This is a genomic window from Salinibius halmophilus, from assembly GCF_003577475.1.
Classification (GTDB): Bacteria; Pseudomonadota; Gammaproteobacteria; order Pseudomonadales; family Natronospirillaceae; genus Salinibius; species Salinibius halmophilus.
On sequence record NZ_QPEP01000017.1, the window covers coordinates 57,672 to 98,548 of the forward strand.

Annotated in this window: 33 protein-coding genes, 4 tRNA genes and 1 pseudogene; 31 read left to right on the top strand and 7 right to left on the bottom strand. The window is 47.9% G+C overall.

The genetic code is table 11. The features are described from left to right. The first annotated feature begins 261 nt into the window (after nucleotides 1–261). The 6 genes and pseudogenes from tnpA (DUW71_RS18115) to DUW71_RS16910 all read left to right on the top strand — a co-directional run. Nucleotides 262–417: an IS66 family insertion sequence element accessory protein TnpA gene (gene tnpA, locus DUW71_RS18115; RefSeq protein ID WP_407690500.1), complete on the top strand. Its 156-nt coding sequence runs from the start codon at nucleotides 262–264 to the stop codon at nucleotides 415–417. Between the two features lie 286 nt (nucleotides 418–703). Beyond that, on the top strand, nucleotides 704–985 hold the full coding sequence (tnpA, locus tag DUW71_RS16890) for an IS66 family insertion sequence element accessory protein TnpA (protein WP_119396457.1): 282 nt from the start codon (nucleotides 704–706) through the stop codon (nucleotides 983–985). Beyond that, nucleotides 985–1,341 (top strand): IS66 family insertion sequence element accessory protein TnpB, encoded by a 357-nt coding sequence (tnpB, locus tag DUW71_RS16895; protein WP_119396458.1) that lies wholly within the window; start codon nucleotides 985–987, stop codon nucleotides 1,339–1,341. The genes tnpA (DUW71_RS16890) and tnpB overlap by 1 nt, the downstream gene beginning before the upstream one ends. 26 nt (nucleotides 1,342–1,367) lie before the next feature. Next, entirely contained in the window at nucleotides 1,368–2,810 is a 1,443-nt protein-coding gene (gene tnpC / locus DUW71_RS16900) for an IS66 family transposase (RefSeq protein WP_119396459.1), read from the top strand. A 459-nt stretch (nucleotides 2,811–3,269) separates the two neighbouring features. Continuing rightward, on the top strand, nucleotides 3,270–4,505 hold the full coding sequence (ltrA, locus tag DUW71_RS16905) for a group II intron reverse transcriptase/maturase (protein WP_119396460.1): 1,236 nt from the start codon (nucleotides 3,270–3,272) through the stop codon (nucleotides 4,503–4,505). A 76-nt stretch (nucleotides 4,506–4,581) separates the two neighbouring features. Continuing rightward, nucleotides 4,582–4,794, top strand: a pseudogene (locus DUW71_RS16910) (transposase domain-containing protein); the annotation flags it as partial. A gap of 263 nt (nucleotides 4,795–5,057) precedes the next feature. Here DUW71_RS16910 and DUW71_RS16915 read toward each other — a convergent pair. Then, nucleotides 5,058–6,491 carry a mannose-1-phosphate guanylyltransferase/mannose-6-phosphate isomerase gene (locus DUW71_RS16915; RefSeq protein ID WP_119396461.1) on the bottom strand — a complete coding sequence of 478 codons (1,434 nt, stop codon included), beginning with the start codon at nucleotides 6,489–6,491 and terminating at the stop codon, nucleotides 5,058–5,060. A gap of 256 nt (nucleotides 6,492–6,747) precedes the next feature. Here DUW71_RS16915 and DUW71_RS16920 point away from each other — a divergent pair, with 256 nt between their 5' ends. Then, nucleotides 6,748–7,863, top strand: a complete 1,116-nt coding sequence (locus DUW71_RS16920; protein ID WP_119396462.1) for an undecaprenyl-phosphate alpha-N-acetylglucosaminyl 1-phosphate transferase — start codon at nucleotides 6,748–6,750, stop codon at nucleotides 7,861–7,863. 206 nt (nucleotides 7,864–8,069) lie between these two features. Here the strand turns inward: DUW71_RS16920 and DUW71_RS16925 are convergent, their stop codons facing one another. Both DUW71_RS16925 and DUW71_RS16930 read right to left on the bottom strand, forming a co-directional pair. Then, entirely contained in the window at nucleotides 8,070–9,083 is a 1,014-nt protein-coding gene (locus DUW71_RS16925) for an NAD-dependent epimerase (protein ID WP_119396463.1), read from the bottom strand. Nucleotides 9,084–9,119: 36 nt separating this feature from the next. Next, the gene (locus DUW71_RS16930) at nucleotides 9,120–10,286 is read right to left on the bottom strand and encodes a nucleotide sugar dehydrogenase (RefSeq protein ID WP_119396464.1); all 1,167 of its coding nucleotides are present in this window, start codon (nucleotides 10,284–10,286) and stop codon (nucleotides 9,120–9,122) included. 99 nt (nucleotides 10,287–10,385) lie between these two features. Between DUW71_RS16930 and DUW71_RS16935 the strand changes: the two genes are divergently transcribed. The 8 genes from DUW71_RS16935 to DUW71_RS16970 all read left to right on the top strand — a co-directional run bounded on the left by DUW71_RS16935 (nucleotide 10,386) and on the right by DUW71_RS16970 (nucleotide 20,706). Continuing rightward, on the top strand, nucleotides 10,386–10,760 hold the full coding sequence (locus DUW71_RS16935) for an RpnC/YadD family protein (RefSeq protein ID WP_119396465.1): 375 nt from the start codon (nucleotides 10,386–10,388) through the stop codon (nucleotides 10,758–10,760). A 287-nt stretch (nucleotides 10,761–11,047) separates the two neighbouring features. Continuing rightward, nucleotides 11,048–12,613, top strand: a complete 1,566-nt coding sequence (locus tag DUW71_RS16940) for an ATP-binding protein (protein WP_119396466.1) — start codon at nucleotides 11,048–11,050, stop codon at nucleotides 12,611–12,613. A 377-nt stretch (nucleotides 12,614–12,990) separates the two neighbouring features. Further along, nucleotides 12,991–14,523, top strand: coding sequence for an ATP-binding protein (locus DUW71_RS16945; RefSeq protein WP_119396467.1), 1,533 nt, complete (start codon nucleotides 12,991–12,993; stop codon nucleotides 14,521–14,523). Between the two features lie 305 nt (nucleotides 14,524–14,828). Beyond that, nucleotides 14,829–15,002 (top strand): Rpn family recombination-promoting nuclease/putative transposase, encoded by a 174-nt coding sequence (locus DUW71_RS16950; protein ID WP_119396468.1) that lies wholly within the window; start codon nucleotides 14,829–14,831, stop codon nucleotides 15,000–15,002. Continuing rightward, nucleotides 15,002–15,460, top strand: a complete 459-nt coding sequence (locus DUW71_RS16955) for an RpnC/YadD family protein (RefSeq protein WP_119396469.1) — start codon at nucleotides 15,002–15,004, stop codon at nucleotides 15,458–15,460. Before DUW71_RS16950 ends, DUW71_RS16955 begins: the two co-directional genes overlap by 1 nt. A gap of 279 nt (nucleotides 15,461–15,739) precedes the next feature. After that, a complete protein-coding gene (locus DUW71_RS16960) occupies nucleotides 15,740–17,308 on the top strand; it encodes an ATP-binding protein (protein ID WP_119396470.1) in 1,569 nt (522 codons plus the stop codon). A gap of 209 nt (nucleotides 17,309–17,517) precedes the next feature. Next, entirely contained in the window at nucleotides 17,518–19,080 is a 1,563-nt protein-coding gene (locus DUW71_RS16965) for an ATP-binding protein (RefSeq protein WP_119396471.1), read from the top strand. Nucleotides 19,081–19,344: 264 nt separating this feature from the next. Continuing rightward, nucleotides 19,345–20,706, top strand: a complete 1,362-nt coding sequence (locus DUW71_RS16970; protein WP_119396472.1) for a phosphohexomutase domain-containing protein — start codon at nucleotides 19,345–19,347, stop codon at nucleotides 20,704–20,706. A gap of 193 nt (nucleotides 20,707–20,899) precedes the next feature. Here DUW71_RS16970 and DUW71_RS16975 read toward each other — a convergent pair whose 3' ends face one another. Both DUW71_RS16975 and DUW71_RS16980 read right to left on the bottom strand, forming a co-directional pair. Continuing rightward, nucleotides 20,900–22,159, bottom strand: a complete 1,260-nt coding sequence (locus tag DUW71_RS16975; protein ID WP_119396473.1) for an O-antigen ligase family protein — start codon at nucleotides 22,157–22,159, stop codon at nucleotides 20,900–20,902. Continuing rightward, a complete protein-coding gene (locus tag DUW71_RS16980) occupies nucleotides 22,160–23,302 on the bottom strand; it encodes a capsular polysaccharide export protein, LipB/KpsS family (protein WP_119396474.1) in 1,143 nt (380 codons plus the stop codon). It lies immediately after the preceding gene. Nucleotides 23,303–23,382: 80 nt separating this feature from the next. Between DUW71_RS16980 and galE the strand changes: the two genes are divergently transcribed. The 15 genes from galE (at nucleotide 23,383) to DUW71_RS17055 (ending at nucleotide 37,330) form a co-directional block, all read left to right on the top strand. Further along, nucleotides 23,383–24,393 (top strand): UDP-glucose 4-epimerase GalE, encoded by a 1,011-nt coding sequence (gene galE / locus DUW71_RS16985; RefSeq protein WP_119396475.1) that lies wholly within the window; start codon nucleotides 23,383–23,385, stop codon nucleotides 24,391–24,393. Between the two features lie 2 nt (nucleotides 24,394–24,395). Next, the gene (locus DUW71_RS16990) at nucleotides 24,396–25,199 is read left to right on the top strand and encodes a glycosyltransferase (RefSeq protein ID WP_119396476.1); all 804 of its coding nucleotides are present in this window, start codon (nucleotides 24,396–24,398) and stop codon (nucleotides 25,197–25,199) included. Nucleotides 25,200–25,327: 128 nt separating this feature from the next. Further along, entirely contained in the window at nucleotides 25,328–26,917 is a 1,590-nt protein-coding gene (locus DUW71_RS16995) for a sulfatase-like hydrolase/transferase (protein ID WP_158584232.1), read from the top strand. A 134-nt stretch (nucleotides 26,918–27,051) separates the two neighbouring features. Next, a tRNA-Pro gene (locus DUW71_RS17000) sits at nucleotides 27,052–27,128 on the top strand. 11 nt (nucleotides 27,129–27,139) lie between these two features. Then, nucleotides 27,140–27,216 (top strand) — tRNA-Arg (locus DUW71_RS17005). A gap of 16 nt (nucleotides 27,217–27,232) precedes the next feature. Continuing rightward, nucleotides 27,233–27,308: transfer RNA gene (locus tag DUW71_RS17010), tRNA-His, on the top strand. A gap of 33 nt (nucleotides 27,309–27,341) precedes the next feature. After that, a tRNA-Leu gene (locus DUW71_RS17015) sits at nucleotides 27,342–27,426 on the top strand. Between the two features lie 375 nt (nucleotides 27,427–27,801). Next, a complete protein-coding gene (gene tig, locus DUW71_RS17020) occupies nucleotides 27,802–29,148 on the top strand; it encodes a trigger factor (protein ID WP_119396478.1) in 1,347 nt (448 codons plus the stop codon). 85 nt (nucleotides 29,149–29,233) lie between these two features. Continuing rightward, nucleotides 29,234–29,851, top strand: coding sequence for an ATP-dependent Clp endopeptidase proteolytic subunit ClpP (gene clpP / locus DUW71_RS17025; protein ID WP_119396479.1), 618 nt, complete (start codon nucleotides 29,234–29,236; stop codon nucleotides 29,849–29,851). Nucleotides 29,852–29,893: 42 nt separating this feature from the next. Beyond that, nucleotides 29,894–31,168, top strand: coding sequence for an ATP-dependent Clp protease ATP-binding subunit ClpX (gene clpX, locus DUW71_RS17030; RefSeq protein WP_119396480.1), 1,275 nt, complete (start codon nucleotides 29,894–29,896; stop codon nucleotides 31,166–31,168). 265 nt (nucleotides 31,169–31,433) lie between these two features. Beyond that, a complete protein-coding gene (gene lon, locus DUW71_RS17035; protein ID WP_119396481.1) occupies nucleotides 31,434–33,815 on the top strand; it encodes an endopeptidase La in 2,382 nt (793 codons plus the stop codon). 156 nt (nucleotides 33,816–33,971) lie between these two features. Then, entirely contained in the window at nucleotides 33,972–34,247 is a 276-nt protein-coding gene (locus tag DUW71_RS17040; protein ID WP_119396482.1) for an HU family DNA-binding protein, read from the top strand. Nucleotides 34,248–34,356: 109 nt separating this feature from the next. Next, entirely contained in the window at nucleotides 34,357–36,123 is a 1,767-nt protein-coding gene (locus DUW71_RS17045) for a SurA N-terminal domain-containing protein (protein ID WP_119396483.1), read from the top strand. Between the two features lie 80 nt (nucleotides 36,124–36,203). Continuing rightward, entirely contained in the window at nucleotides 36,204–36,785 is a 582-nt protein-coding gene (locus DUW71_RS17050) for an AAA family ATPase (RefSeq protein ID WP_119396484.1), read from the top strand. Between the two features lie 8 nt (nucleotides 36,786–36,793). Next, complete coding sequence (locus tag DUW71_RS17055) at nucleotides 36,794–37,330, top strand: KdsC family phosphatase (protein ID WP_119396485.1); 537 nt, start codon at nucleotides 36,794–36,796, stop codon at nucleotides 37,328–37,330. 82 nt (nucleotides 37,331–37,412) lie between these two features. Here the strand turns inward: DUW71_RS17055 and rmf are convergent, their stop codons facing one another. Continuing rightward, nucleotides 37,413–37,634, bottom strand: a complete 222-nt coding sequence (gene rmf / locus DUW71_RS17060) for a ribosome modulation factor (protein WP_119396486.1) — start codon at nucleotides 37,632–37,634, stop codon at nucleotides 37,413–37,415. Nucleotides 37,635–37,924: 290 nt separating this feature from the next. On the opposite strand from rmf, the gene rlmKL reads away from it, so the two are divergent. Next, complete coding sequence (gene rlmKL, locus DUW71_RS17065) at nucleotides 37,925–40,030, top strand: bifunctional 23S rRNA (guanine(2069)-N(7))-methyltransferase RlmK/23S rRNA (guanine(2445)-N(2))-methyltransferase RlmL (RefSeq protein WP_119396487.1); 2,106 nt, start codon at nucleotides 37,925–37,927, stop codon at nucleotides 40,028–40,030. Between the two features lie 317 nt (nucleotides 40,031–40,347). Here rlmKL and DUW71_RS17070 read toward each other — a convergent pair. Beyond that, nucleotides 40,348–40,877: transposase (locus DUW71_RS17070; protein WP_158584234.1), on the bottom strand; the 530-nt coding region annotated here is incomplete at its 5' end.

The window sequence follows — 40,877 nt, forward strand, 5'->3', positions numbered from 1 at the left end:
TGGTTAAGAGTCACGACTGTCCGGTTTAATTGAAGCCGGAAAAAGGAGCCCAGTTTTCGCGGGCCTTGCGGTAGAATTAAGTTTCTCAAGACATAATTCTTGCACAACAGTAAAACTGGGGATTTCACATCATAATACTGTTTTTTCTCAGTTTCTAAACCACATTCCAAAGTAAGCGTTCAAACCACGCCGTTATTTTCCAGTCTATTGGCACACTCTACACTGAGCGCCGTTAATCACCAATAACGGAGTGTTTTTGCTATGACCCGTCAATACCAACGCCTTTCTGCCCCTAAGTTCTGCGAGCAACAGAACATTAGCTATGCAAGCTTCATTAAGTGGCGCCAGAAGTTCTCTGCTTCATCTGCAGAGGTGAAGCCTTCAAATCAAACCGGCTCTTCGCATTTAAGGGTGTAGGTGAAAATCTGAACGGCTAGAAAAGGAGCCGAGGTTCTTAGAAAATGTAAGTTACCACACAAACAAAATTTAAGTCCCTCAGCATGGTCAATCATACCTTTTCTACCCCAGACCTTTCCAGCTTTTGCCAACTAAATAAACTCGGTCTTGAGGCGACTGGGCAGCATCTCGATAAAAAACGCACCATCATTGAATGGTAAGCGTTCAAACCACGCCGTTATTTTCCAGTCTATTGGCACACTCTACACTGAGCGCCGTTAATCACCAATAACGGAGTGTTTGTGCTATGACCCGTCAATACCAACGCCTTTCTGCCCAGCAATGGCAAGCCTTTGTTGAACAACAAGCGTCCTCTGACCTTTCTGCCCCTAAGTTCTGCGAGCAACAGAACATTAGCTATGCAAGCTTCATTAAGTGGCGCCAGAAGTTCTCTGCTTCATCTGCAGAGGTGAAGCCTTCAAATCAAACCGGTGACTTTATCGATTTAAGCGCGATGGCAGGTACGGGGGCTTGGAATATTACCCTCTGCCTGGGTAACGGCGTGGAACTTCGGCTGAGCCAGCAATAGTGTTTTCACCAAGTCCTGCAGCAAGCATATGGCTCTACACTCAACCTGCCGACATGCGAAAGTCTTATCGCGGTTTGTTAGGGCTGATTAAGCAGCAAATGAACGAAAGCCCGCAACAGGGGTATTTTGTCTTCATCAATCGCAATAAAACCCAAATGAAAATCCTCTATTTTGAGCCAACAGGATATTGCATTTGGTGTAAGCGGTTAGCCCAAGGGCAGTTCAATTATGCGCAATCTACTTCGGGTAAACAGCGTCTTTCAGCATTGGACTTACAGCATATTTTGGCAGGCGTGAAAATCGAAAAATATCGCCAATTTAAACGCTATAAAACACCAAATATCTCACCCAGTTAGATTGCTTTGTGGTATCATCTCAGCCCATGAATGACGCCACTTTCAAGCCAGTTTTCACCCCGCCTCAATCCGACTTATTCCACCAGAATGAGGCGGATTTACTGCGTGAACAAATGGCAGCGATGCAGGCTACGATTGCACAGCAAGCACAACAAATTCTGGCACTCAAACGCGAGCTATTTGGCGTTAAGAGTGAACGGCGTGAACTGCTCTCACCCGAACAACAAGCCATTGCCGACATGCCTGGCCCGGCTGTGCCATTAACCGATGACACGCCTGAGCCACCTAAGCCAGAGCAGCCCAATAACCGAGGCAAGGCACCTAAGCAGCGCAGCGGCAATGAAGTCAACCTGACCGGTCTTCGTTACGATAGCACTGTGCCAGTGCGTGAAGTAATCATTGAGGCTAATGAATTACAAGGCGATGAGGCAGATCAATACGAGCATGTAGGCTACAAAGAAGTCAGCCGTATTGCGCAAAAGCGCAGCGCCTATGAAATCGTCATCACCAAACGCCAAATCGTCAAACGCAAAGACAGTAATCAGCTAATCACCGCTGCTAACCCGGAGTTTGTTTTCGACAGTGCCTGTGCCGATGTGAGTTTTGTAGCCGGATTACTGGTTGATAAGTTTCAGTTCCACTTACCACTGTATCGCCAGCATCAAAAGCTCACTGCCAGTGGCATTCAGCTTAGCCGCGCAACACTCACCAATATCACCAAGCGCGGTATAGAACTTCTTAGGCCTGTTGCTGCTGCACAGCTTGCTAACATCCTCAACAGCCAAGTACTGGCCATGGATGAAACGCCCATTAAAGCAACGCGACAGCCTGGGGTAGGCAAACAACCCGGAAAAATGAAGCAAGCCTATTTTTGGCCTATCTACGGAGAGCAGGATGAAGTGGCCTTCACCTACTCCAATAGCCGCGGTATGGCCCATATTCAAGCGCTACTCGATGAAGTGTGGCAAGGCACCCTATTAACCGACGGGTACCAAGCTTATAGCAGTTATGAAGCCAAATCCGAGCAGGTAGAAAATGCACAGTGCTGGGTGCACATGCGCAGGCAGCTGTTAAAAGCCGAGGCAGAAGAATGCCAAGCGGTAGACAAGGCACTGAACCTGATTGCCGAGCTTTACCAACATGAAAAGCAGATTAAAGCGCGCCAACTCGTCTCTGAAAAAGCCCTGCAATACCGCGCAACGCACAGCAAGCCAATCGTCGATCAATTCTTTGCATTGCTTGACGCAGAAAAGCAGCGCCCGGATTTACTGCCAGATGATACGTGGAGCAAAGCCCTTAATTACGCGCTTAAGCGAGAGCGTCAGCTGCGCGTATTCTTAAGCAACCCAGCTGTAGCCATGGACACCAACCACCTAGAAAGACAGATTCGCCCGATTCCTATGGGTAAGAAGAACTGGCTCTGTGTGTCACGAAGGAGACGCTATGACGTAGAACCCTTAGCAGCATAGCGTACCCATGCTCTAGGTTGGATGGAGGTCGGCCCTCCGGTCAGGATTTTCAGGAGTACTGACCAAACTACCCGATGCTGCTAAGTGCTAAGGCACTCGGTGGTGAGCGACTCGGGAAAAGGCGGACAGCTACCGTCAAGTGAGTCTTGAGAAGTCGAACGCAAGTGAACTGTGCGATGAAGCATCGAAATCTTAGGTGATGTCGAAAAGAGGTTGTACAGCCACCCTCTGACGAGTGCAGTGGTAACCTGATTATTGACTGCATGGCATCCGGTGTTAAGGCAGCGAGAGCTCAAGACAGGCCAGCTTAGGGAACGTGAGAACCTACTGTCAGCACGTAACGGACAGTAGGGGCGGACAGTCTCGTAGTAGTGTAGAAGCGGCTGTAATGGCGGTGGAGCGAAGGGGGCTGGATCACCGAATTGATTAGGACACAACTCAACTGAGGATGATGTTTTAATGCAAGGTAAAGCATTTGAGATTCCCAAATCTCTGGTTTGGCAGTCATATTTAGCAGTGCGCCGAAACAAAGGCGCCCCTGGGTGTGATGGTCAAACAATGAAGCAGTTTGATGAGAAACGAAACCAGAACCTGTACAAGATATGGAATCGTTTATGTTCGGGCAGTTACTTTCCACCTCCGGTACGCGCTAAGCAAATCCCGAAGGCGGATGGATCAGAACGAACACTTGGCATCCCCACAATCAGCGACCGCATTGCGCAAGGTGCTGTGAAGCGCTTCTTGGAAGCGCGCTTAGAGCCGATCTTTCATGACAGCTCTTTCGGCTACCGACCAAGACGATCAGCCCACATGGCACTGGCGCAATGTGAACGCAATTGTCGTTACAAAAGCTGGGCACTCGAAGTGGACATTAAAGCCTTCTTTGATCATGTTGATCATGACTTGATTATTAAAGCTCTGAAGTTCCACAAGGTGCCTAGCTGGGTGATTCTCTACTGTCGTCGGTGGCTACAAGCGCCAATGGTAGAAATGAGCACACCAAGTGATCTTAAGCTTAGAACGGAAGGGACGCCACAAGGGGGTGTGATCTCACCTTTGTTGGCGAACCTGTTCCTTCACTACGCTTTTGATCGTTGGATGACAAGGCATTTTCCACATGTGCCATTCGAGCGCTATGCAGACGACATTGTTTGCCACTGCAGTCGAATGAGTGAAGCAACGCGTCTGAAAAGGGCGATCAGAGCTCGCATGATGGAGGTGGGACTGAAGATTAACGAGGCGAAGTCGCATGTGGTCTATATTGATACTTTCCCGCGCACGAATGTGAAGAAGGTTTTTACCTTCCTAGGCTACGACTTCAAGGTCAGAACGCTGAGGAACTATAAAGGCCAGCTTTTCAGGAAGTGTTCACCCGGCGCGTCGATGAAAGCAATGAAGAAGATCACGCAGACGATCAAGTCGTGGCGCGTGCACCGCTCCACCAGAGCAGATGTGAGAGAACTGGCTCAACGGTACAATGCCACCTTGCGTGGCTGGATTACCTACTATGGCAAGTTCTGGTATCGCCACTTCAGCTATCGACTATGGTCAGTCTTTCAGTCACGTTTGATTAAGTGGGCTGCTAACAAACTGAGAATTGGCACCAGAAAGGCCGAGCGTAAGCTTAATGAGCTGCGCAAATATATGCCAAGGCTATTTGCGCATTGGGAATTACTTCGTGCATCAAATGTGTGATCAAGAGCCGTATGACGGGAGACTGTCACGTACGGTTCTGTGAGCAGCTTGGGGGCGAAATTCCCCCTGGCTGACTCTACTCTGCTGGACAGAGCTAGGGGCTGAACATGTGGGGATTATTCAAAGCCTCATCTGCACCTGTAAGTTGCACGACATAGACCCAACGACATATCTAATCGATGTTTTACAGCGAGTGAGTCAGCATCCCGCCAAAGGCGTCATCGACCTCACACCAAGAGTGTGGAAAGAAAAGTTCGCCAGCAACCCACTCACATCACCACTGGCCTAGCAACAACGGCGTTGTTTGAGCGCTTACGTTGGAGTCGGGATGTTTTAAAACTATGCTACACCCTTAAATGCGAAGAGCCTGTAATGTTTCCAAGTTCTTCGGCTAGGTTGAGCAAAACCTTAATGATGGGATTGCTAGTATGCATCATGAGAGTTACCTCTTAGCTTTGGTTTTGGTTTAAGAACCTTTAACCAAAGCGGGTAACTCTCATCTTTTCCAGTTCAATGTGTCAGATCAAGTCGCGACTAATACATCAAAACAGCTTAAGCGCGGTTGTATCGGTCTTCAAACCTTACAATGTCATCTTCGCCTAAGTAAGAACCGGACTGCACTTCAATCATTTCTAATGGAATTTTGCCTGGGTTTTCCAACGCATGCACCACACCAATTGGAATGTAGGTTGACTCGTTTTCGGTAACCAAAAACGTGTTATCGCCATTGGTTACCTTGGCTGTGCCAGATACCACAATCCAGTGCTCGGCGCGGTGGTGATGCATTTGCACGCTTAGCTTTTCGCCAGGTTTCACCGTGATGCGTTTTACTTGGTGACGCTCGCCGTTGTCGATGCTGTCGTAACAACCCCAAGGGCGGAACACTTCGCGGTGGAACACATACTCTGGGCGATCTTGCGCTTTTAGTGCATTCACCACATCTTTTACTTGTTGCACCTTATCTTTGGCGGCAACCATTACGGCGTCTTTGGTTTCAACCACTACTACGTCGTCTAAACCGATAACGGTAACCAGTTTGCCTTCGGCATTTACATAGCTGTCATGCGAGCCCACCATCATCACATCGCCAGTGGTGGCATTGCCTTGCGCGTCTTTTTCAGACACTTCCCACAAGCTCGACCAACTACCCACATCGCTCCAGCCTGCATCGAGCGGCACCACCGCCACTGGTGACTCGGCTTTCGCTGCCAATGGCTCCATGACCGCGTAGTCGATTGAATCATCTGGGCAGCTACCAAAGGCGTCGGCATCGATTCGCACAAAGTCTAGGTCTGGCGTTTCAGTTGCAATAGAGGCTTCGCAAGCTTGCAAAATAGCCGGTGCATATTCTTTTAGCGCTGCCAAATACGCCGATGCCGTAAAGGCAAACATGCCACTGTTCCATAGGTAACTGCCGCTATCCACATAGCGCTTAGCGGTTTCGAGGTTGGGCTTTTCAACAAACTCAGCAACCTGAAGTGCACCCTCTACAATGCCGGCGCCTACCTCTGCGCCCGTCTGGATATATCCATATCCGGTGTGCGGCTCGGTGGGCACAATACCAAAGGTGAGCAACTTGCCATGCTCGGCCAACTTAGCCGCTTTAGCAATAGCAGCGTGAAACGCCGGTACATTCTGAATTAGGTGGTCGGCAGCCAACACTAACAAGGTTGGGTCTTCGCCGTCTTTCATTGCATGCAACGCTGCCAACGCAATAGCAGGCGCGGTGTTGCGGCCAAAGGGTTCAAGCAGAATACCATCGTGTGCCACACCAGCTTGACGAAGCTGCTCGGCAGCTAAAAAGCGATGGTCTTCATTACACACCAAAATTGGCTTAGCCAAGCCTTCAACACCCTCTAGGCGCGACAGCGTGGCCTGCAACATGGTTTCATCACCAGCCAGTTTCAAAAATTGTTTCGGCAATGCCTTGCGCGACATTGGCCATAAACGCGAGCCAGAGCCACCCGCCATAACAATAGGTTTCATCAAATGTCGTTTCCAATATTATAAGTTGTCGCCTTGTAAAGGTAGTCATCATCTGTGCAAAAGCGGCATGGGTGCGACAACCGTCCAAAAGCTGACTTCTACTAATTGTACTGTATGTGGGGCGGTCAGTAGAAGTGAAGATGCGAAAGAACAGTTTTTTGTCGGCCTATCAAGCGCAGTGAAACAATGAAGCTACAATTGAAAATTTAATGTTGTGCGATTAGACTTCAACTGCTTTGTCATTCAAGGACGGTGTATGTCTGTGTTTCAAGAGTACCTTGCTAGTAATTATTACTTTCTGGTTGCATTCGCAATTACGGTAACCTCCCTTTCAATTATTTGCTTCACGCCGATGACTAGACTAATCGGACTGGTGGATAAGCCCAATAGACGTAAGGTGCATTCCGGTTCAATACCCTTAATTGGTGGTCTTGCTATTTTTGCATCAGTTATTTTAGCGTCGCTAATATTTATTGACGCATCCGTAGAGTTGATGTACTTCCTAAGTGCAGCTGGGTTAGTAACTCTTGCGGGAGCATTGGATGATAGATTCGATATCAACTTTCGAGTTCGCTTAATTATTCAAGCTCTAGCCGGCTTAATTCTTATTTATGGTGCGCAAGACCGCCTTACAAGTCTTGGTAATGTTGCAGGGCCATTTGAGGTAAGCCTTTGGGCCTTTGCTGTGCCGTTTACGGTGTTTGCCATTGTTGGTGTAATCAACGCATATAACATGGTTGATGGCATAGATGGCTTGGCTGGTGCACTCGCTTTGGTTGCTATTATCGGGATTTATTTGATGACTAAAGGCCGCATTAGTAGTGAGTCTGTAGCGATTCTAGCGTTGATTTCGGGTTCTTTAGTTTCTTACCTTGCGTTTAATCTTCATTTATTCCCTCGGTTTACCAGCAAAATCTTTATGGGTGATGCTGGTAGTATGTTTCTTGGTTTTGTTATTACTGCATTCTTAATTCGATACAGTCAGGGTGATAAAGAAGTATTCGCTCCTGTGTCTGCGCTGTGGATCGTTGCAGTTCCGGTGTTTGATTTAGTTAGCACAACGCTGCGCCGTATTCGCCATGGGAAAAGCCCTTTTCACCCAGACCGTACACACATGCATCATATATTCACTCGAGCCGGGTTCTCGGCGCGCGCTACGCTTGTTATTTTAACAACGTATGCTGCTTTATTGCTGGCATTTGGGTTAGCTATCCAAGGTTTGCATGAAACTCTTCAACTAATTCTCTTTATACTTGCTTTTGCGTTTCATGTTCTGTTGGTCTCAAGAGCCTGGCGGTTTGCAAAACGCTTACGCCGTTTAAAGTCGTCAAGTATTAAAAAAATGTTTTTAAGAGAGCGGGTGGTTCGCTGAGTGCTGTTGGGGTGGACGAGGGAAATATGTTTCCCAAACCTTCGGCTTGTAGAACTTTAATCCTCTCCCCATTACGCCAAATTAGTCATCCCCGAGTGCTTTTACCAAGGATCTAGACGCCGAAAACTCAAGACGCAGCAGGTCAATTTCTCAGGCTAGATTCCCGCCTTCGCGGGAATGACCGTTAACCTACGCGGGAATGACTGTTAAATCTGCGGATTACGCTTCACGTAATCAACATACCAAGTAACGGTTTTCGCCACACCCTCAGCCAACGGCGTATCCGGTTTGTAACCTGTTACCTCCTCTAAACGCGTGGTATCGGCATAGGTCACTGGTACATCACCAGGCTGAATCTCCATAAAGTTCTTCACCGCCTCTTTACCGGCTGCTTTTTCGATCTCGCGGATGAACTCCATCAAATCAACCGGCTGAGAATTACCTATGTTAAACACCTGGTAAGGCGCTGAACTTTGTGCTGGCGAAGAGCGCTTTACTGAAGCGTCTGCCACTGGTGGGCAAGCAGCAGTTTTCAACACACCATCAACAATGTCGTCGATATAAGTGAAGTCGCGGCGCATATTGCCGTGGTTAAACACCTTAATCGGCTGATCATTCAAAATGGCTTTGGTAAACAAGAAAGGCGCCATATCTGGCCGACCCCATGGGCCATACACGGTAAAGAAGCGCAAACCCGTGGTAGGAATGTTGTACAAGTGGCTATACGAATGCGCCATTACCTCGTTCGACTTCTTCGTTGCCGCATACAACGAGACAGGGTGGTCGACCCCATGATCTTCCGAGAAAGGCTGAACTTCATTTTCGCCATACACCGAGCTAGACGACGCATAAACCAAGTGTTTAACTTGCTGCTGGCGTGCCAACTCAAGAACATTGCCAAAACCGACTAGGTTTGAATCCACATACGCATTTGGGTTTTCGAGCGAATAACGCACACCGGCCTGCGCAGCCATATGCAAGATCACATCAAACTGATGATTTTCTGCCAACTTGGCCATACCCAAACGGTCTTCAACACCTAGTTCAACAAACTCAAAATTGTCAAACCCAGCCAAACGCTCTAAGCGGTCGTGCTTATACTGAACATTGTAATAGTCGTTAAGGTTATCCACCCCCACAACCGAGTGGCCTTCCTTAACTAAACGAAGCGCAACTTCGCATCCAATAAAGCCGGCAGCACCGGTTACGAGGTATTTCATTTTGGTGTCCATGTAATCTTGTTAGCTCTAATACTATTAATCGTTTCCGAAGAGGTCGCGGGTATAAACCTTATTCGCCACATCTGCTAAGTCATCCGTCATGCGGTTGGCAATAATCACATCACACTCTGCCTTAAACTTGGCAAAGTCTTTTTCAACACGCGAGTTAAAGAATGTATCTTCTTCAAGCACAGGCTCATACACCACTACAGGTATACCCTTGGCTTTAATACGCTTCATCACGCCTTGAATCGCCGAAGCGCGGAAGTTATCCGAGCCGGCCTTCATAACTAAGCGATAAATACCAACCACTTTAGGATTGCGGGCCACTACGCTGTCTGAAATAAACTGCTTGCGTGTGGTATTGGCATCTACAATCGCTTGAATCATATTACTTGGTACATCGGCATAGTTAGCGAGCAACTGGCGAGTATCTTTTGGCAAGCAATAACCACCATAACCGAAACTAGGGTTATTGTAGTGCTTGCCAATGCGAGGATCTAAGCCAACACCATCGATGATCTGACGCGCATCTAAGCCATGCGTTGCTGCATAGGTATCTAGCTCATTGAAATACGCCACGCGCATTGCAAGGTAGGTGTTTGAGAACAGTTTAATGGCCTCTGCTTCCGTACTGTCGGTAAACAGAATTTCAGTTTCCTTTTTTACCGCCCCTTCTAAAAGTAGGTTGGCAAATACTTCCGCTCGTTCGCTGCGCTCACCCACGATAATACGCGAAGGGTGCAGGTTATCGTAAAGCGCTTTGCCCTCACGAAGAAATTCTGGCGAGAACATTAGGTTTGGCGTGTTAAAACGCTCTACCGCTGATTTGGTATAACCCACTGGCACCGTCGATTTAATCACCATCACAGCATTTGGGTTGACCGCCATCACGTCCTGAATCACAGCTTCTACAGAATTAGTGTTGAAGTAGTTGGTTTCTGGGTCGTAGTCGGTAGGGGTAGCAATCACCACAAAATCGGCGCCTTCGTAGGCATCGTTTTTGTTCAGCGTTGCTCGGAAATTGATCTTGCCCTCGGCCAAAAATGCTTCAATTTCCTTATCTTCTATTGGGCTCTTGCCTTGATTTAGCAAGTTTACCTTTTCCTCAATAATGTCTAGCGCCACAACCTCATGGTGCTGTCCCAACAACATTGCATTCGACAGGCCAACATAGCCTGTTCCCGCCACAGCAATTTTCATCATTTCTCACTTCATTTTGGTTTGCGAAGGCATCTTTGCAAAATAATGCTGGAAAAACAATTAGGGCGCTCCAATGAGTACCACTTGATGGTATTGTAAATGGTGAATTCTGTTATGCGGATTCTTTATTGCCAATGGCAAGCGGGTCCCACAGGCTTGGTAACATTGGATTTTCTTCGCTCATTGCTAGAATATGCCATGGCAGCGGGGCAAACGAACGAAGCGCATTTAGATAGTGTGATTGAGCATGTGAGCCAATCCTCAAAGCACCTTGGAGATAAAAAGATGGCAACCATTGCAGAGTTATTGCGTCAGCGCGGTTTGAAAGAAGGTATTGAGCAGGGTAGGCAAGAAGGCCGTGAAGAAGGCAAGCTCGAGACAGCAAAAGCGCTGATGGAAGAGGGTTTTGATACTGCCCGAATCTCGAAAATTACCGGGCTTACTGTTGAGCAAGTGGAATCGTTGAAACATTGATCATTGGCGATACACGTTGCCCGGCGCAAACACACGCGCCGTACAACCTACGGGTGGTTTATTGCACGCGGGCGTAGGTTTTACAAACCGGAGGTTTGGGAAACGGAGAAGTCGTCATCCCCGAGTGGTTTTATCGGGGATCCAGTTTTTGGTTTTCAATGTGGCAGCTAGATTCCCGCCTTCGCGGGAATGACATGATTATTTACGGGTTTAGGCGTAGGTTTTACAAACCGAAGGTTTGGGAAACAATTGTTAAGCAACTTACATGTTCAATTAAACGAGTAATTATGAAAAAGCTTCCAATTGCGGTGAGTAGTTTTGAAGTGATGCGCTCTGCAGACTACTACTACGTCGATAAAACGAAATTGCTCGGCCAGTTGAATGACCAAGGGCGCTATTTCTTCCTTTCTCGCCCACGCCGTTTTGGTAAGTCTTTATTACTCGATACGCTTCACCAGTTATTCGCTGGTAAGCGCGAGTTTTTTCATGGCCTTCACATCGAGCCGCTCTGGGACTGGTCGGTAAGCTTTCCTGTGGTTCGTATCGACTTTGGTAGTGGCACGTTGAAGTCGCCAGGCGAGTTAAATACCCGAATTCTTGAGCTCCTCAAAGAAAACTACCAACGCTACCAAATAGAGCTGCCTAGCCAAACCGACGTGCCTGGGCTGTTTACCCAGTTGATTCATAAGCTGCACGAGCAAACTGGCCTGCCAGTTGTGGTACTCATCGACGAGTACGACAAGCCGATTCTAGACAACATCGAAAACGAGCCGGTTGCCCAAGCCATGCGCGAAGAGCTAAAGAACTTGTATTCTGTGCTCAAAACCCAAGATGCGCACTTGCGGTTTGTGTTTATGACCGGGGTAAGCAAGTTCAGCAAGGTAAGTTTGTTTAGTGGGTTAAACCAATTGCAGGATATTAGCCTTAGCCCTAAATATGCCACCATTTGTGGTTACACCCAGCACGATTTGCAAACTGTATTTGCCGAACCACTGAAAGGGGTAGATTGGGATAAGCTAAAGCAGTGGTACAACGGATATAACTTTTTGGGTGACTCGGTTTATAACCCTTACGATATTTTGCTGTTTTTAAGCGAGGATCAATCCTACCGCAACTACTGGTTCGAAACCGGCAGCCCGAGCTTTTTGCTTAAGCTGTTTAAACAGCAGCAGTATTTTTTGCCCAATTTAGAAGCGCCGGAAGTAGGCGAGGAAATTCTGAACTCTTTCGATGTTGAACGAATCAATCCGCTTACCTTGCTGTATCAAAGTGGCTATTTAACCATTCAACACACACTTGAGCGGCGTGGACATTTGCGTTTTGTACTGGGCGTGCCTAACGAAGAGGTTAAAGTTTCATTAGCCGAACATCTCATTGGTGGCTACCTGCCGCGCTCGGCTGAGGAAATGTATCCGCTGCAAAATAAGCTCTACGACGCCCTAATTGCTGGTGACGTTGCGCAATTAGAACGCCAGATTCATTCAGTGTTTGCCGGTATTCCATGGCGCAACTACACCAATAATGAACTGGCCGCCAGCGAAGGCTTTTACGCTAGTGTGTTGTATGCGTTTTTTGCGAGTTTAAATGCCACCATTCGAGCGGAAGACATAAGTAATCATGGCCAAACCGACCTGACGATTGAGTTGGGCGAGTTTATTTATGTGATGGAAATTAAGCGCGACACCTCGCAGGATTATGTTGCCGGTGAGGTAAACCCAGCGCTCGAGCAAATTCAGCAGCGTGGTTACTCAGAAAAGTACCTGAGCTCTGGAAAAACTGTTTTTGAAGTGGGTATAGTGTTTAACACCCATCAGCGCAATTTGGTGCAGTTCAACAGCGTTTGCGTGTCGTAGGTTTTACGAACCGAAGGTTCGGGAAACGGAGAAGTCGTCATCCCCGAGTTATGCAACCACGTCATCCCCGAGTGGTTTTATCGGGGATCCAGTTTGTGGTTTTTAATGACGCGACTAGATTCCCGCCTTCGCGGGAATGACATGATTATTTACGGGTTTAGGCGTAGGTTTTACAAACCGAAGGTTTGGGAAACGAAGAAGTAGTCATCCCCGAGTGGTTTTATCGGGGATCCAGTTTTTGGTTTTCAATGTGGCAGCTAGATTCCCGCCTTCGCGGGAATGACATGATTATTTACGGGTTTAGGCGTAGGTTTTACAAACCGAAGGTTTGGGAAACAATTGTTAAGCAACTTACATGTTCAATTAAACGAGTAATTATGAAAAAGCTTCCAATTGCGGTGAGTAGTTTTGAAAAAATGCGTAGCGACAGTTATTTGTATGTCGACAAGACTCACATGCTTGAGCATTTGGTCGCTCAGGGGCAATATTTCTTCCTTTCTCGCCCACGTCGTTTTGGTAAGTCTTTATTACTCGATACACTGCACCAGTTATTCGCTGGCAAGCGCGAGTTGTTTCATGGTTTGCACATTGAACCAAACTGGGACTGGTCGGTTAGCTATCCTGTCATTCGAATCGACTTTGGCAGTGGTACATTGAAGTCAACAGAAGAGTTGAACACCCGAACTTTTGAGCTTCTCAAGGAAAACTACCAACNCGTGCCTGGGCTGTTTACCCAGTTGATTCATAAGCTGCACGAGCAAATTGGCCTGCCAGTTGTGGTACTCATCGACGAGTACGACAAGCCGATTCTAGACAACATCGAAAACGAGCCGGTTGCCCAAGCCATGCGCGAAGGGCTAAAGAACTTGTATTCTGTGCTCAAAACCCAAGATGCGCACTTGCGGTTTGTGTTTATGACCGGGGTAAGCAAGTTTAGTAAGGTGAGTTTGTTTAGTGGGCTGAACCAACTAGAAGACATCAGCCTCGATGAGCGCTTTGCTAGTATTTGTGGTTACACTCAAGCTGATTTAGAAACTGTTTTCGCCGAAGCACTTGTAGGAGTGGATTGGGATAAGCTTAAGCAGTGGTATAACGGTTATAACTTTTTAGGTTCGCCAGTTTACAACCCGTACGATATTCTTTTATTCATTAGCAAGGGCTATTCCTACCGCAACTACTGGTTCGAAACCGGCAGCCCAAGCTTTTTGCTCAAGCTGTTTAAACAGCAGCAGTATTTTTTGCCCAATTTAGAAGCGCCGGAAGTAGGCGAGGAAATTCTGAACTCTTTCGATGTTGAGCGCATCAACCCGCTTACCTTGCTGTATCAAAGTGGCTATTTAACCATTCAACACACACTTGAGCGGCGTGGACATTTGCGTTTTGTACTGGGCGTGCCTAACGAAGAGGTTAAAGTTTCATTAGCCGAACATCTCATTGGTGGCTACCTGCCGCGCTCTGCCGAGGAAATGTATCCGCTGCAGAACAAACTCTACGATGCTCTAATTGTTGGTGATTTAGAGCAAGTTGAGCGCCAGGTTCATTCGGTTTTTGCTGGTGTTCCATGGCGCAACTACACCAATAATGAACTGGCCGACAGCGAAGGCTTTTACGCTAGTGTGTTGTATGCGTTTTTTGCTAGTTTAAATGCCACTATTCGAGCGGAAGACATAACGAATCATGGCCAAGCCGATTTAACGGTTGAGTTAGGCAACTATATTTACGTGATGGAAATTAAGCGCGACACCTCGCAGGATTATGTTGCTGGTGAGGTAAACCCAGCGCTCGAGCAAATTCAGCAGCGTGGTTACTCAGAAAAGTACCTGGGCTCTGGAAAAACCGTGTTTGAAGTGGGTATGGTGTTTAACACCCAGCAGCGCAATTTGGTGCAGTTCAACAGCGTTTGCGTGTAGTAGGTTTTACGAACCGAAGGTTCGGGAAACGGCGAAGTCGTCATCCCCGAGTGGTTTTATCGGGGATCCAGTTTGTGGTTTTCAATGTGGCAGCTAGATTCCCGCCTTCGCGGGAATGACTGGGTATGGCGCGGGCGGGAATGACTAGGTGTATCGCGGGAATGACTAGGTGTATCGCGGGAATTGCGCACGTTGCCCGGCGCAAACTCATGCTTTGTGCAATGTGCTGTATGAATTAACAATAAATTACACCCCTCTCCTTTGTCTGCGCTAAGCTGTATATAAATACACTTTTAGAGCGCGCCATGGCAAAGCCGAATAATCCACACGATGCATTTTTTAAACAAAGCATGCAAAAACCGTTGTTGGCTCGGCAATTTATGCAGTTTTACTTGCCCAAACAATTGGTTAGTCAGCTGAACCTACAGTCGCTTAGGCTGCTCAACACCACTTATGTCAACAAGCAGTTGCGCGGCTAATGAAGCACATTCGTGATGCAGACATAAGCCCTGTGTTGTTTGAGTTGCGTAGCCGATTTGAGGGTGTTAGAGCAGACGACCAAGTAAAGTTGGATTTTCTTCGCTCATTGCTAGAATATGCCATGGCAGCGGGGCAAACAGACGACGCGCAGTTAGATAGTGTTGTTGAACATGTAGCGCAATCCGCTAATCACCTTGGAGACAAGAATATGGCTACCATAGCAGAGTTATTACGCCAGCGCGGTTTGAAAGAGGGACTCGAGCAGGGAATTGAGAAAGGACGTCAAGAAGGTCGTGAAGAAGGTCGTGAAGAAGGTCGTGAAGAAGGTCGTGAAGAAGGACTAGTGGCCGGAAAACTCGAAACAGCCAAGGCACTTATGGAAGAGGGTTTTGATAATGCCCGAATTTCGAAAATTACCGGGCTCTCGCTAGAGCAAGTGGAATCGTTGAAACATTGATCATTGGCGATACATATTGCCCGGCGCAAACCACGCGCCGTACAACCTACGATGATCGTGTTTTCGTAGGTTTTACGAACCGGAGGTTTGGGAAACGGCGAAGTCGTCATCCCCGAGTGGTTTTATCGGGGATCCAGTTTTTGGTTTTCAATGTGGCAGCTAGATTCCCGCCTTCGCGGGAATGACATGATTATTTCCGGGTTTAGGCGTAGGTTTTACAAACCGAAGGTCTGGGAAACAATTGTTAAGCAACTTACATGTTCAATTAAACGAGTAATTATGAAAAAGCTTCCAATTGCGGTGAGTAGTTTTGAAGTGATGCGCTCTGCAGACTACTACTACGTCGATAAAACGAAATTGCTCGGCCAGTTGAATGACCAAGGGCGCTACTTCTTCCTTTCTCGCCCACGCCGTTTTGGTAAGTCTTTATTACTCGATACGCTTCACCAGTTATTCGCTGGTAAGCGCGAGTTTTTTCATGGTTTGCACATTGAACCAAACTGGGACTGGTCGGTTAGCTATCCTGTCATTCGAATCGACTTTGGCAGTGGTACATTGAAGTCAACAGAAGAGTTGAACACCCGAACTTTTGAGCTTCTCAAGGAAAACTACCAACGCTACCAAATGGAACTGCCCGGCCAAACCGATGTGCCTGGGTTGTTTACCCAGTTAATTCATCGGCTACATGAGCAAACTGGTCAGCCAGTTGTGGTACTCATCGACGAGTACGACAAGCCAATCCTAGATAACATTGAGAACGAGCCGGTAGCACAGGCCATGCGAGAAGGGCTAAAGAACCTCTATTCGGTGTTAAAAACACAGGATGTGCACTTGCGCTTTGTGTTTATGACCGGGGTAAGCAAATTTAGCAAGGTGAGTTTGTTTAGTGGGTTAAACCAACTGCAGGATATAAGCCTTATCCCTAAATATGCGACCATCTGTGGTTACACCCAACAAGATTTGCAAACCGTTTTTGCCGAGGCACTTGCAGGGGTAGATTGGGCCAAATTAAAGCAGTGGTACAACGGTTATAACTTTTTGGGTGAGCCAGTTTATAACCCCTACGATATTTTGCTGTTTTTGAGCGCCGATCAATCCTACCGCAACTACTGGTTCGAAACCGGCAGTCCAAGCTTTTTGCTTAAGCTGTTTAAACAGCAGCAGTATTTTTTGCCCGAGCTCAGTGGTATTGAGGTTGGCGAGGAGATCCTCGATAGTTTTGATGTTGAGCAAATCGACCCGGTGACTTTGCTTTACCAAAGTGGTTACCTAACCATTAAAGAAACCCGTAGGCGAATGAATGACCAGTTGTTTTTTGCCTTGAAGGTGCCGAACCAAGAAGTGCAACAAGCACTCAATACTCACTTAGCGGCAGGCTACGCCCAGCATGGTTCGCCAACGCGGGCTTCTTTACAGTTTAAGTTATACGATGCCCTGATTGAGGGTGACGTAGGAGCTTTAGCGCAGCATGTTAAAGCGCTGTTCGCGGGTATTCCATGGCGCAACTACACCAATAATGAACTGGCCGACAGCGAAGGCTTTTACGCTAGTGTGTTGTATGCGTTTTTTGCTAGTTTAAATGCCACTATTCGAGCGGAAGATATAACGAATCACGGCCAAACCGATTTAACGGTTGAGTTAGGCAACTATATTTACGTGATGGAAATTAAGCGCGACACCTCGCAGGATTATGTTGCCGGTGCGGCGAACCCAGCGCTAGAGCAAATTCAGCAGCGTGGTTACTCAGAAAAGTACCTGGGCTCTGGAAAAACCGTGTTTGAAGTGGGTATGGTGTTTAACACCCAGCAGCGCAATTTGGTGCAGTTCAACAGCGTTTGCGTGTCGTAGGTTTTACGAACCGAAGGTTCGGGAAACGTGGGGGTGTCATCCCCGAGTGGTTTTATCGGGGATCCAGTTTTTGGTTTTCAATGTGGCAGCTAGATTCCCGCCTTCGCGGGAATGACATGATTATTTACGGGTTTAGGCGTAGGTTTTACAAACCGAAGGTTTGGGGAACAATTGTTTAGCAACATACATTTTTAATTAAACGAGTAATTATGAAAAAGCTTCCAATTGCGGTGAGTAGTTTTGAAGTGATGCGCTCTGCAGACTACTACTACGTCGATAAAACGAAATTGCTCGGCGAGTTGAATGATCAAGGTCGGTACTTTTTCCTTTCTCGCCCACGCCGTTTTGGTAAGTCTTTATTACTCGATACACTGCACCAGTTATTCGCTGGCAAGCGCGAGTTTTTTCATGGTTTGCACATTGAACCAAACTGGGACTGGTCGGTTAGCTATCCTGTCATTCGTATCGACTTCGGTAGTGGTACGTTGAAGTCACCTAGCGAACTCGATGAAAAAATTGACGAGATTCTTAAACATAATGCAAACCGTTTAAAAATCGGCACGCAGGCCAATACATCATCGGGCATGTTTGCTGAAATTATTGAAGGTTGTGTTGAGCAATATGGTGAAAAAGTTGTGGTACTCATCGACGAGTACGACAAGCCAATCCTAGATAACATTGAGAACGAGCCGGTCGCGCAGGCCATGCGAGAAGGGCTAAAGAACCTTTATTCGGTGTTAAAAACACAGGATGTGCACTTGCGATTTGTGTTTATGACCGGGGTAAGCAAATTTAGCAAGGTGAGTTTGTTTAGTGGGTTAAACCAACTGCAGGACATTAGCCTTATCCCTAAATATGCGACCATCTGTGGTTACACCCAACAAGATTTGCAAACCGTTTTTGCCGAGGCACTTGCAGGGGTAGATTGGGCCAAATTAAAGCAGTGGTACAACGGTTATAACTTTTTGGGTGAGCCAGTTTATAACCCCTACGATATTTTGCTGTTTTTAAGCGCCGATCAATCCTACCGCAACTACTGGTTCGAAACCGGCAGCCCAAGCTTTTTGCTCAAGCTGTTTAAACAGCAGCAGTATTTTTTGCCTAATTTAGAAGCGCCAGAAGTCGGTGAAGAAATACTCAACTCTTTCGATGTTGAGCGCATCAACCCGCTTACCTTGCTGTATCAAAGTGGCTATTTAACCATTCAACACACACTTGAGCGGCGTGGACATTTGCGTTTTGTACTGGGCGTGCCTAACGAAGAGGTTAAAGTTTCATTAGCCGAACATCTCATTGGTGGCTACCTGCCGCGCTCTGCCGAGGAAATGTATCCGCTGCAAAATAAGCTCTACGACGCCCTAATTGCTGGTGACGTTGCGCAAATAGAACGCCAGATTCATTCAGTGTTTGCCGGTATTCCATGGCGCAATTACACCAACAACGAACTCGCCGCCAGCGAAGGCTTTTACGCTAGTGTGTTGTATGCGTTTTTTGCTAGTTTAAATGCCACCATTCGAGCGGAAGACATAAGTAATCATGGCCAAACCGACCTGACGATTGAGTTGGGCGAGTTTATCTATGTGATGGAAATTAAGCGCGACACCTCGCAGGATTATGTTGCTGGTGAGGTAAACCCAGCGCTCGAGCAAATTCAGCAGCGTGGTTACTCGGAAAAGTACCTGGGCTCTGGAAAAACCGTGTTTGAAGTGGGTATGGTGTTTAACACCCAGCAGCGCAATTTGGTGCAGTTCAACAGCGTTTGCGTGTCGTAGGTTTTACGAACCGAAGGTTCGGGAAATATGGGGGCGTCATCCCCGAGCGGTTTTATCGGGGATCCAGTTTTTGGTTTTCAATGTGGCAGCTAGATTCCCGCCTTCGCGGGAATGACGGGGTGTATCGAGGGAATGACGGGGTGTATCGAGGGAATGACTGGGTATGGCGCGGGAATGACTGACTATTTGTATACATGTTGCCCGGCACAGCCGTGCAACCTACTATGATTGTTTAATACTTTTATTTTTTTAAGGATGTTTGCAATGGAATTAACTTGTTTTAAGGCTTACGACATTCGTGGTGAGTTGGGTACGCAGTTAAACGAAGAAATTGCCGAGCGAATTGGTCGAGCATTTGCGCAGGTTTTGAAGCCTAAAACGGTTGTTGTAGGTGGCGATGTTCGTGAAACCAGCGAGCCGCTCAAGCTGGCGTTGGCTAGGGGGCTACAAGCCGGTGGTGTGGATGTGCTTGATATTGGCCTGTGTGGTACGGAAGAGATTTATTTTGCTACGTCGCACTTAGCCACAGATGGCGGTTTGATGGTAACGGCTAGTCATAATCCAATTAACTACAATGGGATCAAAATGGTAGGCAAGGGCAGTACGCCTATTTCTGCCGACTCAGGTATGGATGCTATCAAAGCTCTGGCAGAGTCGGGCGAGTTCACCGAAGTGGCCAAGCAAGGTGAGTATAAGCAGGTTTCTACCGTTGATGCTTACATCGAGAAGTTGTTGAGCTATGTTGATGCAAGCACTCTGCGCCCTATGAAGTTGGTGATGAATGCTGGTAATGGTGCTGCGGTGCCAACTGTTAATCGCCTAGAAGAGAAGTTTAAAGAGCTGGGCGCGCCAATTGAATTTATTAAGGTTAACAACGAAGTCGATCCTACCTTCCCAAATGGAATTCCTAATCCAATTTTAAGTGAGCAACATCCACAAACGGCGGGCCCTGTGAAAGAACATGGCGCCGATATGGGCATTGCTTGGGATGGCGACTTCGACCGTTGCTTCTTGTTCGACGAAAACGGCACCTTTATCGAGGGTTACTACATTGTTGGTTTGCTTGGCGAGGCGTTTTTGAAGCAGCAGCCTGGTGCGAGCATTATTTACGACCCTCGCTTGGTATGGAATACAGTTGAAATTGTTGAGGCGAACGGCGGTACGCCAATTCAAAGCAAGTCTGGTCACTCGTTTATTAAAGAGCGTATGCGCAAAGAAGATGCCGTGTACGGTGGTGAAATGAGTGCCCACCATTATTTTAAAGATTTCGCCTATTGCGATTCGGGCATGGTGCCTTGGCTGCTAGTGATCGATTTGCTTAGCAAAACGGGTAAATCGTTAGGCGAGCTAGTACGCGAGCGTATGGCGGCGTATCCATCACCAGGTGAAATTAACTCAAAAGTAGCCGACGCCGATGCCACCATCGAGCGTGTACTGGCTGCATACGAAAAAGACTCCCTTGCAGTCGATTACACCGACGGCATCTCGTTAGATATGGGTGAATGGCGCTTTAATTTGCGTAAATCCAACACCGAACCAGTGATTCGCTTAAACCTAGAAACACGTGGCGATAAAGCTTTGATGGACGATAAAACCAACGAGCTTCTGGCGTTGATTAGGCAGTAGGTTTTTCGAACCTAAGGTTTGGGAAACATTGTTATAGGTTGGTACCTGTTGCCCGGCGCAAAAAAAACGCGCCGTGCAACCTACGGGGGTGGATGTACTCGAACGTAGGTTTTACAAACCGGAGGTTTGGGAAACGTGGTTAGTTCGTCATCCCCGAGTGGTTTTATCGGGGATCCAGTCTCTAATTCGATGGCTAGACACCCGCCTTCGCGGGTGTGACGGGGTTTGGTGCGGGTGTGACTTGGTTTACCAGTCCCGCTCCTAGGCTGGTTAATACTAGTACGGTCATGATGCCCCGCGCCGACTCCAATAACGAGTCGAATAGGCCGGTGGCGAAGAATCCAAGTGCTGCGGTGAGCACTAGGGTGAGTGCTGTGTTGCCTCGGTAGGTGGTAAAAAGCAATTTGCCTGCCACGGCGCAGGCAGTTAAATAAGCCAGCAGTCCTGCCAAGCCTAACTTGCCTAGCGCGTTCATAATGTCACTATGCAAGTGGGTGTATTTGGTTACCCAGGTAGTTGCCTGTCCAGAAGCCAGCCAACTTTCTTTCAGCTGGATGATTTCTACATCGGAAAAACCAAACAGTGGTGCTTGGCGTGCGGCTTCAAATGCTAGTTGGTAAAACTGTACTCTTAAGCCGGTCGAGGTGTTTTCTGGTGCGATATTGGGAAACTGTGCCAGTAGCTTGAATACTTCGTCGAACCGCGCCACAGCCGGCATGTCTTGGAATACGGTAAATACCATTAGCAGCCCGGCAGCACAAATAACCGCCATTGTGGCGCCGGTTGCTATCGCCCAGCGCCAATTCTTACTGAGCATTATTGGGTACAAGCAAGCAATCAGCACAAGGTTAAGAATGGGGCCTTTGCTGGCAATGGCTAGGGTGGTGCTTGCAAGTCCAACGCATAGCGCGAGTGCTGTAACGCTGGCAACTATGCGTTTGCTAATTGCCAGTTGAATGGCCATCCACAGCATAATCAAGCAGTACATGCTGGCATACATACCATAATAAATCGTGTTGAAAGCTGTGCTGTGTAAGCGAACTCTTGCGTTCTCATCGAGCCAAAAATTCAAGCCGTTTAGCGTGCCGATTAATGCACCTAAGCCCACGCCTGCCGCTAATGCATGTTTGTTTAAGCCAATGCGGCTATAGCTGAATGCAATGAGTGGTGTTAGTGCAATGCCAAGGTTTAGTTGGGCGCTAAAGCTGCCAAACTCGCCACGCCATAGTTGAATAGCCGTGCTAACTAGCGGGTATAACCACACTAACAAGGTAGCTACTTTGTGGTGCTGCAAAAAACGCCACAGCTGTTTAATGTTGGCAAGGCTGGCAATAATGGTCGTTAACAGCACGGTTGTTGCCGCAATGCCTAAGGCATTTACTGGGGTGAAAATGAGCCCTAAACAGCAAGCCAAAACGAGTGAGTTAATGGTTGAAAGCGTGCGATCAAGCATTTAGTTTTCCAAAAATATATTGTGTTTGTCTGTACCAAGCATGCGTGCTTTCACTTGCTCGGCAAGGCTGTCGTTGTGGCGCAGCAAGAATATGTTGTACAGGTACTTAATATACTGGCTAAGCAAATCGTGGTTAATTTGGTTTAACGTTTCTTTATGTTGTAGTAGTTCAATTAATGCATCGCTGTTCTCACATTTATGTACTAGCCCGGTGATGCCATAACAAGACAAGCCAAGCTGAATCACCGGAATGTTTTTCGCTAGTGCCTCCAACCCCACTGTAGAGTTAAGCGTAATCACGGCGCTGGCATTTTCGATCAGTTGCTCGGTATCGCCTTGATTAGCAAAAACAATTTGCGGGTGCTTGGTTACGTTGCGTTGAATGCTGCGCTTAAAACTAGGGTGCTCTTTAATCACAAAGTTTATGTTTGGCAGCTCAGTGGCGGCTCTCAGCAACACGTTATAAAATGCCGCCATGCTTTTTATCCAAGGCGACAACTCCATTACCTGCATGTCACTGGGTACTTGCATGGGTACAAAAATATATTGCTTGGCAGTAAAGGGTATGTTGCTCGTACCTGCTTTGTTTTTGCTCGCTCGCTTGTTGAGCTTTTCAGGCCAGGCGAGTGATTGCCAGTCTATAGCTAGGCGTTGATAAAACGCAGCGTGCTGTGGCATGGAGTTGTTGGCGTTTATGCCTTGGTTGTCTACTTGAATGGTGCCTGGAAAGTAGCCGTTTTCCACAAAAGTACAGGGTAGTCCTAGGGCTTTAGCAGCCAGCGCAATTATACCGAATGGTGCTAAGGAGCCGTTCCATATAAGCGCGTGGGTGGCGTTCTGCTGTTGCATTTCTGTGGCAAAATAGATGAGCTGAGTCTGTGCTTGCTTTAGCTTTATTCGTTTGTACAGAGCTTGTACTGGTTTGGAAAAAAGCCAAGGTAGGCGAATGGCACGGCGCTGTACGTTACGTTCAACCACGCTGGCTAACTCTGCCAAATCACGTGTGCTTGGTTGAAACCGGCTGCCCGTTGCCGCTATATACTTTTTGGCTTGTGAGCTTGATTTGCTAAGCAGCACGGCTTGGTTGTCAATCTGGCATGCAAGTTCGCTAACTTGGCTGTTGGTGAGCGTTGCAATTCGCATTTCACTTCTTGTCCATTTATTTTTTCGCCCAATAGCTTATCATGCTTACCTTAATTTTTGGCGCGGTTGAGGGATCGTTCATGAAAGTTTTAATCACCGGTGGCGCAGGGTACATTGGTTCTCACACAGTGCTGTGTTTGCATGAAGCTGGCCACGATGTGGTTGTGTTAGACAACTTGAGTAACTCGTCGGTTGAGTCACTTAAGCGTGTTGGCGAGTTAACTAATAAGTGCGCACAGTTTATTGAGGGTGATATCCGCGATGAGCAGCTATTAAATCGTATCTTTAATGAGCATGCGTTTGATGCCGTTATTCACTTTGCCGGTTTAAAAGCGGTTGGCGAGAGCGTGGCGAGGCCAGATCTGTACTACGACAATAACGTAAATGGCAGTATGGTGCTGATGCGAGCAATGAAAGCAGCAGGGGTTATGCGCTTGGTGTTCTCATCATCGGCAACTGTGTATGGCGACCCAGCATCGTTACCTATCACCGAAGACTTCCCGTTGAGTGCCACCAATCCGTATGGTTGGTCGAAGCTAATGGTGGAGCAGGTTTGCCGGGATGCGGCTGTTGCCGATGAAAACTGGCAGATTGCTTTACTTCGTTATTTCAACCCAGTGGGGGCCCACGAAAGCGGCCGCATTGGTGAAGATCCAAACGATATTCCCAATAATTTAATGCCGTTTATTTCCCAAGTAGCAGTGGGTAAGCGCGCTGAACTCTCTGTGTTTGGTGACGATTACGATACCCATGATGGCACGGGTGTGCGCGACTATATTCATGTAATGGACCTAGCTCGCGGCCACCTAGCCGCGCTGAATTATTTGCCTAAGCAAAAGGGCTGTGAAGCCTATAACCTTGGCACAGGCAATGGCTATAGCGTATTGGATATGGTGAAAGCATTCGAAACCCAAAACCAAGTGCCAGTGCCTTACCGAATTGCGCCGCGCCGCCCTGGTGACATAGCAGCCTGCTACGCCAACGCTGGTAAAGCCGAACAAGTGCTAGGGTGGACAGCCACCATGACGCAAGACGATATGGTACGCGACACTTGGCGTTGGCAAAGCCATAACCCAAACGGTTACAAATAAGCATGTCTTCGTTGTCGGTCATTATTTCTAGCTACAACAACTCGCCAGCCATGGTTAAAACCTTGGCTGGCTATTCAGTGCAAACTAACACCAACTTCGACATCATCATTGCTGATGATGGCTCGAGCCAAGCGCACCTAGATGCCATTGAAGCAGCCATTGCTAAGTTTGGTTTAACCGCGCAAGTGTCTACCATCGCCGACAAAGGCTTTCGCAAGTGCAAAGCGCTAAACGATGCCGTGCGTTTGTCTACTGCCAACGCGTTACTGTTTACCGATGCCGATATCGTTCCACGTAAAGACTTGGTGGCACAGCACAAACGGTTATTAAAGCCGGGTTTCTTTATCGCTGGTGGTAGTCATATTCACACTACCGAGGCATCGCTGCCGCTGTTAACGGAATCATCGATTTTATCGAATGACTGTTTTACCAAGCGGTTTTGGCACAATGCCGGTCACAGTAATCGAAAAATTAAGCAGCGCTTCGAGCGAGGCAATGTCTCGGCGGCGCTGCTTAATTTGTTGAGCTGGCGCTCAAAAGCATTTATTGGTTGCAATGCTTCTTGTTGGCGCGAATCATTCGAGCAAGTCAATGGCTTCGACGAGTCGATTGGTTATGGCGCCGAAGACATCGATTTTGGCCTGCGCTTAACCAATGCTGGGGTGAAGTCGCGCCGCTACACCTACTCGCTCATTGGTTTACATCAGTGGCATCCTCGCCCTTATCGCAATGAGTCGCAAGTGCAGGCAAACAAAGCCCATATTTACGCACGTTATAGGCAGGGCGTTAGCTGGATAGATCAGTAACATTGCAAAGATGTTACTGGCGCACTAGTATCCCCGAGCTCAGCAATATGCATGGGTGGGCATAAACAGTGATATTGGGTTCGGTTTTTAAGCGATTAGGGCAGTGGCTTGGGTTTGTACTGGCGTTAATGCTGGTTTACTGGGCCGCTAACGACGCCATAAACCACCTAGTACACGGCGACACGCTGAATGAAGGCGTGTTGAGGCTCGACTTTTGGCTGTTTGCGAGCGTGTTTGTGGCCATATTTCTTACTCAGCGCAGGCCATGGCTGGGGTTTTTGGTGGCAAGTTGTTGGGCGTTAATGCCTTATGTTATGGCTGGCGCGCATTTGAAGGTGCTTGGCCGTATGGCGCGCCTAGCTGATCTAACCTTGCTGCTCGAAGCTTTTTTCGTTCTGCCTATGGCGGTGCGCATTGCGCTGGTTTTTTGCTTTTTATGCTTGGTGCTTATTACCGTTTGGAACTTTTCACTGATTCGCTGGCGCGCTGCGTTGGTGTTTTTAATGCCATGGGCTGCCGTAATTGCCCTAGTTATGGCGAGCCCAAAAGCTTATCTCAACGTGTGGGATTCTCTAGGTCATACTGCATGGGATTTTAGCGATCAACGCACCGCAGCTCGCAATGGCTATATGGTTGCAACGCTGTTTTTCCATGCGCGCAATATCGTAACTCGCGAGGCAGGATTGGCGTCATCTAACCCAAAGGCAGCTAAATCCGAGTTGCTGCAACAGCAAGCCTGGCTGCAGGATAATCTTCCCGATCGCAATGTGTACTTACTTGTGTTGGAGAGCTTTATCGATGTGCGCGATCTCAAGGCAATCAATCTGCCTAATGACTACTTTCCACAGGGGTTGTCGCAGTTACTGATTAGAGATTTTGATTACGCTCGCAGCCCTACCTTTGGCGGGGGTACCGCTAATGCTGAGTTCGAAATGCTTTGCGGAGCACCTGCTTTGCGAAGGTTTGGCGCAACAGACTTTAACGTTATGCAAGGGCGAGCGGTTGCTTGCCTTCCCGAGCAAATTACTCAGTCACATGCGCCCATTGCCAGCAATGCCTACAAGCTTTGGTACTTTAACAAAGACATTGCCTATAACAGCTTAGGCTTTAAGAATGTGTATGCCCCAGTTGAGTATGGCAATCATGGGTCGTATTTGAACCTGTTCGACGATGAGCCGTTTATGCACGATATGGACTTCTTTGAGCAGGTAGTTGCCTTTAACCAGCAACTGACCGAGCCAACTTTCCATTATGCACTGGCAGTTTATGGTCATATGCCACATGGTTTGGGTGATGAGCGGTTCGAAAAACGGTTTCAAGTTGACGGGGTAGAGCCAGATTCACATCTGTGGCGCGTATTGAACCAGAGCTATTACCGTTATTTGGCGCTTGAACAGTATTTAACTAGCATGCTTGCAAACGACCCCAACGGGTTGGTTGTTGTGGTGAGTGATCATGTGCCTGGGCTGGGCGGGCCGCAGGTTTGGAAAACGCTCGACTATCAAACTGCGCAAGGTGGCTCCGTGTTCAATGTGCCCTATGCGGTGTTCGATCGTGGTGAACGGGTGTCAGTGCCACTCAATTACCTTTATGAGTTGCCCAATGTTATCTTTAATCAGCTAACCGATGGTGCCTACTGCAAAGCATTTAACTGCCAATTAAACGAGGCTGAGCTAGAGCAGCGCTATTACAATTTAATGGTGGGCAGCTTTAATTAGGCGCCTGCCTAAGAACTGATCAGGTTGCTATCTTATTGATTTTTTTAAACTTTTTTCTAAAAAAAGTGTTGACGGCCAATTCGGAATCCCTATAATGCGTCCCTGTCAACGGCGATGACGCCGGCGAGATTGATCGGAGCATAGCGCAGTCTGGTAGCGCATCTGGTTTGGGACCAGAGGGTCGGGGGTTCGAATCCCTCTGCTCCGACCAATTAGAACTGAGCGCCCGTAGCTCAGTTGGATAGAGCAACGGCCTTCTAAGCCGTGGGTCGCGGGTTCGAATCCTGCCGGGCGTGCCATGTTGACAGAGTTGTGGTGACCGTAGCTCAGTCGGTAGAGCTCTGGATTGTGGCTCCAGCGGTCGTGGGTTCGATCCCCATCGGTCACCCCAAGTAACTTTGGGAAATAAGTTACAACAAGTTATGCGGATGTGGTGGAATTGGTAGACACGCTGGATTTAGGTTCCAGTGCCGCGAGGCGTGAGAGTTCGAGTCTCTCCATCCGCACCAATTCAGAAAAGCCCGAAGGTTAACCCCTTCGGGCTTTTTGCTTTTCCGTGATGGGTTTGTGTTGTATGCCAGTCGTTATTTGGTGTAGGTCTGTAAATCATCCGCGTAGCGGATGTTTGCAGACAAAGTTAATCGGTTTTTTCGTGGTTCAATGTCTTCAAAAACGGGTTTGCCTCGTCAACTAGATTCCCGCCTGCGCTGGAATGACGGAAGTAAACAACACCAAGCGTTGAATTGATTATCTTTTGTGCAATTTCTTAGTAATTTACATTTAATATCGCTAAATGCACCGCTATGCCTTGATTCGCGGGGCATCTATACGTAAATTATCGCGTCTTTACAGAATTATTTTGACTCAAATATTGAGGAGTATTCATGCAAGTTTCAGTCGAGACGACTTCGGGTTTGGAGCGTCGCATGACCGTCGGTCTGCCTGCTGATACCGTTGATGGCGCTGTTGAAGCGCGTTTAGCAGAGACAGCAAAACGTGTTCGTTTAGATGGTTTCCGTCCAGGTAAGGTTCCGGTCAGCGTTGTACGTCAACGTTTTGGTGCAGATGTTCGCAACGAAGTTGTTGGCGAGATGATGCGCGAGAAGTTTGTCGAAGCCATTACATCTGAAAAGCTGCAACCTGCAGGTAACCCTCAGTTTGAAGCGGTTAAAAACGAGCGCGGCGCAGATGTAGAGTTCACTGCTACGTTCGAAGTATACCCAGAAGTTGAAGTTGCAGACTTGGGCGCAATTGAGGTAACCAAGCAAGCTGCTGAAATTACAGACGAAGACATCAACGAAATGTTGGAAAGCCTTCGCAAGCAGCGTGTTGAGTACAAGCCAGTTGAGCGCGCCGCGCAAGACGGCGACCGTGTAAACATCAACTTCGTTGGTAAGCTAGACGGTGAGGCCTTCGAAGGTGGTACGGCGAACGATCAAACGCTAGTACTAGGCTCTGGTTCTATGATTCCTGGTTTTGAATCAGGCATCGAAGGCATGAGCGCTGGCGAAGAAAAAACCATCAAGGTAACTTTCCCTGCTGAGTACCGTGCTGAAAACCTAGCGGGCAAAGAAGCTGAGTTCGACATTAAAGTAAACACGGTTGAAGAAGGCGTATTGCCAGAAATCAACGACGAGTTCTTTAAGTCGTTCGGTAGCGAAGAGACAACTGAAGAGTCTTTCCGCGCTGAAGTTCGCGAAAACATGGAACGCGAAGCACGTAACGCACTGCGTAACAAGCTGAAGCAATCTGTGGTAGAAGCGCTAGACAAAGCGAACCAGTTTGATGTGCCAGGTGCGCTAATTCACGACGAAATCCATCGTCTACAGCACCAGTTTGCCCAGCAAATGAGCCAGCAGCAAGGTCAGCAAATCGACCCGCATCAGTTGCCAGCTGAGTTGTTCACCGAGCAAGCAAAAACTCGTGTTCGCACGGGCCTAATCTTCTCTGAACTAGCGAAGCAGCTTGAAATCACCGCTTCTGATGAGCGTGTAGATGCGTATCTATCGGATGTGGCGTCGGTATACCAAGACCCACAGTCTGTAATCGACTACTACAAGAACAACGCTGAGCAGCTAAACCAAGTGAAAGCAGTTGTACTTGAAGAAGCAATTATCGATGCAGTAGTTGAAAAAGCGAATGTAACAGATGAATCTGTGAGCTACGCTCAAGCTATTGCACCAGCACAGCCTGCTGTTGAAGAAGCTTCTGAAGAAGAGAAAGCTGAATAAGCTTGATTGCCGTATTTAGATTTACAGGCAATACTAAGAACAGTTGGCCGCGTGCCAACTGTTTTTGCATTCAAAGGAGTCAAGAATGACGCAAGATCGTAATGACAAGTTTGACCCAATGGCCGCATTGGTTCCTATGGTTGTAGAGCAATCATCTCGTGGTGAGCGCTCATACGACATTTACTCGCGCCTTTTAAAAGAACGCGTAATATTCTTAGTCGGCCAGGTGGAAGACCATATGGCTAACTTAGTTGTTGCGCAGCTGCTCTTCCTTGAGTCGGAAAACCCAGAAAAAGATATCCATATTTATATCAACTCACCAGGTGGCTCGGTAACGGCTGGCATGGCAATCTACGACACCATGCAGTTTATTAAGCCGGATGTTAGTACTACGGTAATCGGACAAGCTGCCTCTATGGGTGCGTTGTTGTTATCTGGTGGTGCTGCGGGCAAGCGCTATGCGTTGCCAAATTCGCGTGTGATGATTCACCAGCCATTGGGTGGCTTCCAAGGTCAGGCATCTGATTTTGAAATTCATGCGAAAGAAATATTGGGCATGAAACAGAAGTTAAATGAGATTTTGGCGCATCACACAGGCCAAGATCTTGAAACAGTTATGCGTGACACCGATCGCGATAATTTCATGGGTGCGCAAGCGGCGAAGGACTACGGCTTGGTCGATGAAGTGATGGTAAGCCGATAAGCTTAATCCATTACACCCATTCATTTGTTTTAGAGGTAAGAAATGGCGGACGATAATTTCGGCAAGCAAGACGACGGCAAGTTGCTCTATTGCTCGTTTTGCGGCAAAAGCCAGCACGAGGTCCGCAAACTGATTGCTGGCCCTAGCGTGTTTATTTGCGATGAATGTGTTGATTTGTGTAACGACATCATCCGTGAAGAACTCGCCGAAAAAGAAGCTACGGATGGCGAAAGTACTGAGTTACCAACGCCTGCACAAATTCGTGCAACGTTAGATGAGTATGTGATCGGCCAAGGCAAAGCCAAGGTGTCTTTGTCGGTAGCGGTATACAACCACTACAAACGTTTGCGTTATGGTAAGTCGCACCACAGCGATGTAGAGATTTCAAAGTCTAACATCTTGTTGATTGGCCCTACTGGCTCGGGCAAAACGCTGCTTGCGCAAACGCTGGCGCGCATGCTTAATGTGCCGTTTACCATTGCCGATGCGACCACGCTGACTGAAGCGGGTTACGTAGGTGAAGATGTTGAAAACATCATTCAGAAGCTGCTGCAGAAATGCGACTATGATGTGGAAAAGGCCGAGCAGGGCATTGTTTACATCGATGAAATCGACAAGATTTCACGCAAATCTGAAAACCCATCAATCACTCGAGATGTGTCGGGCGAGGGTGTTCAGCAAGCGCTATTAAAACTGATTGAAGGTACGGTTGCATCGGTACCACCGCAAGGTGGACGTAAGCATCCACAACAAGACTTTGTGCAAGTGGATACCAGCAATATTCTATTTATTGTTGGTGGTGCGTTTGCTGGCCTTGAGCAAGTCATTCTGGAGCGTTCAGAACGCAGTGGTATTGGTTTTAGTGCCACAGTACGTTCAAAAGAGAATCGCCGTATTGGTGAAACGCTGAAGGATGTGCGCCCTGAAGACCTGGTGAAATTTGGTTTGATTCCTGAGTTTATTGGTCGTTTGCCGGTGATCGCAAGCCTGGAAGACCTAGACGAAGATGCCTTAATGCAAATTCTGTCTGAGCCTAAGAACTCCTTGGTGAAGCAGTATCAAGCGTTGTTTGAAATGGAAGGGGTTGAGCTAGATATGCGCGAGTCTGCCTTGCGTGCTGTTGCTCGCCAAGCCATGGAGCGCAAAACGGGTGCCCGTGGTTTGCGTTCCATTATGGAAAAAACGCTCATCGATACCATGTATTTAATTCCTTCAGAGAAGGATTTAACCAAGGTAGTGATTGAAGACAGCGTTATTGAAGGCAAGGCCGACCCAATCTTTCTTTACGAGCGTAAAGACGAACAAGCCAGTTCGTAGGTTGTACGAATCGAAGATTCGGGCAACAAGTGTTTCCCGGCCTGCGGCCGTAAAACCTACCGGTTGTGTCTGTAGGTTGTACGAATCGAAGATTCGGGCAACGCATGTTTAACCCCGCACTAGCGGGGTTTTTATCCTATTGGCGGTTGATTAACGGTTCCAAGACCTTATATTGGTAATAGAGTTACTGGCCGTTTAGAAGGCTCGTTTTTATTTACCCAGGCAAGAAGCCAAAAGTGGAGAGCACGTCGTGAATAGCAAGACTATGCCAGTATTGCCACTACGCGATGTCGTAGTGTATCCGCACTTAGTGATTCCTTTGTTTGTTGGTCGTGCGAAGTCTATTGCTGCATTGCAAAAAGCAATGGACGGTGACCGAAAAATTTTATTGGTGGCGCAAAAAGACGCTGCTAGCGAAGATCCAAGTGCCGATGAACTATTTGAAATCGGCACTGTGGCAACTATTTTGCAGTTGCTTAAGCTACCAGATGGCACGGTTAAAGTGTTGGTAGAAGGCGAGTACCGTTCATTTGTTAAGAATATCGGCTTAACCGATGATTACGTGACGGCCGATGCCGTGAAGATGGAAGAGCATGACGCCGACAGTAGCGAAACAGAGGCACTTGGTCGTGCATTAATGCAACAATTTGAACGTTTTGTTCAATTGTCGAAAAAAATTCCGAACGAAGTATTGGCGTCGCTCAATGGTATTGAGGATGTTAGCCGTTTAGCGGATACCATTGCTACCCATATGAGCTTGTCGTTAGACGAGAAGCAAAACGTATTAGGGTTGGCGAGCGTTGCCGCGCGCCTTGAGCACTTAATGTCGTTGATGGAAGGCGAAATTGACCTATTGCAGGTTGAGAAGCGCATTCGTGGGCGCGTTAAAAAACAGATGGAAAAAAGCCAGCGCGAGTACTATTTGAATGAGCAAATGAAAGCCATTCAAAAAGAGCTAGGTGACCTAGACGACGCTGGTAATGAAGTTGAACAGTTAGAAAAGCGCATCAAAGAAGCAGGGCTGTCTACCGAAGCGGCTGATAAGGCTAAAGCGGAAGTGAATAAGCTTAAGATGATGTCGCCAATGTCGGCGGAAGCTTCAGTGGTGCGCAATTACCTAGATTGGCTGCTGGGCTTGCCGTGGAAAAAGCAAACTCGAGTTAAGCGTGATATTAATCTAGCCGAGAAGGTGCTCGAGGAAGATCACTACGGTCTAGAAGACGTGAAAGAGCGAGTGATTGAGTACTTAGCGGTACAGAAGCGAGTAAAACAGCTGAAAGGCCCAGTATTATGTTTGGTGGGGCCCCCAGGTGTTGGTAAAACATCGCTTGGCCGTTCAATTGCGCGTGCAACGAATCGTGAGTTTGTTCGTATGTCACTCGGCGGCGTGCGTGATGAGTCCGAAATTCGCGGGCACCGTCGAACTTATATCGGTTCTATGCCAGGCAAAATTGTACAAAAGCTAAGCAAAGTAGGGGTGAAAAACCCGCTATTCTTGCTCGACGAAATTGACAAAATGGGTATGGACCACCGCGGTGATCCAGCGTCGGCATTGCTTGAGGTATTAGACCCAGAGCAGAACAGCACATTCAACGACCACTATTTGGAAGTTGATTACGACTTGTCGAATGTCATGTTTGTTTGCACGTCGAACTCGATGAACATTCCAGGGCCGCTATTAGACCGCATGGAAGTGATTCGAATTCCGGGATATACCGAAGACGAAAAGCTTAATATTGCCAAGAAGTATTTGCTGCCGAAGCAAATAAAAGAAAATGGTCTAAAAGCCAGCGAACTTGAAATTGCAGATGAACAGTTGCTTGGCGTAGTACGCCATTACACCCGCGAAGCGGGTGTTCGCGGACTCGAGCGTGAGCTGGCCAAGCTGTGCCGCAAGGTAGTAACGGCTCAGGTGAAGAGCAACAGCAAGGGGGCAATGGTTATAGATGAAGCTAAAATTGTTGAGTTCCTAGGGGTTCGCAAGTTTAGCCATGGCGCGGCCGAGAAGGAAAATCAGATTGGTCAGGTAACCGGCCTAGCTTGGACATCGGTTGGTGGCGAGCTGTTAACACTTGAGTCTTCGGTTGTAGAAGGCAAGGGTAGAATGATCCGCACGGGCTCGCTTGGCGATGTGATGCAGGAGTCCATTCAGGCTGCAATGACCGTTGTACGAGCGCGTGCGCAGTCTTTGGGTTTGATGCCAGACTTCCACGAGACCGTTGATGTGCATATTCACGCACCTGAAGGGGCGACACCGAAGGATGGTCCGTCTGCTGGTATTGGTATGGCGACTGCCTTGGTGTCGGCAATGACCAAGATCCCAGTTCGTGCCGATGTGGCGATGACTGGCGAAATTACCCTGCGTGGGCAAGTGTTGCCAATTGGTGGGTTAAAGGAAAAATTGTTGGCCGCTCATCGTGGTGGCATTAAAACAGTCGTGATCCCTATCGAAAATGAAAAGGATCTGAAAGAAATTCCAGAGAATATCAAGCAGGACTTAACCATTAAGCCAGTTAAGTGGATTGATGAAGTTTTGTCCATTGCTTTGGAATATCAGCCTACGCCGTTGTCTGACGATGAGGTGGCATCGCGTCGAAACGCTTCGACAGGTGAAAAAACTGCCTCTAATCAGCAATCAGCGCATTAAGGCACTTGACGCGGGTTTCAAGGCGTTGGTATAAATTGAATATGCTTGAAACCCGCATCGCTGAAGGGTTTTTAAAAATTATAATTTACTCGTTGTAGCAAAAATGTAACCCAATTTTATGCTGCGCCGTCATTTGACTATAAAAGGGGATTTAGCGTGAACAAGTCTGAATTAGTAGACAAGGTTGCCGAGTCGGCAGATATTCCAAAAGCTGTTGCGGCACGTGCACTAGACGCAGTGATTGGTAGCGTAACGGATGCGCTTAAAAACGATGACCAAGTTGTATTGGTTGGTTTTGGCACTTTCCAAGTGAAAGAGCGCGCAGCGCGTACTGGCCGTAACCCGCAAACTGGTGCTGAGATTCAAATCGCAGCAGCAAAAGTACCTAGCTTCAAGGCTGGTAAAGCGCTTAAAGATGCGGTGAATGGCTAAGCGTATTCTGGTAAAGGTGAGCAAAGTCTCACCTTTTTAAGCAAGAGCGTGTCATCATCGACACGCTTTTTTTATATATAGTTTACGGCCATCTAGCTGTGGAGTAGAAATGCTGGAGACAATTAGACAGGGATCTAAAAGCCCTTTTATTAAAGTTATCGTTTTCGCTATCGTGGTGGCATTCGCCTTCTTTGGCGTTGAGTCGGTTGTGAGCATCAATGCGAACAACGGCCCTGCCGAGATCAACGGCCAAAACGTAACGCAACAAACGTACTCGCGCTACGTCAACCAGTCGTTAGAAACCGAAGCGCAGCGCCAGCAAGCCATTCAGCAAATGGTCAACGATATCCTAATTCAACAACAAGCCGATTCACTGGGTATGTCTTTGTCTGACCGAGCGATTGCCCAGCAGTTAGCTTCGGAAGAAGCTTTCCAAGATGAAAACGGTGAGTTTGATCCGAATATTTACCGTCTTGCAATTGGTAATGCGGGCTACACGCCTATCATGTTCCGCGAGTACATTCGCGACGTGACAGCAGGTCAGCATCTTCGTTTTGCGTTGGCAGCGTCTGATTTTGCCGTATATGCCGACAGCGAAGCTTTGATTCGCTTGCAAGACCAAACTCGTGATTTCAACATTAAACGTTTCGCGCCTTCTGATTTTGATGTGGACGTAACGGAAGAAGAGATTGCTGAGTTTTATGCCAACAACGAAACACGCTACATCAAAGCAGAACAGGCGCAAGCGTCATTTGTTGAGCTAACGCTGGATGACGTGGCAAGTGATGTTGTGGTGCCAGAGGTTGATGTGCAAGCTCGTTACGACGCCTATGTGGAAAACAACCTAGAGTCTCGCTTTGCTCATATCTTGCTCGATGGCGATGATGCACAAGCTCGCGCCAATGAGTTGCTAGCACAACTAAACAACGGTGCAGACTTTGGCCAGTTGGCCCAAGAAAACTCGATCGACACCTTCTCTGCCGAGAATGGTGGTGAGTTGTCTGTTGTGCCGGAAGGTGAATTTGAGGATGCTGTTAACCGTTTAACTGAAGTGGGCGAGCTAGACATTGTTACAACAGAGTTTGGCACGCACATCATCACGCTGCTTGGTGATAACCGTGACCAGTTGGATACATTCGAAGAACGTCGTGCAGCAATCGAAGCGCAAATTCAGCGTGAAGAGTCTGGCTTATTGTTCGCTGAGCGTCGTGAGCAGTTCGCTGATGTAGCGTTCACTGCGCTAGACCTTGCAGAAGTGGCAGAGGCTTTTGATCTAGACATTCAGACGGTCGAACCGTTTACCGCAACGGAAGGTACTGGTGTGGCCTCGAATGAAGTGTTCCGCAATGCTGCATTCTCGCAAATTTCGCGCGATGGACAGATTTCTGAATTGATCGAAATTGCTGACGACCGTGTCGCTGTGTTGTTTGTTAACGAGTTCATCCCTGAGTTTGTTCAGCCTTTGGACGATGTACGTGAGCAAATTGTGACAACTTTGACCAACCAGAAACGTAATGCTGCAGCAGAAGCCGCTGCACAGGAAGCGCTGGAAGTGGCGAAAACAACGCCATTAGACGAGCGTGAAGGTTGGACAAGTGAGCCGGATGTTACGCGCACTAGCCAGTCAGTAGACTTCTTGGTTAACCAAGCGGTATTTGCTTTACCTGAGCCAACTGATGAACCGCTGTACCGAGTATTCCGTGGTATTGATGCAAGCTTCTATGCTGTAGAGCTTACCGAGGTAACCCCAGGCGAGGTTGACCCTCAGCAAGCCGAGTCTCAGTTGCCGTTTTTGGCTAACGCCAATGGTGAGCAATCGTACACTGAATGGTTTGGCTTCCAGTTAGACAACGCTGAAGTTAGAATACGCCAGTAATTCTGGTAATAGAGTAGTAAGCGCCGGCAGTATCGCCGGCGTTTTTGTGTGGGCAGATTTTTTTCAGGACAGCCACCAATATGAAACGACTAATTCTAGTCACTTCGCCACCAGCTAGTGGCAAAACATACATTTCTAAGCAGCTAGCCAAAGCGCTGAATCATGTCATGTATCTAGACAAAGACACCTTGATTGTTTTGTCGCATCAAATTTTTCGAGTAATGGGCGAAGAAGAAAATCGCAGCTCTGAATTTTTCCAAAAGCATATCCGTGATTTTGAATATGACGCCATTCTAGACTTGGCCTTTGAAGGCCTTGCCTACACCGATAACGTGTTAATTAATGCGCCATTTACACAAGAAATTCGCGACCCAGAGTATGTCGCCAAGCTAAAGGCTCGATTAGCCGCGCAGGGTGCCCGTTTGTGCGTTGTTTGGGTAATGACTGATGTCGACGTTGTGAAGCAGCGTATGATTGAGCGCGATTCCGACCGTGATACTTGGAAGCTAGCAAACTGGGATGAATACATTGCATCGGTAGATTTTTCGATTCCTAGCGGAATTGATGATCCTGAGGTTGCTGATGATTTAATTTTATTTCGCAACTCTAGTACCGAGGAGTTTGAGCAGTCTATGCAAAATGCGCTGGACGTTCTGCAATAGGAGAGAGTATGACAAGTCTGGCTGACATCAAACTTGTGGTGTTCGATATCGATGGCGTGTTGACCGACGGCAAACTCTGGTACGGCGCAGAGGGCGAGCTGGTGAAGGCTTTTCATGTGCGTGACGGGGTGGCACTAAAACTGTTGCCACGTTTGGGCGTACAGGTAGCGGTTATCACCGCCAAGGATAGTCAGCCCCTAGCGCGGCGTATGCAAGACTTGGCTGTTGAGCACTTTTACCCTGCTAGTCATAATAAAGCAGAGGTGCTGGAGAACTTGCTGAACAAACTCGATATTAGCTACCAGCAAGTCGCCTATGTTGGTGATGACACCATAGACCTGCCGGCAATGGAAAAAGTAGGCCTAACTCTGGCACCAGCCGATGGCCATGACGTGGTACGCTCTGTTGTTGATATGGTGGCACCAGTAAAAGGTGGTGAGGGCGTTGCCCGTTGGGTGTGCGATGAGTATTTAAAGGCGACCAACCAATATCCACAAGCCTACGGCATTGCCACAACCGAAAAGTTTGAGCGCAACCAATTGTAGGTTTTACAAACCGCAGGTTTGGGAAGCATTGATCGGTGGGCACAAAAAAAGGGGCTTGCGCCCCTCTTTCCTCAAAAAACTATTAATGCATGTGGTGTATCACAATTCGATTGTGCTTCGCGACTGCGGAGGCACCACGCATGCCGCTCCAGAGGTCGCCGCGCCCTTCGCGCCAGCCGTTCATCCATTCCTGGTGTTCAGGGCCGTCTTGTTTTGGACATAGCTGCTTGGATTTACCATCTAGGCCAGCATTGTAACCGCGTTCAAAGGCTCTGCCTAAAGGGTCGCGCTTTTGTCTCTTCATAAATAACACCTCTTGCTATGCTTTTTTTTCATTGCAAGGCCTTGGCAAATCCAATTGCCAAGGTCATAGCTTGTTTTTGCAAGCTACCCTTACATTGTTGCCAAAAAACACAGCGCGGGTCGATGAACTTTTTGTCATAATAAAGGTCTGTTTAGTGATAAAGAATCTATGACACTAACTTGACAGCTAAGTGTCTGAAATATGGTGATTTTTTTTCGCTTCGATGAAGTGAGTTTATTTTTTAATTTGCTTTAGTTATTAAAGAAAGATTTCTAAGAGAATATTTATATATGGTTTATCAGGTGGAACTTGCTTGCCCTTATGGTGTCGATGACTTATTGGCCCAAGAAGTAGAGCAATTTGGCTTAACTGTTACTGGCCGAAAGGGTGGTCGAGTGCAGGCAAGTGCTGCTGATCTGCAACCGATTTATCACACGCTGTTGTGGTCGCGTATTGGCACCAAGTTGGTTGTGCAGCTAGCAGAGTTGCCTATTAAGCATGTTAACGACCTTTACGACGCGGTGAAAACAGTCGATTGGCTAGCGCATATTACTAGTGATGGCACCTTCCAAGTACGCTTCAGCGGGAAACTAGCCGGGGTAAAAGATAGCCGCTACCCAGCACTGAAGGCTAAGGACGCAATTGTTGACCAGTTCCGTGAGCAAACTGGCTTGCGCCCAAGCGTGGAGCGCGATAATGCTGATGTCTATGTCGATTTATCTATGCGCAAAGGCTATTTAGTTATCGGTATCGATCTTGCGGGCCCTTCACTTGGCCATCGTGGTTATCGCGAAGGCACAGGTGCTGCACCACTGCGCGAGCCATTAGCGGCCGCGCTGCTACTAAGGGCTGGGTGGCCAGGAAACTATCAACGCTTGATTGACCCTTTATGCGGCACGGGCACTATTTTAACCGAAGCCTTTGCCATGTCGGCTGATATCGCACCTGGACTTGCTCGCTCGCACTGGGGTGTGACTGGCTGGAAGCAGCATGATGCGCAATTGTGGACCGACACCTTGGCGGCAGCGCGTCAGCGCCGTCAAGCTGGGCAAGAGGCGTGCTCTGTAGAGTTTGTTGGTAACGACCAAAATCCAAAGTCGATTAACTTAGCCATCAAACATATGAAACGCCTTGGTGGCGAGTTATCGGTGACCACGGGTGACTTGGAATCTCTGGCGCTGCCTGCTACAGAGCAAACTCTTATCCTAACTAATCCACCCTATGGTGAGCGCTTGGGGGATACTTTGCAGCTAGCAGACTTGTATCGCGCTTTGGCTGCTAAGGCAAAAGAATGGGCACCGAATGGCCAGTTGTCGGTCGTGTCGAGCGAAAATCGCTTATTGCAGCAAATTCGATTGCCGGTGAAGAAAAAGCACGAGTTGCGCAACGGCCCGTTAACGGTTGAATTGGCACATTTTGATTTGGCCGGTGAGCTGCATCATGCGGCAGATTCCAACCATCCTGGTGAAGAGTTCGGTAACCGTCTGCGCAAAAACCTAAAACGCTTGCGCAAAGAAGCGCAACGCGCCAACACAACTGCTTATCGCGTGTACGACGCAGACCTGCCAGAGTTCGCTGTGGCGGTTGATGTATATAACGATCACATCCATGTGCAGGAATACCAAGCACCGAAAAAAGTGCCGGAAGATAAAGCACAACAACGCTTGTTTTGGGCGATGGAGCAGGTAGCTATGGTCTTTGAGTGCCCAGCTGAGCGCATTCATTTAAAACAGCGGGCAAAGCAGAAGGGCAAATCACAGTACAATACGGTTAGCCAGTCTAAGGTCACCACGGTTGTGCACGAGGGTGAGGCGCAAATTGAAGTGAACTTATCTGATTACCTGGATACTGGTTTGTTCTTAGATCACCGCGTTGTTCGCCAATGGTTACATGACAATGCGAGTGGCAAGTCGATGCTGAACCTGTTCAGTTATACTGCTACGGCATCACTGCAGGCGGCTTTGGGTGGTGGGGAAACCACCAGTGTTGACCTATCTAATACCTATTTGAATTGGGCTAAAGACAACTTTGCGCGCAATGATTTGCGCACCAATCGGCACCGCTTTATTCAGGCAGATGTGCTGCAATGGCTAGCTGACCTGCCGGATTCGGTAAAATACGATCTGATCTTTGTCGACCCGCCGACGTTCTCTAACTCTAAGCGCATGGATCATGTGTTTGACGTACAGCGTGACCACGGCGATATGCTTTATAAGTTGTCTGAACACGTAAAAAGCAACGGTCAGATTATATTTTCCAACAACTACCGCCGCTTTAAACTCGACGAAACCCTTAGCGAAATCTTCAACATTGAAGACATCTCTGCTTGGTCCATCCCATTCGACTTTAAACGCAACCAAAAAATCCACCAGTGCTGGCGGTTGACATTAAAGTAGATACCATCTCTCCGTAACATTGCAACACATTTTGTAGGTCTGTAAATCCTCCGCGTAGCGGAGGTTTGCAGACACGGTTGATCGGTGCTGCTCGATCATCGGGGCGGGGCGCGAAAACATGGGCTAAATAGCACGTGAGTTTCGCCTAGGCCGCGTCATACCTCAACGCAGACACGGCGTGAATACATCCATGTAGCCTCGTATCTGCCATCCATGGCAGATAACGGTCTGCTTTTGAGGCATGCCACGTCCCTGGGCTCAGTGCTTGCCTACTTCGCCCATGTTATTCGCGACCACCTTGTTGCCTTGCAGCCGTATTAAGCTGCGGCTGCTTGGTACGGTGTCTGGCTCTTCACCACGCCATAGCAAATCTGTACGAGCTTGCGCATGGCCGCGCAGACGATTTGCTTTCCTTTCAATGATCTAGCTTCTAGCCGCTTTTTGAGCGCGCTAATGTCAGGGCTGTACTTCAGCGCACTCACTGCCGCCATATACAACTTGGCTCTAAACCGCGCAGGGCCTGCTTTGGTAATCATAGTTTTACCCGCAAACTTACCCGACTCCCTCATCCTTGGTATGAGTCCCAAGTAGGCAGCTAGTTGCTTCGCACTTCTAAAGCCTTTGGCATGCAAAATACACAGCATGATGCGCGAAACTACGTCGCCAACGCCTGGAATCGACTCAAGTAGCTGGCGATCTCTCTTTAGATGCGGGTGGCCATCAATGTGGTCATCAATGTCTCGCGTTAAGTCCTGGATGGCCTGTTCAAGCTCGATAATCATGCTCTGCAAGGAGCGAATCACGATATCTGATGTCTCTGTATATTCAGCCTTTTCTAGTCGGTTCT

Coding starts and splice junctions, on each gene's coding strand:
- DUW71_RS16915 (WP_119396461.1), bottom strand. CDS start 6,491: ATGAAACCTATTGTTATGGCGGGTGGCTCTGGCTCGCGTTTATGGCCA.
- DUW71_RS16950 (WP_119396468.1), top strand. CDS start 14,829: ATGGCAAAGCCGAATAATCCACACGATGCATTTTTTAAACAAAGCATG.
- DUW71_RS17045 (WP_119396483.1), top strand. CDS start 34,357: ATGCTGGAGACAATTAGACAGGGATCTAAAAGCCCTTTTATTAAAGTT.
- DUW71_RS16970 (WP_119396472.1), top strand. CDS start 19,345: ATGGAATTAACTTGTTTTAAGGCTTACGACATTCGTGGTGAGTTGGGT.
- DUW71_RS16995 (WP_158584232.1), top strand. CDS start 25,328: ATGCTGGTTTACTGGGCCGCTAACGACGCCATAAACCACCTAGTACAC.
- DUW71_RS16980 (WP_119396474.1), bottom strand. CDS start 23,302: ATGCGAATTGCAACGCTCACCAACAGCCAAGTTAGCGAACTTGCATGC.
- DUW71_RS16960 (WP_119396470.1), top strand. CDS start 15,740: ATGAAAAAGCTTCCAATTGCGGTGAGTAGTTTTGAAGTGATGCGCTCT.
- DUW71_RS16940 (WP_119396466.1), top strand. CDS start 11,048: ATGAAAAAGCTTCCAATTGCGGTGAGTAGTTTTGAAGTGATGCGCTCT.
- tnpA (WP_119396457.1), top strand. CDS start 704: ATGACCCGTCAATACCAACGCCTTTCTGCCCAGCAATGGCAAGCCTTT.
- DUW71_RS16965 (WP_119396471.1), top strand. CDS start 17,518: ATGAAAAAGCTTCCAATTGCGGTGAGTAGTTTTGAAGTGATGCGCTCT.
- lon (WP_119396481.1), top strand. CDS start 31,434: ATGCCAGTATTGCCACTACGCGATGTCGTAGTGTATCCGCACTTAGTG.
- DUW71_RS16920 (WP_119396462.1), top strand. CDS start 6,748: ATGTCTGTGTTTCAAGAGTACCTTGCTAGTAATTATTACTTTCTGGTT.
- DUW71_RS16930 (WP_119396464.1), bottom strand. CDS start 10,286: ATGAAAATTGCTGTGGCGGGAACAGGCTATGTTGGCCTGTCGAATGCA.
- clpX (WP_119396480.1), top strand. CDS start 29,894: ATGGCGGACGATAATTTCGGCAAGCAAGACGACGGCAAGTTGCTCTAT.
- DUW71_RS16990 (WP_119396476.1), top strand. CDS start 24,396: ATGTCTTCGTTGTCGGTCATTATTTCTAGCTACAACAACTCGCCAGCC.
- DUW71_RS16955 (WP_119396469.1), top strand. CDS start 15,002: ATGAAGCACATTCGTGATGCAGACATAAGCCCTGTGTTGTTTGAGTTG.
- rlmKL (WP_119396487.1), top strand. CDS start 37,925: ATGGTTTATCAGGTGGAACTTGCTTGCCCTTATGGTGTCGATGACTTA.
- DUW71_RS16935 (WP_119396465.1), top strand. CDS start 10,386: ATGGTGAATTCTGTTATGCGGATTCTTTATTGCCAATGGCAAGCGGGT.
- rmf (WP_119396486.1), bottom strand. CDS start 37,634: ATGAAGAGACAAAAGCGCGACCCTTTAGGCAGAGCCTTTGAACGCGGT.
- tnpA (WP_407690500.1), top strand. CDS start 262: ATGACCCGTCAATACCAACGCCTTTCTGCCCCTAAGTTCTGCGAGCAA.
- clpP (WP_119396479.1), top strand. CDS start 29,234: ATGACGCAAGATCGTAATGACAAGTTTGACCCAATGGCCGCATTGGTT.
- tig (WP_119396478.1), top strand. CDS start 27,802: ATGCAAGTTTCAGTCGAGACGACTTCGGGTTTGGAGCGTCGCATGACC.
- DUW71_RS17055 (WP_119396485.1), top strand. CDS start 36,794: ATGACAAGTCTGGCTGACATCAAACTTGTGGTGTTCGATATCGATGGC.
- DUW71_RS17050 (WP_119396484.1), top strand. CDS start 36,204: ATGAAACGACTAATTCTAGTCACTTCGCCACCAGCTAGTGGCAAAACA.
- DUW71_RS16975 (WP_119396473.1), bottom strand. CDS start 22,159: ATGCTTGATCGCACGCTTTCAACCATTAACTCACTCGTTTTGGCTTGC.
- DUW71_RS16925 (WP_119396463.1), bottom strand. CDS start 9,083: ATGAAATACCTCGTAACCGGTGCTGCCGGCTTTATTGGATGCGAAGTT.
- tnpC (WP_119396459.1), top strand. CDS start 1,368: ATGAATGACGCCACTTTCAAGCCAGTTTTCACCCCGCCTCAATCCGAC.
- galE (WP_119396475.1), top strand. CDS start 23,383: ATGAAAGTTTTAATCACCGGTGGCGCAGGGTACATTGGTTCTCACACA.
- ltrA (WP_119396460.1), top strand. CDS start 3,270: ATGCAAGGTAAAGCATTTGAGATTCCCAAATCTCTGGTTTGGCAGTCA.